The organism is Psychromarinibacter sp. S121 (assembly GCF_049801035.1).
GTDB lineage: Bacteria > Pseudomonadota > Alphaproteobacteria > Rhodobacterales > Rhodobacteraceae > Psychromarinibacter.
Genome location: NZ_JBNAGE010000002.1, coordinates 332,869 through 389,001 on the forward strand (window position 1 = coordinate 332,869; position 56,133 = coordinate 389,001).

General features: G+C 65.3%; 53 protein-coding genes, 1 tRNA gene and 1 riboswitch (1 of these 55 only partly in view). Of the genes, 28 read left to right on the forward strand and 26 right to left on the reverse strand.

Annotated elements, in window-relative coordinates; all coding sequences use genetic code 11:
- Positions 1–77 precede the first annotated feature (77 nt).
- The 3 genes from ACP156_RS09950 to ACP156_RS09960 all read right to left on the reverse strand — a co-directional run bounded on the left by ACP156_RS09950 (position 78) and on the right by ACP156_RS09960 (position 2,436).
- Positions 78–914 (reverse strand): hypothetical protein, encoded by an 837-nt coding sequence (locus ACP156_RS09950; RefSeq protein ID WP_425051164.1) that lies wholly within the window; start codon positions 912–914, stop codon positions 78–80.
- Between the two features lie 127 nt (positions 915–1,041).
- The gene (locus tag ACP156_RS09955; RefSeq protein ID WP_425051165.1) at positions 1,042–2,295 is read right to left on the reverse strand and encodes a tyrosine-type recombinase/integrase; all 1,254 of its coding nucleotides are present in this window, start codon (positions 2,293–2,295) and stop codon (positions 1,042–1,044) included.
- 54 nt (positions 2,296–2,349) lie between these two features.
- Positions 2,350–2,436 (reverse strand) — tRNA-Leu (locus ACP156_RS09960).
- Between the two features lie 139 nt (positions 2,437–2,575).
- Between ACP156_RS09960 and ACP156_RS09965 the strand changes: the two genes are divergently transcribed.
- Positions 2,576–3,556 (forward strand): complex I NDUFA9 subunit family protein, encoded by a 981-nt coding sequence (locus tag ACP156_RS09965; protein ID WP_425051166.1) that lies wholly within the window; start codon positions 2,576–2,578, stop codon positions 3,554–3,556.
- Positions 3,557–3,576: 20 nt separating this feature from the next.
- Here the strand turns inward: ACP156_RS09965 and ACP156_RS09970 are convergent, their stop codons facing one another.
- Complete coding sequence (locus ACP156_RS09970) at positions 3,577–4,380, reverse strand: undecaprenyl-diphosphate phosphatase (protein WP_425051167.1); 804 nt, start codon at positions 4,378–4,380, stop codon at positions 3,577–3,579.
- A 221-nt stretch (positions 4,381–4,601) separates the two neighbouring features.
- Here ACP156_RS09970 and ACP156_RS09975 point away from each other — a divergent pair, with 221 nt between their 5' ends.
- The 9 genes from ACP156_RS09975 to ACP156_RS10015 all read left to right on the forward strand — a co-directional run bounded on the left by ACP156_RS09975 (position 4,602) and on the right by ACP156_RS10015 (position 15,981).
- Positions 4,602–6,035, forward strand: coding sequence for an NAD(P)-dependent oxidoreductase (locus ACP156_RS09975; RefSeq protein WP_425051168.1), 1,434 nt, complete (start codon positions 4,602–4,604; stop codon positions 6,033–6,035).
- A gap of 22 nt (positions 6,036–6,057) precedes the next feature.
- Positions 6,058–6,873, forward strand: coding sequence for a hypothetical protein (locus ACP156_RS09980; RefSeq protein ID WP_425051169.1), 816 nt, complete (start codon positions 6,058–6,060; stop codon positions 6,871–6,873).
- The gene (locus tag ACP156_RS09985) at positions 6,870–7,322 is read left to right on the forward strand and encodes a GFA family protein (protein ID WP_425051170.1); all 453 of its coding nucleotides are present in this window, start codon (positions 6,870–6,872) and stop codon (positions 7,320–7,322) included. The genes ACP156_RS09980 and ACP156_RS09985 overlap by 4 nt, the downstream gene beginning before the upstream one ends.
- A gap of 116 nt (positions 7,323–7,438) precedes the next feature.
- A complete protein-coding gene (gltB, locus tag ACP156_RS09990; protein WP_425051171.1) occupies positions 7,439–11,977 on the forward strand; it encodes a glutamate synthase large subunit in 4,539 nt (1,512 codons plus the stop codon).
- Between the two features lie 148 nt (positions 11,978–12,125).
- On the forward strand, positions 12,126–12,842 hold the full coding sequence (mtgA, locus tag ACP156_RS09995) for a monofunctional biosynthetic peptidoglycan transglycosylase (RefSeq protein WP_425051172.1): 717 nt from the start codon (positions 12,126–12,128) through the stop codon (positions 12,840–12,842).
- A 56-nt stretch (positions 12,843–12,898) separates the two neighbouring features.
- Positions 12,899–13,564 carry a glutathione S-transferase family protein gene (locus ACP156_RS10000; protein WP_425051173.1) on the forward strand — a complete coding sequence of 222 codons (666 nt, stop codon included), beginning with the start codon at positions 12,899–12,901 and terminating at the stop codon, positions 13,562–13,564.
- An 82-nt stretch (positions 13,565–13,646) separates the two neighbouring features.
- Complete coding sequence (gene queG, locus ACP156_RS10005) at positions 13,647–14,690, forward strand: tRNA epoxyqueuosine(34) reductase QueG (protein ID WP_425051174.1); 1,044 nt, start codon at positions 13,647–13,649, stop codon at positions 14,688–14,690.
- A gap of 77 nt (positions 14,691–14,767) precedes the next feature.
- Positions 14,768–14,965, forward strand: coding sequence for a hypothetical protein (locus ACP156_RS10010; RefSeq protein WP_425051175.1), 198 nt, complete (start codon positions 14,768–14,770; stop codon positions 14,963–14,965).
- 101 nt (positions 14,966–15,066) lie between these two features.
- Positions 15,067–15,981, forward strand: coding sequence for a DMT family transporter (locus tag ACP156_RS10015; RefSeq protein WP_425051176.1), 915 nt, complete (start codon positions 15,067–15,069; stop codon positions 15,979–15,981).
- 9 nt (positions 15,982–15,990) lie between these two features.
- On the opposite strand, the gene ACP156_RS10020 is transcribed toward ACP156_RS10015, so the two are convergent.
- From ACP156_RS10020 to ACP156_RS10030, 3 genes are all read right to left on the reverse strand, one after another.
- On the reverse strand, positions 15,991–16,989 hold the full coding sequence (locus ACP156_RS10020; RefSeq protein ID WP_425051177.1) for a hypothetical protein: 999 nt from the start codon (positions 16,987–16,989) through the stop codon (positions 15,991–15,993).
- Complete coding sequence (locus ACP156_RS10025) at positions 16,986–18,143, reverse strand: hypothetical protein (RefSeq protein ID WP_425051179.1); 1,158 nt, start codon at positions 18,141–18,143, stop codon at positions 16,986–16,988. The genes ACP156_RS10020 and ACP156_RS10025 overlap by 4 nt, the downstream gene beginning before the upstream one ends.
- 184 nt (positions 18,144–18,327) lie before the next feature.
- On the reverse strand, positions 18,328–19,197 hold the full coding sequence (locus tag ACP156_RS10030) for a branched-chain amino acid aminotransferase (protein ID WP_425051180.1): 870 nt from the start codon (positions 19,195–19,197) through the stop codon (positions 18,328–18,330).
- Positions 19,198–19,368: 171 nt separating this feature from the next.
- Here ACP156_RS10030 and ACP156_RS10035 point away from each other — a divergent pair, with 171 nt between their 5' ends.
- The 4 genes from ACP156_RS10035 (at position 19,369) to ACP156_RS10050 (ending at position 22,733) form a co-directional block, all read left to right on the forward strand.
- A complete protein-coding gene (locus tag ACP156_RS10035; protein WP_425051181.1) occupies positions 19,369–19,881 on the forward strand; it encodes a MarR family winged helix-turn-helix transcriptional regulator in 513 nt (170 codons plus the stop codon).
- Entirely contained in the window at positions 19,878–20,582 is a 705-nt protein-coding gene (locus ACP156_RS10040) for a response regulator (protein WP_425051182.1), read from the forward strand. The genes ACP156_RS10035 and ACP156_RS10040 overlap by 4 nt, the downstream gene beginning before the upstream one ends.
- Before the next feature lie 250 nt (positions 20,583–20,832).
- Positions 20,833–21,594 carry a Hint domain-containing protein gene (locus ACP156_RS10045; RefSeq protein ID WP_425051183.1) on the forward strand — a complete coding sequence of 254 codons (762 nt, stop codon included), beginning with the start codon at positions 20,833–20,835 and terminating at the stop codon, positions 21,592–21,594.
- A gap of 329 nt (positions 21,595–21,923) precedes the next feature.
- The gene (locus ACP156_RS10050; RefSeq protein WP_425051184.1) at positions 21,924–22,733 is read left to right on the forward strand and encodes a Hint domain-containing protein; all 810 of its coding nucleotides are present in this window, start codon (positions 21,924–21,926) and stop codon (positions 22,731–22,733) included.
- Between the two features lie 46 nt (positions 22,734–22,779).
- Here the strand turns inward: ACP156_RS10050 and sthA are convergent, their stop codons facing one another.
- Both sthA and ACP156_RS10060 read right to left on the reverse strand, forming a co-directional pair.
- A complete protein-coding gene (gene sthA / locus ACP156_RS10055) occupies positions 22,780–24,183 on the reverse strand; it encodes a Si-specific NAD(P)(+) transhydrogenase (protein ID WP_425051185.1) in 1,404 nt (467 codons plus the stop codon).
- A gap of 137 nt (positions 24,184–24,320) precedes the next feature.
- Entirely contained in the window at positions 24,321–24,872 is a 552-nt protein-coding gene (locus tag ACP156_RS10060) for a hypothetical protein (protein ID WP_425051186.1), read from the reverse strand.
- Between the two features lie 28 nt (positions 24,873–24,900).
- On the opposite strand from ACP156_RS10060, the gene ACP156_RS10065 reads away from it, so the two are divergent.
- Genes ACP156_RS10065 through dxs form a run of 4 tightly spaced genes read left to right on the forward strand, consistent with a single transcriptional unit; the run spans position 24,901 to position 28,899 of the window.
- Positions 24,901–25,836, forward strand: a complete 936-nt coding sequence (locus ACP156_RS10065; RefSeq protein WP_425051187.1) for a histone deacetylase family protein — start codon at positions 24,901–24,903, stop codon at positions 25,834–25,836.
- A complete protein-coding gene (locus ACP156_RS10070; protein ID WP_425051188.1) occupies positions 25,833–26,075 on the forward strand; it encodes an exodeoxyribonuclease VII small subunit in 243 nt (80 codons plus the stop codon). The genes ACP156_RS10065 and ACP156_RS10070 overlap by 4 nt, the downstream gene beginning before the upstream one ends.
- Positions 26,072–26,941: a polyprenyl synthetase family protein gene (locus tag ACP156_RS10075; protein ID WP_425051190.1), complete on the forward strand. Its 870-nt coding sequence runs from the start codon at positions 26,072–26,074 to the stop codon at positions 26,939–26,941. The genes ACP156_RS10070 and ACP156_RS10075 overlap by 4 nt, the downstream gene beginning before the upstream one ends.
- 29 nt (positions 26,942–26,970) lie before the next feature.
- Positions 26,971–28,899 carry a 1-deoxy-D-xylulose-5-phosphate synthase gene (gene dxs, locus ACP156_RS10080; RefSeq protein WP_425051191.1) on the forward strand — a complete coding sequence of 643 codons (1,929 nt, stop codon included), beginning with the start codon at positions 26,971–26,973 and terminating at the stop codon, positions 28,897–28,899.
- A gap of 36 nt (positions 28,900–28,935) precedes the next feature.
- On the opposite strand, the gene ACP156_RS10085 is transcribed toward dxs, so the two are convergent.
- Positions 28,936–29,802: an SDR family oxidoreductase gene (locus ACP156_RS10085; protein ID WP_425051192.1), complete on the reverse strand. Its 867-nt coding sequence runs from the start codon at positions 29,800–29,802 to the stop codon at positions 28,936–28,938.
- Positions 29,799–30,551, reverse strand: a complete 753-nt coding sequence (locus tag ACP156_RS10090) for a class II aldolase and adducin N-terminal domain-containing protein (protein ID WP_425051193.1) — start codon at positions 30,549–30,551, stop codon at positions 29,799–29,801. Before ACP156_RS10090 ends, ACP156_RS10085 begins: the two co-directional genes overlap by 4 nt.
- Positions 30,552–30,758: 207 nt before the next feature.
- Here ACP156_RS10090 and ACP156_RS10095 point away from each other — a divergent pair, with 207 nt between their 5' ends.
- Positions 30,759–32,330, forward strand: coding sequence for an ABC-F family ATP-binding cassette domain-containing protein (locus ACP156_RS10095; RefSeq protein WP_425051194.1), 1,572 nt, complete (start codon positions 30,759–30,761; stop codon positions 32,328–32,330).
- 107 nt (positions 32,331–32,437) lie between these two features.
- On the opposite strand, the gene ACP156_RS10100 is transcribed toward ACP156_RS10095, so the two are convergent.
- The 5 genes from ACP156_RS10100 to ACP156_RS10120 all read right to left on the reverse strand — a co-directional run bounded on the left by ACP156_RS10100 (position 32,438) and on the right by ACP156_RS10120 (position 38,413).
- On the reverse strand, positions 32,438–32,725 hold the full coding sequence (locus tag ACP156_RS10100) for an HU family DNA-binding protein (RefSeq protein ID WP_425051195.1): 288 nt from the start codon (positions 32,723–32,725) through the stop codon (positions 32,438–32,440).
- A gap of 135 nt (positions 32,726–32,860) precedes the next feature.
- Positions 32,861–34,324, reverse strand: a complete 1,464-nt coding sequence (locus ACP156_RS10105; RefSeq protein ID WP_425051196.1) for an AMP nucleosidase — start codon at positions 34,322–34,324, stop codon at positions 32,861–32,863.
- 17 nt (positions 34,325–34,341) lie between these two features.
- Positions 34,342–36,159: an adenine deaminase gene (ade, locus tag ACP156_RS10110; RefSeq protein WP_425051197.1), complete on the reverse strand. Its 1,818-nt coding sequence runs from the start codon at positions 36,157–36,159 to the stop codon at positions 34,342–34,344.
- A gap of 148 nt (positions 36,160–36,307) precedes the next feature.
- Complete coding sequence (gene cls / locus ACP156_RS10115) at positions 36,308–37,744, reverse strand: cardiolipin synthase (protein WP_425051198.1); 1,437 nt, start codon at positions 37,742–37,744, stop codon at positions 36,308–36,310.
- A 48-nt stretch (positions 37,745–37,792) separates the two neighbouring features.
- Positions 37,793–38,413, reverse strand: a complete 621-nt coding sequence (locus tag ACP156_RS10120; RefSeq protein WP_425051199.1) for a glutathione S-transferase family protein — start codon at positions 38,411–38,413, stop codon at positions 37,793–37,795.
- A gap of 73 nt (positions 38,414–38,486) precedes the next feature.
- On the opposite strand from ACP156_RS10120, the gene ACP156_RS10125 reads away from it, so the two are divergent.
- The 5 genes from ACP156_RS10125 (at position 38,487) to ACP156_RS10145 (ending at position 43,258) form a co-directional block, all read left to right on the forward strand.
- Entirely contained in the window at positions 38,487–39,176 is a 690-nt protein-coding gene (locus ACP156_RS10125) for a helix-turn-helix transcriptional regulator (RefSeq protein WP_425051200.1), read from the forward strand.
- The gene (locus ACP156_RS10130) at positions 39,176–40,045 is read left to right on the forward strand and encodes a DMT family transporter (protein ID WP_425051201.1); all 870 of its coding nucleotides are present in this window, start codon (positions 39,176–39,178) and stop codon (positions 40,043–40,045) included. The genes ACP156_RS10125 and ACP156_RS10130 overlap by 1 nt, the downstream gene beginning before the upstream one ends.
- Positions 40,046–40,115: 70 nt before the next feature.
- Positions 40,116–40,829, forward strand: a complete 714-nt coding sequence (locus ACP156_RS10135) for a cytochrome c biogenesis CcdA family protein (RefSeq protein ID WP_425051202.1) — start codon at positions 40,116–40,118, stop codon at positions 40,827–40,829.
- A gap of 21 nt (positions 40,830–40,850) precedes the next feature.
- A complete protein-coding gene (locus ACP156_RS10140) occupies positions 40,851–41,258 on the forward strand; it encodes a thioredoxin family protein (RefSeq protein ID WP_425051895.1) in 408 nt (135 codons plus the stop codon).
- Positions 41,259–41,323: 65 nt separating this feature from the next.
- Positions 41,324–43,258: a PBP1A family penicillin-binding protein gene (locus tag ACP156_RS10145; protein WP_425051203.1), complete on the forward strand. Its 1,935-nt coding sequence runs from the start codon at positions 41,324–41,326 to the stop codon at positions 43,256–43,258.
- On the opposite strand, the gene ACP156_RS10150 is transcribed toward ACP156_RS10145, so the two are convergent.
- Genes ACP156_RS10150 through ACP156_RS10165 form a run of 4 tightly spaced genes read right to left on the reverse strand, consistent with a single transcriptional unit; the run spans position 43,259 to position 47,130 of the window.
- Positions 43,259–44,203 (reverse strand): AEC family transporter, encoded by a 945-nt coding sequence (locus ACP156_RS10150; RefSeq protein ID WP_425051204.1) that lies wholly within the window; start codon positions 44,201–44,203, stop codon positions 43,259–43,261.
- Entirely contained in the window at positions 44,204–45,307 is a 1,104-nt protein-coding gene (gene aroC / locus ACP156_RS10155) for a chorismate synthase (protein ID WP_425051205.1), read from the reverse strand.
- A 60-nt stretch (positions 45,308–45,367) separates the two neighbouring features.
- Positions 45,368–46,549, reverse strand: coding sequence for an MFS transporter (locus ACP156_RS10160; protein WP_425051206.1), 1,182 nt, complete (start codon positions 46,547–46,549; stop codon positions 45,368–45,370).
- On the reverse strand, positions 46,549–47,130 hold the full coding sequence (locus ACP156_RS10165; RefSeq protein ID WP_425051207.1) for an NADPH-dependent FMN reductase: 582 nt from the start codon (positions 47,128–47,130) through the stop codon (positions 46,549–46,551). Before ACP156_RS10165 ends, ACP156_RS10160 begins: the two co-directional genes overlap by 1 nt.
- A 145-nt stretch (positions 47,131–47,275) precedes the next feature.
- Positions 47,276–47,374: riboswitch (TPP riboswitch) on the forward strand.
- Between the two features lie 36 nt (positions 47,375–47,410).
- Here ACP156_RS10165 and thiB point away from each other — a divergent pair.
- Genes thiB through ACP156_RS10180 form a run of 3 tightly spaced genes read left to right on the forward strand, consistent with a single transcriptional unit; the run spans position 47,411 to position 50,650 of the window.
- Positions 47,411–48,400 carry a thiamine ABC transporter substrate binding subunit gene (thiB, locus tag ACP156_RS10170; RefSeq protein ID WP_425051208.1) on the forward strand — a complete coding sequence of 330 codons (990 nt, stop codon included), beginning with the start codon at positions 47,411–47,413 and terminating at the stop codon, positions 48,398–48,400.
- The gene (locus tag ACP156_RS10175; RefSeq protein ID WP_425051209.1) at positions 48,376–49,965 is read left to right on the forward strand and encodes a thiamine/thiamine pyrophosphate ABC transporter permease ThiP; all 1,590 of its coding nucleotides are present in this window, start codon (positions 48,376–48,378) and stop codon (positions 49,963–49,965) included. The genes thiB and ACP156_RS10175 overlap by 25 nt, the downstream gene beginning before the upstream one ends.
- Positions 49,952–50,650: an ATP-binding cassette domain-containing protein gene (locus ACP156_RS10180; RefSeq protein WP_425051210.1), complete on the forward strand. Its 699-nt coding sequence runs from the start codon at positions 49,952–49,954 to the stop codon at positions 50,648–50,650. The genes ACP156_RS10175 and ACP156_RS10180 overlap by 14 nt, the downstream gene beginning before the upstream one ends.
- A 216-nt stretch (positions 50,651–50,866) precedes the next feature.
- Here the strand turns inward: ACP156_RS10180 and ACP156_RS10185 are convergent, their stop codons facing one another.
- The 3 genes from ACP156_RS10185 to petA are packed head-to-tail and all read right to left on the reverse strand — an operon-like array spanning position 50,867 to position 53,661.
- Positions 50,867–51,739 carry a cytochrome c1 gene (locus ACP156_RS10185; RefSeq protein ID WP_425051211.1) on the reverse strand — a complete coding sequence of 291 codons (873 nt, stop codon included), beginning with the start codon at positions 51,737–51,739 and terminating at the stop codon, positions 50,867–50,869.
- 8 nt (positions 51,740–51,747) lie between these two features.
- Positions 51,748–53,085, reverse strand: a complete 1,338-nt coding sequence (petB, locus tag ACP156_RS10190) for a cytochrome b (protein WP_425051212.1) — start codon at positions 53,083–53,085, stop codon at positions 51,748–51,750.
- Positions 53,086–53,097: 12 nt separating this feature from the next.
- The gene (petA, locus tag ACP156_RS10195; RefSeq protein WP_425051214.1) at positions 53,098–53,661 is read right to left on the reverse strand and encodes a ubiquinol-cytochrome c reductase iron-sulfur subunit; all 564 of its coding nucleotides are present in this window, start codon (positions 53,659–53,661) and stop codon (positions 53,098–53,100) included.
- Positions 53,662–53,981: 320 nt separating this feature from the next.
- On the opposite strand from petA, the gene ACP156_RS10200 reads away from it, so the two are divergent.
- Positions 53,982–54,665, forward strand: a complete 684-nt coding sequence (locus ACP156_RS10200; RefSeq protein ID WP_425051215.1) for an outer membrane protein — start codon at positions 53,982–53,984, stop codon at positions 54,663–54,665.
- 126 nt (positions 54,666–54,791) lie between these two features.
- Here ACP156_RS10200 and ACP156_RS10205 read toward each other — a convergent pair whose 3' ends face one another.
- The 3 genes from ACP156_RS10205 to ACP156_RS10215 form a co-directional block, all read right to left on the reverse strand.
- On the reverse strand, positions 54,792–55,394 hold the full coding sequence (locus ACP156_RS10205; protein WP_425051896.1) for a glutathione S-transferase: 603 nt from the start codon (positions 55,392–55,394) through the stop codon (positions 54,792–54,794).
- A 114-nt stretch (positions 55,395–55,508) separates the two neighbouring features.
- Positions 55,509–55,919: a c-type cytochrome gene (locus ACP156_RS10210; protein ID WP_425051216.1), complete on the reverse strand. Its 411-nt coding sequence runs from the start codon at positions 55,917–55,919 to the stop codon at positions 55,509–55,511.
- Positions 55,920–56,027: 108 nt separating this feature from the next.
- Positions 56,028–56,133, reverse strand: partial view of an FMN-binding negative transcriptional regulator gene (locus ACP156_RS10215; RefSeq protein WP_425051218.1) — the 3' end only. It continues 518 nt past the right edge of the window; the window shows 106 of its 624 coding nt (coding positions 519–624); its start codon lies beyond the right edge, outside the window; its stop codon occupies positions 56,028–56,030.

The window sequence follows — 56,133 nt, forward strand, 5'->3', positions numbered from 1 at the left end:
GGTAAACGGGGTGGCCGCTAGGAATTCCCCCACACAAATCTTTCTTAGAAAACAGCCAGCTGAAACTAGTTGAACGCCTAAGGTTCGCCAAAAAACAGAGAGTATGCAAGAAGAGAAAAAACTCGAGCCGTAGGCACTGAGAGAAGAAAAAGTCCTGCTGCAAACATTGTCAGAATGAATATTCTTTTTGGGTGGCTGTTTAGGTTCAGGGTATCAAATTTTAAAAATGATATATCGACTGAATATTTTGGCGCCAGAAGATAAAATGGTTTTGTATATATCCAGGCAGCCTTGTAATCCTCAGAAATCATTACAATAAGGTCATTAAGGTCTTCGTAGCCTGCGCCGTTTGATTCCACGCCCGGTATGTCTCTCGGTCCGGCGAACTCGCTATCGGATAGCATCTCTCCAACTAATTCAGTGACCGCTGTGCGGATGCTGTAAGGATACTCTGGATTCTCAAATTCACGAAGTAGATAAGTATTTCGAGTGTAGCTATTTAAAATGAATCTAAAATTTGTTTTTGAGTTTACTGGGCCGTTTGAAGAATTCTCAACGAAGGAAAAGGCATTTCGATCAGGATTGGCCGCGATCTCACTAGGGCACAAGAGGGCAAAGCCCAAGGAGGCTAAGCCAAGCAGGCAAAGGCCAAAGTAAGTGAAGTATAGACTCCAATTCGAGAAGTTCTCTTCGGGTGAAATTTTGATTTGATCAATGAAGTAGTGAGAGAACGAGAATATGGGTTCTGTTTGCTGGCTGAATAGCAGGTAGATTCCGATAAACGGAATGAAGACAGTCAGCCGCATCGCTGGCAACTGCGCTAATTTGGCGATGCTGGACCATGAGGCCTTTTTTGAAATGGCGATGCAAATTCTTTCTGAGCCAATCTTAGGAACTGATCTAAAGGTGACCATGTTGTTAGCTACGCTTCCCCATTGAAATATCAAAGAGCTATGCGTGCTACAGACTAGGGGCCGTTTGGGGGTGGAGGGAAGTGGGAAAGGATGGAGGCGGCTAATTCGCCGCCCCACAGATATGTTCTCAGTCGGGGTTCAAGCTCCCCCCGAGTTCCGCAAAGAGCGCGTCGAAGGTCGCCCTGATGACCTCGCTCAGGTCCGCTCGCTTGGCGTAGACGTCCAAGCCGATATCGTCCCGGTTGGAGTGCCCCACAGCGAGGTTCAGAGCCTCACGGGAAACCCCGGCGTTGACCAGCGCGGACACGGCGTTTCGCCGGAAGCTGTGCATGTCCCATTCGCCGCGATGTTCGGGCAGCGCCTTCCGCGCCGCTTCCAGCGCCTTGCCGAGGTAGTGGCTGGGTCGCTTGTCGTAGCCGCCGAGTTGAACCCGAGGGAACAGTAGGTAGCGACTGTCGGGGCAGGACGGCTCAGACATCTTCGCCTTCGCTACAGCGGACCGCAGAAGTTCGCAGTCATCCTTACCCACGATCATCACCACCCGCTTCCCCGCGTCCGTCTTGGCCTCGGGGATCGTGATGCGGATGTGGTCGCCACGATCATCAATGTCGGACAGTGAGCGCCCACAGATTTCATTGAGGCGGCACCCGGTGACCCAAAGGAGGCGAACGGTCACTAGCATTTCCGACTGGTATTTGAGTCGGTGATTCCCCGCGATGTACCTCAGGAGGCTTTCGGCTTCCTTGCGCGACACTGGACGCAGTTCCTTGGCCCTTGGGTCTGCCTTCTTCCGCTGCCCTGCCACCCGGCGAAGGAGCGACGAGAACGGATTGCGCATGTCCGCGTCCACCATCCCCCAATGGTCGAGAACACGCCAATAGGAGGCGAGACAGGATTGGTAGGATTGGATGGAGCGCTGCGACAAAGGCTCGCCAGTTCGCTCTGAGCGGCTCTGCTGGATATGCTGGATGAACCCCAAGGCCATCGCGCGGTCGATCTGCGCGACAGGGGTATTCCCGCTGTACCGCTCGAATGCCTCTAGGTGCTGCCTGTATCTCGCGCGGGTGGACGCTTTGATGCCATCGGACTGCGTGAGCCAGCGGTGGGCCGTGTCGCGAACGGTGCTGCCCTCTCCTGCTTGCTTGGGCTTTGGGGCAGCGGGTGCAGTCTCGGGAACTCGACCGTTTCTTAGCTCGTTCTGGATTTCCTTGAGGACCTGATCGCGCTTCACGATGGCTTGTGCCAAGTCCTGCGTACCGAGACCGCGAACGATCTGCTTCTTGCCGATTAGAGCCTGATATTCGGTTGGGACGCTATAGCGGACTGCGTAGCCTTTTCCCCTCCGAAAGACGTAATCGGGGAGCGGAAATGTACGTGTCATGGGCTTCCTTTCGCCATTACATGAGGCGAAGAAAACCGTTTAAAATCAAGGGAATGGTGCCCAGGAGAGGACTCGAACCTCCACGTCCATACGGACACTAGCACCTGAAGCTAGCGCGTCTACCAATTCCGCCACCTGGGCCGGTGTCGTGAGAGGCGGATTTATACAGGGTGCGGACGGGTGTCAACACGGGATCGACAGATAAAACGCGACGCAATGGCGGGTTGTTCTGGCGGAGCGCCAAGGCTAAGGAAAAACACAGCTAAAGCGGAGGCTGGCCATGTCGAAACTCGTGACAATCTTTGGCGGATCTGGGTTCGTGGGGCGCTATATCGCGCGGCGGATGGCCAAGGAGGGGTGGCGGGTCCGCGTCGCGTGCCGCCGGCCCGAGCTTGCGGGATTCGTCCGGCCCTACGGTGTGGTCGGGCAGGTCGAGCCGATCCTGTGCAACATCCGCGATGACGCGAGCGTCCGCGCGGCGCTGCATTCGGCGGACGCGGTGGTGAACTGCGTGGGTACCTTCGACGCGAAGGGCAAGAACAACTTCTCGGCCGTGCAGACAGAGGGCGCTGAACGCATCGCCCGCCTTGCCAAGGCCGAAGGCATCAGCCGCATGGTCCACATCTCGGCCATCGGTGCGGATGCCGAGGGCGAAAGCGAATATGCCCAGTCGAAAGCCGGCGGAGAGGCTGCGGTGCTGGACCACCAGCCGCAGGCGGTGATCCTGCGTCCTTCGGTGGTGTTCGGCCCCGAGGACGACTTCTTCAACCGCTTCGGCAAGATGGCCCGCATGGGGCCCGTGCTGCCCGTGGCGGGCGGCGATACGAAATTCCAGCCGGTCTATGTCGACGACGTGGCGCAGGCCACCGTGAAGGGCGTGCTGGGTCAGGCCGCGCCCGGCGTCTACGAACTGGGCGGGCCCGAGGTCGCCAGCTTTTCGGAGCTGATGCACGAGATGCTGCGCGTGATCCGCCGCCGCCGCCTTGTGCTGAACCTGCCGTTCTGGGTGGCGGGGCTGATCGCAAGCGTGTCCGGCATCGTCAGCACCATCACCGGCGGACTGGTGAAGGGTCCGCTGACCAGCGATCAGGTGAAACAGCTGAAGGTCGACAACGTCGTCGCGGACGACGCGAAGGGGCTGGCCGATCTTGGCATCACTCCCACTTCGATGGAGGCCGTGCTGCCCGAGTATCTGTGGGCCTACCGTCCCTCGGGCCAGTACGCGGCCATCAAGGAATCGGCGCGCAATCTGAAGGTCTGACGTCGGTCCGGGGTCGTCGCCTAGCTATAGGCGATGACCAGCAGGATGACGCCAAGGATGACCCGGTAAATCACGTAGGGCGTGAAGCTGACCGATTTCAGCAGCTTCATCATGAACCAAAGCGCGAACAGCGCTGCACCGAAGGCGAAGACGGCGGCGATGGCCCCGTCGCGCGCGGCGGCCGCATCGGCGGTAACCGCGACCTCGGCCCCAAGCAGCACGCCTGAGGCGAGGATGGTGGGGATCGACATCAGCATCGCCAGCTTCGCCGCGCCGCGCCGGTTGTAGCCCAACCGCCGCGCGGCGGTGATGGTGATGCCCGAGCGCGAGGTGCCGGGAATCAGCGCGATGGCCTGCCACAGCCCCATGATGATGGCGTCGCGGATGTTCCAGAACTCTGCGGGCCGCCGCTCGGGGCTGTACTTGTCGGCCCAGTACAGGACGAGGCCGAAGATCAGCATGGTCCACCCGATCACCGCGGTGGACCGCATCATGTCGTCCAGACCGGTCAAGTTCAGGATCAGGCCAATGATGACGACCGGGATCGTCGCGATGACAAGGCACAAGGCCAGACCGGCGCCGGGAAAGTCGATGCGCCCGCGCAGAAGGTGCGGGATTCCGGCCACCGCAAGCTTCACGTCTTGCCAGAAATACAGCACGACAGCGCCCAGTGTTCCGACATGTACGGCAACATCTATGACCTGTCCCTGATCTTGAAGACCGGTAAGATTCGGTAAGAGAATCAGGTGCCCTGAGGAAGAAACCGGAAGGAACTCGGTCAGGCCCTGTATCAATGCAACAAGTAGGAGATGAAGAAGCGACATGGATTACACGTTCATGATTCGTGGACTCGAAGCTAACCGCTTGTCATCCAATTGAAAGGATCATTAAAGGTAAAACGTACTGACCTAAAAATTCTGACCGGCGGGTCAAAACCGACCACCAAAGCCGCGATGCAGCGAAAAAGGGTCAGTACTTTTGACTTTATTTCCGGTTCAACCTCTTTTATAGCACCGCCAACACCCATTCGTGGAGGTCTGCCTAGATGGCGAAACAGATGATGCTGAAGTTCGTGTCGGTCGAGCGGGACATGCCGGAAAAGCGTGCGCCCGATCTGCGCCGTCAGGACTTTCAGGAAATCTACGCGGAATACGCGCACGAAAAGGCACAGCAGCAGTCGAGCCGGTGCAGCCAATGCGGCGTGCCCTACTGCCAGTCGCACTGCCCGTTGCACAACAACATTCCCGACTGGCTGAAGCTGACGGCGGAAGGCCGTCTGCAAGAGGCCTACGAGGTCTCGCAGGCCACCAACACCTTCCCAGAGATCTGCGGCCGTATCTGCCCGCAGGACCGTCTGTGCGAAGGCAACTGCGTGATCGAGCAGTCGGGCCACGGCACCGTCACCATCGGGTCGATCGAGAAGTACATCACCGACACCGCCTGGGAGATGGGCTGGGTCAAGCCGATCAAGCCGTCCGAGGACCGTCCCGAATCCGTGGGCATCATCGGCGCCGGACCGGGCGGGCTTGCCGCTGCGGACGCGCTGCGCCGTCAGGGCGTGCAGGTCACGGTCTACGACCGCTACGACCGCGCCGGCGGTCTGCTGACCTACGGCATCCCCGGTTTCAAGCTGGAGAAGGACGTGGTCATGGCCCGCGTCGCCCAGCTGGAAGAATCGGGCGTCGAGTTCGTGCTGAACTGCAACGTGGGCGAGGACATCTCGTTCGAGGCGATCCGCGGCAAGCATGACGCCGTTCTGATCGCGACGGGCGTGTACAAAAGCCGCGGGCTTCAGGCCCCGGGCGTCGGCGCGCAGGGCATCGTTCGGGCGATCGACTATCTTACCTGCTCGAACAAGGTCAGCTTCGGCGACGAGGTCGAAGAATACGACTCGGGCGAGCTGAACGCCGCGGGCAAGCGCGTTGTCGTGATCGGCGGTGGCGATACCGCGATGGACTGCGTGCGGACCGCGATCCGTCAGGGCGCCGAAAGCGTGAAGTGTCTCTATCGCCGTGACCGGGCCAACATGCCCGGCTCGCAGCGCGAGGTGGCGAACGCCGAGGAAGAGGGCGTCGAGTTCGTCTGGCTGACCGCGCCCAAGGGCTTCAGCGGCGAGACCGTCGAAGGCGTGATGATCCAGAAGATGCGTCTTGGCGCGCCGGACGCGTCGGGCCGTCGCAGCCCCGAGGTGATCGAGGGCGCCGACTATCTGGAAGAGGCGGATCTTGTCGTCATGGCGCTGGGCTTCGAGCCCGAGGATCTGCCGAAGCTTTGGGGCGTCGACGGTCTGGAGGTGACCCGCTGGGGTACGGTGAAGGCCGACTTCCGAACCCATGCGACGAACCTCGATGGCGTCTATGCCGTCGGCGACATCGTGCGGGGCGCGTCCCTTGTGGTCTGGGCGATCCGTGACGGGCGCGAGGCGGCGGAGTCGATCCTCGACTACCTGAACGCCCCGGCGCAGGTCGCGGCGGAGTAACCGGCCAGGGCCGGAGGGTGACATGAGCGTGGAACCGGGACTGATCCTTTCAGATCCGCTGCCCGTCGAGGCGGCCGAACCGGTGCGCGCGTATGTCGTCCCCGGCCGGAACCGGCGTCTGGTGGTAGTGCTGGCGGGCAGCGCCCAAGGCGGTTTCGATCCGGCGTTCTACGGTCAGGCGGTCTCGTCCGGCGAGAACCACGCGATGTTCGTGCAGGACGAAAGCCGAAGCTGGATGAACGGCCCCGGCGTCGCGGACGAGATGGTGCGGCTGATCACGGAATACCGCGATGCCAACGGCATCGAGGAGATCGTGACGCTGGGCCATTCGATGGGCGGTTTCGCGGCCATGGTTCTGGCGCAGCTGATGCCGGTGAACACCGTCATCGCGTTCGCGCCGCAGTTCTCGCTGGATCCGGAACTGGTTCCGGACGAAGGCCGCTGGCCGGATGCGCAGATCGGTCCCGACGCGCGGTTCCGCGATGTGGGAGACCTGAAGGCCGAAGGCACGCGGTATTTCATCTTCCACGGCGATAACCCGTGGGAGGCGTGGCACTGGCTGCGGTTTCCGTGGCGGCGCGAGGGGTTCGAGCATTTCATCCTCGCCGGACAGGCGCACAACCTCGTTCGGGTTCTGGCGAAGCGGCGGATGCTGGGCAACGTGGTCGCGCAGGCGATCGGGCAGAAGTCGCGCGCGGTGCGGCTGGCGCTGGAGAAAAGCTTTCTGGGGCGGTCGCTGCTGGTGCAGCGGCGCGCGGCCTACCAGGCGGCGCATCCCGGGCTGGTGGTGACCGGCGGCGCGCCGATGGTCGTGCCCCCGATCGAGGGCGCGGCGTGAGAACGCGCGCTGGCGGGTGTCTGTGCGGAGCGGTTCGCTTCGTCGCGCGCGAGGTCCAGGTCAATGCCGGGATCTGCCACTGCGAGATGTGCCGCCGCTGGACCGGCTCGGCCTTTGTTGCGGTGACGGTGCCGACGGCGAATATCGAATGGTCGGGTGCCGGGCATATCCGGCGCGCGCAGACCAGCGGCTGGGCGGAACGCGCCTGGTGCAATGAATGCGGGTCGAACCTGTTCTACCGGATGACGGCGGACGATCAGGTGAACACGGAAATGCCGCTTGGCCTGTTCGACGACTCGAACGGCTTTCGGTTGGTGAACGAGATATTCATCGACCACAAACCGGACAGTTATGCCTTCGAAGGCAGCGACCGGACACTGATGACACGCCAGGACTGCATCGAGCGGTTCGGCGCACTGAACACGGAACCGGAGAATCGGGCAGGATGAACGAACCTGCCGATGTCCGGGCCGGACTATGGATCTACAGCCGTTCGCGGGGCGCCGCGGGCGGAGCGACCCTGCCGGGTGGGCCCGGCGGTGGCAGCCAGTAAGGAGGACGCCAGATGACGACCTATGATGAAGCCTGGGCGGCGCGTGAAGAAGCGCGTCGGGCGTGGATGGCCGAGAACAGCCTGTACCGCGACGATGACGAGAAGTCGTCCTGCGGCGTCGGACTCGTGGTGTCGATCGACGGCAAGAAAAGCCGCAAGGTCGTCGAGGCGGGCATTGATGCGCTGAAGGCGATCTGGCACCGCGGCGCGGTCGATGCCGACGGCAAGACCGGCGACGGTGCGGGCATTCACGTCCAGATCCCGCCTGCGTTCTTCTTCGAGCAGATCGAGCGCACCGGCCACAAGCCGAAGGAAGATCGCCTGATCGCCATCGGTCAGGTGTTCCTTCCCCGCACCGATTTCGGCGCGCAGGAGACCTGCCGCACGATCGTCGAGACCGAAGTCCTGCGGATGGGCTATTACATCTACGGCTGGCGCCACGTTCCGGTGAACGTCGAGGTGCTGGGCGAGAAGGCGAACGCGACCCGTCCCGAGATCGAGCAGATCCTGATCTCGAACTCGAAAGGCGTCGACGAAGAGACCTTCGAGCGCGAGCTGTACGTCATCCGCCGCCGGATCGAGAAGGCATCGGCCGCCGCCGGCGTCGGCCAGCTGTACATCGCGTCGCTGTCCTGCCGGTCGATCATCTACAAGGGCATGATGCTGGCCGAGCAGGTTGCCGAGTTCTACCCGGACCTGAAGGACGAGCGGTTCGAGAGCGCCTTCGCGATCTATCACCAGCGCTATTCGACCAACACCTTCCCGCAATGGTGGCTGGCCCAGCCGTTCCGCATGCTTGCGCACAACGGCGAGATCAACACGATCAAGGGCAACACCAACTGGATGAAGAGCCACGAGATCCGCATGGCCTCGGGCACGTTCGGAGACATGGCCGAGGACATCAAACCGATCATCCCGCAGGGATCGTCGGACTCGGCGGCGCTTGACTCGGTGTTCGAGGTGTTGGTGCGCGCCGGTCGGTCCGCGCCGATGGCGAAGACCATGCTGGTCCCGGAAAGCTGGTCGCAGCAGGCGATCGAGCTGCCGCAGTCGTGGCGCGACATGTACAGCTATTGCAACTCGGTCATGGAGCCGTGGGACGGCCCCGCCGCTCTGGCGATGACCGATGGCCGCTGGGTCTGCGCCGGTCTCGACCGGAACGGCCTGCGCCCGATGCGCTATGTCGTGACCGGTGACAACCTTGTCATCGCGGGCTCCGAGGCCGGCATGGTGCCGGTCGACGAAAGCACCGTGATCGAGAAGGGCGCGCTTGGCCCGGGTCAGCTGCTGGCCGTCGACATGCAGGAAGGCAAGCTGTTCCACGATTCCGAGATCAAGGACCGTCTGGCCAACAGCCAGCCGTTCGGCGACTGGGTCGGCAAGATCAACGAACTGGACGCAGAGCTGTCGCAGGCGAACGAGGTGCCGCTGTACACCGGCGGCGAGCTGCGCAAGCGCCAGATCGCGGCGGGCTTCAGCCTTGAAGAGATGGAAACGATCCTGTCGCCCATGGTGGAAGACGGGAAAGAGCTTGTCGCGTCGATGGGCGACGACACGCCGTCCGCCGTCCTGTCCGAGAAGTACCGGCCGCTGTCGCACTTCTTCCGCCAGAACTTCAGCCAGGTGACCAACCCGCCGATCGACAGCCTGCGCGAATATCGCGTGATGTCGCTGAAGACGCGGTTCGGAAACCTGAAGAACGTGCTGGACGAGGACAGCAGCCAGACCGAGATCATCGTTCTGGACAGCCCCTTCGTCGCCAACGCGCAGTTCGACATTCTGGTGAAGAACTTCAACGCGCCGATGGTCGAGATCGACTGTACCTTCCCGAAGGACGGTGACGAGGGCGTGCTGCGTGCCGAGCTGACGCGCATCCGCGCCGAGGCCGAAGACGCCGTGCGCTCTGGCGCCGGTCACCTTGTGCTGAGCGACATGCATCAGAACGAGGACAAGGTCGCGATGCCGATGATCCTTGCGACCAGCGCGGTGCATTCCTGGCTGACCCGCAAGGGCCTGCGGACCTTCTGCTCGCTGAACGTGCGCTCGGCGGAATGCGTCGACCCGCATTACTTCGCCGTGCTCATCGGCTGCGGCGCCACCGTGGTGAACGCCTATCTCGCCGAGGACAGCATCGCCGACCGCATCGAGCGGGGCCTGTTCGACATGTCTCTGACCGAGGCAATGATGAACTATCGCGCCGCCGTCGATGCCGGCCTGCTGAAGATCATGTCCAAGATGGGCATCTCGGTGATCTCGTCCTATCGCGGCGGTCTCAACTTCGAGGCCGTGGGCCTGTCCCGTGCGATGGTGGCCGAGTTCTTCCCCGGCATGCACAGCCGCATCTCGGGCATCGGTGTCTCGGGCATCCAGAAGAAGCTGATCGAGGTGCACAAGGCCGGTTGGATGGGTGGCCGCGACGTGCTGCCGATCGGCGGGTTCTACAAGGCCCGGAAGTCGGGCGAGACCCACGCGTGGGAAGCGCAGGCGATGCACATGCTGCAAGCCGCGTGCAACCGCGCGTCCTACGAGTTGTGGAAGCAGTACTCGACCAAGATGAAGGCGATGCCGCCGATCCATCTGCGCGACCTGCTGGACATCAAGCCGCTGGGCAAGGCGATCCCGCTGGAAGAGGTGGAAAGCATCACCTCGATCCGCAAGCGGTTCGTGACCCCGGGCATGTCGCTGGGTGCGCTGTCGCCCGAGGCGCACAAGACGCTGAACGTCGCGATGAACCGGATCGGCGCCAAGTCCGACTCTGGCGAGGGCGGCGAGGATCCGGCGCATTTCGTGCCGGAACCCAACGGTGACAACCCGTCGGCCAAGATCAAGCAGGTCGCCTCGGGCCGCTTCGGCGTCACCGCCGAGTACCTGAACCAGTGCGAAGAGCTTGAAATCAAGGTCGCGCAGGGCGCCAAGCCCGGCGAGGGCGGCCAGCTGCCCGGCATGAAGGTGACCGAGCTGATCGCGCGCCTGCGTCACTCGACGCCCGGCGTGACGCTGATCTCGCCGCCGCCGCACCACGACATCTACTCGATCGAAGACCTCGCGCAGCTGATCTACGACCTCAAGCAGATCAACCCGCGGGCCAAAGTCACGGTGAAGCTGGTGGCGTCTTCGGGCGTCGGCACCATCGCGGCGGGCGTGGCGAAGGCGAAGGCCGACGTCATCCTGATCTCGGGCCACAACGGCGGCACCGGCGCATCGCCGGCCACGTCCATCAAATACGCGGGTCTTCCGTGGGAGATGGGCCTGACCGAGGCGCACCAGGTGCTGTCGATGAACAACCTGCGCGGCCGCGTCACCCTGCGGACCGACGGCGGTCTGCGGACCGGCCGTGACATCGTCATGGCCGCGATGCTGGGCGCCGAGGAATACGGTATCGGTACCGCCGCGCTGATCGCGATGGGCTGCATCATGGTCCGCCAGTGCCAGTCGAACACCTGCCCGGTGGGCGTCTGCACCCAGGACCCGGCGCTGCGCGACAAGTTCACCGGCAACGCGGACAAGGTGGTGAACCTCATCACCTTCTACGCGCAGGAGGTTCGCGAGATCCTTGCCAAGATCGGTGCCCGGTCGCTGGAAGAAGTGATCGGCCGTGCCGACCTGCTAAGCCAGGTCAGCCGCGGTGCCGCGCATCTGGACGATCTGGACCTCAATCCGCTGCTTATCACGGTGGATGGGGCCGAGGACATCAAGTACGACCGGACCCGCCCGCGCAACGCGGTGCCGGACACGCTGGATGCCGAGATCGTCGCGGACGCCGCGCGTTTCCTCGAAGAAGGCGAGAAGATGCAGTTGTCCTACGCGGTGCGGAACACCCACCGCACCATCGGCACCCGCACGTCCAGCCACATCGTGAAGCGGTTCGGCATGCGCAACGACCTGCAGTCGGATCACCTGACGGTGAAGCTGGCGGGGTCCGCCGGTCAGTCGCTGGGCGCCTTCGCGGCGCCGGGCCTGAAGCTGGAAGTCGCGGGCGACGCCAACGACTATGTCGGCAAGGGCCTGTCCGGCGGCACCATCGTGGTGCGCCCGACCATGGCAAGCCCGCTGATCGCGTCCGACAACACGATCATCGGCAACACCGTGCTGTACGGCGCGACCGACGGCTACCTGTTCGCGGCAGGCCGCGCGGGCGAGCGCTTTGCGGTGCGGAACTCGGGCGCGCAGGTCGTGATCGAGGGCTGTGGTTCGAACGGGTGCGAGTACATGACCGGCGGCGTCGCCGTGATCCTCGGATCCATCGGCGCGAACTTCGGTGCCGGGATGACCGGCGGAATGGCCTATCTGTACGACCCGGAAGGCGTCGCGAAGAACTTCATGAACATGGAGACTCTCGTGACCTGCGCTGTCGAAGGCGAGTACTGGGAAGAGCAGCTGCTGAACCTGATCGGACGGCACGCCGCCGAGACGATGAGTCAGAAGGCGCAGGAGATCCTTCAGCACTGGGAAGCCTCGCGCGAGCATTTCGTGCAGGTCGTGCCGCGGGAGATGCTGAACAAGCTGAAGCACCCGCTGGGCATCGAGGACGTGCGCGTCCCCGCCGAGTAAGCCTTGCCCATTCCAAAACAGGAACCCGCCGCGCGCAATCGCGGCGGGTTCTTTCGTTTGCGGGGGCTCGGGACGGGTCTGTCACAGGCCGGCCACGTCATCCTCGCGCCCGCTTGACCGGTCCCGCGCCCCGTGCTTTTGGACTGTCATGGCAAAGCGCAAACCGGCGGCGAAAAAGAAGAAGAAGCCAATCCGGCCGGGCCGTTGGGTTCTGCGCCGGGCCGTCGTCATACTCGGGGGCATCGTCATGCTGCTGGTCGTGGTCATCGCGCTGTATGCCTTCGTCAATCCGCCGACGACGCCCTACATCGTCGGCGAGGGCCGCCGCCTTGGCGGGGTCGAGCGTGAATGGGTCGACATGGACCAGATCGCGCCAGCGATGGCCCGGTCGGTGGTGGCGGCGGAAGACGCCAACTATTGCCTGCACTGGGGCTTCGACATGAACGCGATCCGCGCCGCCATCGAGGAAGGCAGCAATCGCGGGGCGTCGACGATCAGCCAGCAGGTCGTGAAGAACGTGTTCCTATGGCACGGGCGGTCGTGGCTGCGAAAGGCGCTGGAGGCAGGCATCACCCCGGCGGTCGAGGCCATCTGGTCCAAGCGCCGCCTGCTGGAGATCTACCTGAATGTCGTCGAGTTCGATGCCGGGGTGTTCGGGGTCGAGGCCGCCGCGCGTCACTATTTCGGTGTTTCGGCACTGAATCTGTCCGACCAGCAAGCCGCGCTGCTGGCCGCGATCCTGCCCAATCCGAAGGAAAGATCCGCCTCTAACCCCTCGGCTTTCGTCCAGCGCAGGGCCTCTGCGATCCGCTCTGGGGCCGCGACCATCCGCGCAGATGGGCGGGACGATTGTTTCGAGAGTTGAATTCACGCCGTTAACGCGGCATTCATGCCGGTGCCTTGACCCGGACCGATACTCCAATGAACCGCCTGTTTCACGTGCCCCTGTCGCCGTTCTGCCGCAAGGTGCGGCTGTCGCTCGCCGAGAAGAAGATCGAGGTCGAGCTGGTCGAAGAGCGATACTGGGAACAGGAAGCGGACTTTTTGCGCCGCAACCCCGCCGGCAAGGTGCCGGTGCTGAAAATGGGCAGCCTGACGCTCGCCGAAAGCGGGCCGATCTGCGAGTACATCGAGGAAACCAACCCGGAACCCCCGCTGATGCCGCGTGACCCGCGTCAGCGCCACGAAGTGCGGCGGCTGGTGATGTGGTTCGACGACAAGTTCCACAACGAGGTCACCTCGAAGCTGCTGTACGAGCGGGTGAACAAGAAGCTGATGGGGCTGGGCTATCCGGAATCGAAGAACGTCAAGATGGGCGCCCAGAAGATCAAGTATCACCTCGACTACATGGGGTGGCTGCTGGATCAGCGGCGCTGGCTGGCGGGCGACTCGATGACGCTGGCCGATTTCGCCGCCGCCGCGCACCTGTCGTCGCTGGACTACATCAGCGATGTCGACTGGAATCGGAACGCAAGCGTCAAGGACTGGTACGCGAAGATCAAGTCGCGCCCCGCCTTCCGTTCGATCCTTGCCGACCAGGTGCCGGGCTTCCCGCCGCCGCAGCATTACGCCGACCTGGATTTCTGATAGGGTCGGCGGAAGGGGGCTCTGCCCCCGTCGCCCCCTGGGCGACTCCCCCGAGGTATTTGGAAAGAGAAGAAGCGCAGGCGTGTCCCCCGATCTGAAAGCGCGGCTGTTGGTGCAGGCGCGGTCCGAGGGCTTCGCGAAGTGCCGGATCACGACGCCGGACGCGGTGCCCGGGATTGCGGCGCGACTGGCGGATTTCGTCGATGCCGGGTACCACGGGCAGATGGCGTGGATGGCCGAGCGCATGAACTGGCGTGGCGATCCGGCGGCGCTTTGGCCCAAGGCGCGGTCCATCGTGATGCTGGCAGAGCCCTACACCCCCGAGACCGATCCGCTTGACGTGTTGCAGCACCCGGACCGGGGCGCGGTGTCGGTCTATGCGCAGGGGCGCGACTATCATGACGTGGTCAAGAAGCGGCTGAAACGGCTGGGGCGCTGGCTGATCGAGGCCGGCGGCGGTGCGCCCGAGATCAAGGTCTTCGTCGACACCGCGCCGGTCATGGAAAAGCCGCTGGGGCAGGCGGCCGGGCTGGGCTGGCAGGGCAAGCACACCAACCTGCTGGCGCGCGATCTTGGCAACTGGTTCTTCCTTGGCGCGATCTTCACAACCGCCGAGTTACCCCCCGACGCGCCCGAGGAAGAGAAGTGCGGCAGCTGTACCGCCTGTCTCGACATCTGTCCGACCGACGCCTTTCCGGCGCCGTTCCGGCTGGATGCGCGGCGCTGCATTTCCTACCTGACGATCGAGTACAAGGGCCCGGTGCCCGAGGATCTGCGCGAACGGATGGGTAACCGGATTTATGGCTGCGACGACTGCCTTGCGGTCTGTCCGTGGAACAAGTTCGCGCGGACAGGGCGGGACGCGAAGCTGGCGGCGCGGGACGATCTTGTCGCGCCCGACCTTGCCGAACTGGCCAAACTGGATGACGCGGGCTTTCGCAAGCGGTTTTCCGGTTCGCCGATCAAGCGGATCGGGCGCGACCGTTTCATCCGCAACGTGCTGTATGCGATCGGGAATTCCGGCCTTACCCGGCTAATCCCGTCGGCGCGGGCACTGGTTGAAGACCCGGACGAGACTGTCCGCGATGCCGCCCGCTGGGCGATTGGGCGTTTGCACAAAGTTTGAGTTTGCGCCGCGGGGGGTGGTTTTCCTAAGGTCATGAGACCTTACATCATGGGCAAGGCGAAAAGGAGGAGACTCGCATGTCCAGGAAACAACTTGACCACGAACGGGTTCAGACACCCGGCCGGATGAAGGCATTCACCAGGCTGGACCGCATCCGCGCCGGCGAGGCGTCGCATCCGAACATCCGGCTGCTGACGCGCCGGGGTCGCAAGGGACGCACCGACGCGTCGATCGTGAAGCAGTTCCTGCGGATCGACCGCGGCTACCTCGCCTGACGCCCTGCTGCCGACCGCCCGGAGCGCGACCGGGCGGGACGCTATGGGCATTCCGGAGGGCGTCTGCTAGCTAGACCGGGACTTGGCATTTTTCGGTCCCTATGCACCCTCTGCGCGGCATCCTACTGATGGTCTCGGCAATCTCGTGTTTTGCCGTGATGGCCGCGTTCGTGAAGGCGGCCGACCGCATCCCGACGGGTGAGACCGTCTTTTTCCGCGCCTTTTGCGCGCTTCCCGTCATTGCACTGTGGCTGTTTCTGAAGGGCGAATTGCCTTCGGGGCTGCGGGTCAACTCGATCACCGGGCACCTTGTGCGGGGCATCGCGGGGTCGATGGCGATGGGCCTTGGCTTTCTGGGGCTCAAGTACATCCCGCTGCCCGAAGCCACCGCGATCCGCTTCGTCACGCCGATCCTGATCGTCATTTTCGCCGCGATCTTCCTTGGCGAACGTGTGCGCCTGTTCCGTATCACCGCAGTCGCGGTCGGTCTGGTGGGCGTCAGCATCATCATGTGGCCGCAGCTGACCTTCGAGAGCGACAGCGCGGTGCGTCTGGGCGCGCTGGTCACGCTGGCCTCGGCGACGCTGGCCGCCTTCGCGCAGATCTTCATCAAGGCGATGGCGGGCACCGAGCGGACGGAAGCCATCGTGTTCTGGTTCTCGGGCACGGCCAGCCTGTTCGCGCTGACCACGATCCCCTTCGGCTGGATAATGCCCGTGGGCATGGAATGGGTCTGGCTGATCGGCGCCGGGCTGGTGGGCGGGGCCGGACAGATCCTGCTGACGTCCAGCTATCGCTTTGCCGACGCGGGGACGCTGGCGCCGTTTACCTATCTTTCGATGATCTGGGCGCTGATCATCGGTTATTTCATTTTCGACGAACTGCCGACGCTTGGGATGCTGGGCGGGGCCGTGCTGGTCATCGCGGCGGGTGTCGCCATCGTGTTCCGCGAACGGCAACTTGGACGCGGAAGCGCATCCGAGGGCAAACTGCGCAGCATGATGAAGGACCGCTGAGACTCGGTCCTACTCTCCGACCTTCTGGAACCTGTTGTTGCCACTGGCGTCCTTGAAGGCGCCGCCGCCATTGCGGATCACCGGGGCGTCGGGCTTGGGATCTTCCGCCGCCGCCGCGGCGCCGTTGCCCGAGAAATTCGACGCCATCGACTTGAAGAACCCGGTCACACCGTTGGCGGCGGACTCGGTCTCTAGCGAGGCGGTCATGCCAGACGACAGCGTCGGATCCTTCTTCAGCCATGCGAAGCTTGCACGCAGGTCGACCCTGTAGGTGAAGGCAGCGTTGGTGTTCCGGCGTTCGGTGATCGACAGGCTGGTGATGACGCAGGTTCCGGTGCGGTCGCGCAGCTCGTTGCAGTACTCGCGCGCCAGTCGGCGCAGTTTCCGGCGAACGTCGGCACGACTGGTTTCGGCGACGCTGGTGAGGTCAAGCGAGGCCACGCCGGACGACGTGGCATATTCGCGTTCCAGCGTCGCGCCCTCGGCGTTGGTCAGGTCGCCCACCGGGTCGGACGGCAGGAAACCGATCTTCATATCAAGCCGGTAGATCCCGTCGTCCTTCGGGTCGATCTCTGCCCCGGCGAAGCCACAGCCCTTGGCCATATCCTCGAGCATTTCGGCGCAGGCCCGCATGGCAAGCCGCGGCGCGCGGGCGAGGATGTAAAGCGGCTCGAGTTCCGGCTCGGGGCGCGGTTCGAAATCGACCAGCACATCGTCGATGGTGACATAGAGGGACCAGGTCACGCGGCGGTGCTTCGTCGGCGTGTCGGCGTCGAAGATCATGTCGATCTCGCGCGCTTCCTTGTGGCCTTCCACCATGTCGTAGAAAGACAGCCCGACGTCCCCCAGCGGGCCCGGCGGTCCGGCGGCGGCCGGGTTTCCGTCCGAGAAGGGTTCCATGATGCGCGAGAACTTCTCCCACGAACCAAGGGCATAGAGGTTGATCAGCAGCATCGGGATGCCGACGATCACCGACACCACAAGCGAAACGATCAGGCGGTTCTTCATTGCACAGCCTCCTCGGTCTCGCGCAGCATCGGTTCCGGCGTCAGCAGGCCAAGATCGCCACCGGCGGCCACGGTCAGCATGTCCAGTTGCGCCTGCATCAGGAACGGGTCCCGGACGTCTGGCGGGGCCACGAAAATATAGTCGAACTCGGTCACCAGCACGTCGGCGCCGGTCAGGGGGCGATAGGGGATCGGTGTTTCGGGCACGGGGCCGACCAGCGCGTGCTGGGTCGTGTCGAAGCCTACGACGTCGAACTCGGCGCTGCGCTTGAAGTACTGGCGGAACCAGAAGTCATAGGTCGTGAACGCGGTGCGGGCCTTCTGCTCGTACTCGGATTTGTCGACGCCATCCATGCGCAGGAACATGTCCCACGTCTGGCGCGGATTGCGCGCGACGACCGGTACGCAATCGCTGCCGCGGGTCGACAGGAACTGGACGTCATAGTCGCCCGGCGGCGGGCTGAGTGCGGCGCCGGGTCCGATGACGGCGATATGCGCGATCTCGACACCGGGGGCCGGCACGACGTTCCACAAGACCTTGCCCAGCCAGTGCTGCAGAACAAGGTATTGCGGCGCGCTGGTGTCCGTCACGATCACGTTGACGATGGGCAGGCCCTTGTGGTCGCCGATGATATCCTCGTCGTCGATGTAGGCGGATTTCTTGTAGTTCTGTTCCAGCCAGTAGAGGTTCGCCTTCACCAGAGTGGCGGTGCTGAAGGCGAGCATGCCGGATTCCAGATCGGCGCGCCCGACGCTGACATTCGCAAGCGCCTCGCCGTCGCCCAGCGGGCGCGGCGTGCAGGTGGGATCGAAGCTGGCGACGCGGTAGCTGGCCGGGTACTGCACCTCGCGCGGATAGCCGGTGACGATGTTCCGCAGCAGAAGGATCCGGTCGCCATAGGCGGCGACGCCGGGGTGCTTGGCCTTCCAGCCGTAGAATTCGGGGCGGCGCAGTTTCTCGGGGTCGCTGACCTTGTCAGGCGCTTCGCCCATCAGGTCGACCGGCCCGCCGAAAATCTGGCTCAAAGAAAACCCGCTGCTGTTCTCGACGCCGCTGTCGTCGGCGGCGGACAGACCGGTTTCGCCGGTGAAGGAAAGAAAAACGACCGCACCCAGCATGGCGGCAAATGCCAGAAACAATTGTGTCGGCGACATTGCGTCGAACCCCTGAAAATCACCCTTTGCCGAACAGCGCTAAGTTCTCAATCGGGCGACAATCTGGCGGGGTCGGCGTGTTTTCTTGACACGCGGCAAGAGTTTTACGGATGTCCTGAAAATGACAAGGCCCCGGCGGCGTCACGCGCAGCCGGGGCCCTGTTTTCGGAGAAACTTCAATGTTTTAGGCGCGGACCAGCTTTTCGTAATCCGTCGCGATCGACTTGGTCAGTTCGCCGACTTCAAAGTTGTAGTCGCCGATCTGGCCGACCGGGGTGACCTCGGCGGCGGTGCCGGTCAGCCAGCACTGCTGGAAGCTTTCCATCTCACCAGGCTCGATATGCCGTTCGTGAACCTTGACCTGACGATCCTTCAGCATGCCGATGACCGTCTGGCGGGTCAGGCCGTTCAGGAAGCAATCGGCCAGCGGCGTGTGGACCTCGCCGTCCTTCACGAAGAAGATGTTGGCGCCGGTCGCCTCGGCCACGTAGTTGCGGTAGTCCATGAACAGCGCGTCCGAGCAGCCCTTGGCTTCGGCCGCGTGCTTGGACGCGGTGCAGATCATGTACAGACCCGCCGCTTTCGCATGCACCGGGATCGTCTCGGCCGAGGGACGCTTCCACTTCGAAATGTCCAGCTTCGCGCCCTTGAACTTGGAGTCGCCATAGTAGGCGCCCCATTCCCACGCGGCCACCGCCATGCGGACCGGGTTCTTCGCCGAGCTCACGCCCATGTCCTCGCCCGCGCCACGCCATGCGACGGCGCGCACGTAGGCGTCGGTCAGGCCATTGGCCTTCAGCACCGCGTACTTGGCTTCCTCGATCTGGTCGACCGTGTAGGGGATCTGCATGTCCAGCTCGCTGCCGGAGAAGATCAGGCGCTCGGAGTGCTTGCGGCCAAGGAAGATCTTGCCGTTATAGCAGCGCTCGCCCTCGAACACGGAAGAGGCGTAGTGCAGCGCGTGGGTCAGAATGTGTACGTTCGCGTCGCGCCACGGCACAAGCTTGCCGTCCATCCAGATGAAGCCATCGCGGTCGTCGTAAGCGCCAGCCATTGTTCTATCCTTCCATTGCGCTGTCGGTTCGGAAATTGCGCTGGATACGTCCGCATCGGACATAAAGTTGCGCAAAATCTGCGATTCGGTACCAGTCGGCTCTTGGAATGTCAACAAGGCTGACATAAAATGCTCAGTCACAGAGCAGATTGTGAACGACGGACGGGACCTATGGCAGAAGGCGGTGGCGCGGCGGCGCCCGGGGGCGAAAGCCTCCTTTTCCTGACGGACGAACAGCTTCGCAAAGGGATCGAGGCGATGTATTTCGCCTATCGCGGCTTTACCGCCGACCCGGACCGCATCCTGGACGATCTGGAATACGGGCGCGCGCACCATCGCGCGATCCACTTCATCAACCGCGCGCCGGGAACCACGGTGAACAACCTGCTGCATATTTTGGGGGTCACGAAACAGTCTCTGAACCGGGTGCTTCGGACGCTGATCGAGGACGGGCTTGTCGAAAGCAGGATCGGCGCACGTGACAAGCGCGAGCGGCACCTGTACCTCACCGAGAAGGGCGAGGCGCTGGAGGCGGAACTGTCGACGGCGCAGAGGGCGCGGATGCGCGACGCTTTCCGGCACGCGGGGCCGGAAGCGGTCGCAGGTTTCCGCACGGTGCTGGAGGCGATGATGGATCCCGATATGCGGCGACACTTCAACCGGCTGAAGGATTCTGGCGCATGACGGCGCCCGACGCGCACCTGCTGATCGTCGATGACGACGAGCGGATACGGAACCTGTTGCAAAAGTTCCTGATCCGGCACGGCTTCCTTGTGTCTGCCGCTCGCGACGCCGCGCAGGCGCGGCGGCTGCTGGCCGGACTGGAATTCGACATGCTGGTGCTGGACGTGATGATGCCCGGAGAGGACGGCGTGTCCCTGACCCGGGCGTTGCGAGAGACCCTCACCACTCCGATCCTGCTGCTGACGGCCAAGGGCGAGACCGAAGACCGGATCGCGGGGCTGGAAGCGGGGGCGGATGACTATCTCGCCAAGCCATTCGAGCCCAAGGAACTGCTGTTGCGGATCAACGCGATCCTGCGCCGTGTTCCGGCGGCGCCGACCGAGAACGGCGACGGGCCGAAGTTCCTGAAGCTGGGCGACATCCGCTATGACGTGGACCGGGGCGAGATGTGGCGCGGCGAAGAGGCGATCCGCCTGACCGCGACCGAGGCGCAGTTGATGAAGATCTTCTCGACCCAGCCGGGCGAACCCGTCAGCCGCGCCAAGCTGGTCGAAGACCTTGGCCGCGACCGAGGTCAGGCGCAGGAACGTGCTGTGGACGTGCAGATCACCCGTCTGCGCCGCAAGCTGGAGGCAGACCCGAAACAGCCGCGATACCTTCAGACGGTGCGCGGCGCGGGCTACATGCTGGCGCCGGACTGACGCGCCGATCACGTTTTGCGGCATTCCGTTTGCAATGGATCAAACCACGCTAGGTCGCGCCTTGCATGGCGGGGAGCACTGAAATAGTTCGCTCCCTGCACGACAAGGAGCAGAAGAAATGTCGCAACTTTTCCCGGGTTACTATACCGGTACCTTTGACGGTACGTCATACACCCTATCCGGTACTTTCAATACCCAGAACCATAACTTCGGCGATACCCAAGACGGTGCCGGAGATTTTTCTACCGATGTGGGTGACCCGCTTGAAGACTACCTGTCCGGTATCGACACTTGGATTGTTGTCGGCACTATTCCGAATGTAGGCGTCGTTCTGCAACTTTCCGGCACTGACTATCTTTTCTCGGCAAATGACAGCCTGACCGACGGGCAGTCTTTCACCGTCGATACTGTTACACCCTACACCTACGACGTGACCTGCTTTGGTGCCGGCACAATGATCGCGACGCCCGAAGGCGAGCGCGCCGTCGAAGACCTGAAGACCGGCGACATGGTGCGCACGGCGGACGGCCGCGACGTTGCGGTGAAATGGGTTGGCCACACGACCATTCACAAGACCTTCGCCCCCGCCGAACGCCTGACCCCGGTGCGGTTCCGTGCCGGTTCGCTGGGTGACAACGTCCCCGCGCGCGACCTGACCGTGACCGCCGATCACGCGATGCTGCTGGACGGCGCGCTGTGCAACGCTTCGACGCTGGTGAACGGGGCCGACATCGACTTCGTCCCCGTCGCCGAGATGGAAGAGCGTACCACGTTCTACCACGTCGAGCTTGAGCGTCAGGAAATCCTGCTGGCCGATGGCGCCGAGGCTGAAAGCTACGTCGACCACGTCGCCCGCCGGTCGTTCGACAACTACGGCGAGTACCTTGCGCTGTACGGCGACGAGCCGGCGATCGCCGAACTCGACCTGCCGCGCATCTCTTCCGCGCGCCTGCTGCCGACCTCGGTGCGTTCGCGCATCGGTCTGGACGACGCGCAGGTCGCGTTCGCCTGAGATGCTCAGACCGGGTGCCTTGAATGGCGCCCGGTCATTTCATCATTTGGAGTGTGGAAGGCGTCGTGCGCGTCCGGATCGATTTCGTCGCGCAGTTTCGGTCCAGCTTTGCCAGATTTTTCCTCGGCAAAAGCGTGTTGGAAGCAATCTGGGCGATGACCTCAGGGAAGTTCATTGAATTTATCTTGTTAAAGTGTTTGCCGTGTTTAGCAAGAATCTTGCGAGCATAACACGGAGCAGAGATAATGCCTCAGACTTTAGCCTACTACGTTACTGGATCCCTGAGCGGCGGAACCTTCACGGTTAGCAGTTCCTCGGCCTCAATAAATATGACGTTTGCCGATACGCAAGACGGCACCAATGATGACGTCACTGCCGTTGGCGACAACATGGAAGACGCGGGTGTGGGCGTCTCTGGCTGGACGGTGATGGGCACGATCCCGAATTACGGCGTTGTTGCCCAGTACAGCGGCAACAACTATCTGTTCACAGACAGAGATGACCTGACGCCCGGCCAAGAGTTGACCGTCGACACCACGTCCCCCTACACCTACGACGTTACATGCTTTGGTGCCGGCACAATGATCGCGACGCCCGACGGCGAGCGCGCCGTCGAAGACCTGAAGACCGGCGACATGGTGCGCACGGCGGACGGTCGCGACGTTGCGGTGAAATGGGTCGGCCACACGACCATTCACAAGACCTTCGCTCCCGCCGAACGCCTGACCCCGGTGCGGTTCCGTGCCGGTTCGCTGGGTGAGAACGTTCCCGCGCGCGACCTGACCGTCACCGCCGATCACGCGATGCTGCTGGACGGCGCGCTGTGCAACGCTTCGACGCTGGTGAACGGGGCCGACATCGACTTCGTCCCCGTCGCCGAGATGGAAGAGCGTACCACGTTCTACCACGTCGAGCTTGAGCGTCAGGAGATCCTGCTGGCCGAGGGTGCCGAGGCTGAAAGCTACGTCGACCACGTCGCCCGCCGGTCGTTCGACAACTACGGCGAATACCTTGCGCTGTACGGCGACGAATCGGCGATCGCCGAACTCGACCTGCCGCGCATCTCTTCCGCGCGCCTGCTGCCGGCCTCGGTGCGGGCCCGCCTTGGCCTCGACGCCGCCGACGTGGCGTTCGCCTGAGGTGCTCAGACCGGGTGCCTTGAATGGCGCCCGGCCCCTTGGCCGGTTACTGTCCCGGTTCGGGCTGTCCCATGCGGTTCCACGCATCCAGCCCCGCGACCTTGTAGGCCTCTGCGAGGGTCGGATAGTTGAACGTGTTCTCGACGAAGAAATCGACGCCGCCGCCAAGGTTGATGACCGCCTGACCGATATGGATCAGCTCGGTCGCGCCCTCACCCACGATATGCGCACCCAGCAGGCGGCGGGTGTCGAGCGCGAAGATCAGTTTCAGAAACCCGGTATCGACCCCCATGATGTGCCCGCGGGACGTTTCGCGGAAGCGGGCGATGCCGCATTCGTAGGGCACGCCGGACGCGCGCACCTCGTCCTCGGACTGGCCGACGGTGGAAATCTCGGGGACGGCGTAGATGCCATAGGGAAAGGTCGCGGGCGCCGGAGGCGGTGCGACGTCGAAGGCGTGGCACGCGGCGACGCGGCCCTGTTCCATCGAGGTCGAGGCGAGCGACGGGAAGCCGATGATGTCGCCCGCGGCATAGATGTTCGGGGCCGAGGTCTGGAACGTCTTCGGGTCCACCTTGATCCGCCCGCGCTTGTCCGGTTCGACCCCGATGGCGGGCAGGTTCAGCGCCTCGACACTCCCCGACCGGCCGGCGGCGAACAGCAACACCTCTGACCGGACCTTGCGGCCATCGGTCAGCGCGACGGTGATCCCGGTGTCGGATTTTTCGATGTGATCCACGGTCGCGCCCAGCCGGATCACGATGCCCCGGTCCCGCATCTGGTGAATGAAATCGTCGACGATCTCTGTGTCGACGAAGTTCAGGATCGACTCCCGCGACTCGATCAGCGTGACCGGCACGTCGAGCGCCGAGAAGATGGTTGCGTATTCCACCCCGATCACGCCGCCGCCGATCACGGTCATGCTGCGCGGCAGATGCGGAATCTCGAGGATCGAGTCGCTGTCGAACACGCGGGTTTCATCGAACGGGACGTGATCGGGCCGGAAGGGATGCGTGCCGGTGGCGATCAGCGCCTTGTCGAACGAGACGTGAGAGATGTCGCCGTCGTCATCCGTCAGTTCGACGCGGTTGCGGTCGATGAACTTCGCCTCGCCACTGGCGGACTGCACCATGTTGCGCATGAACTGGTGCTGAAGCACTTCGACTTCGTGATCCAGCGTCTTGTGGAGCCGCTGCATCAGGTCGCCCGCGGTAATGTCCTGCTTGACCCGGTACCCGCGCCCGTAGAAGCCGCGTTCACGCCAGCCGGACAGGTTCAGCACCGTTTCGCGAAGAGTCTTCGACGGGATCGTACCGGTATGGACCGACACGCCGCCCAGCCGCCGACCCTTGTCCACCACAAGCACGGATTTCCCCAGCTTGGCGGATTGCACGGCGGCGCGGCGCCCGGCCGGTCCCGAGCCGATCACCAGCATGTCGACGTGCGCCATCACTTGTCCCCCGCGTTTTCGGTCACGTTGCGGTCTGAGCCTGCGTTTTACAACGCGGGGATTATCAAGGCGTTGTCACGGGGTTGCGACGAACAGGCGAAGGGGCGCGCCTGCACAGAATTTGTGCGGCACGCCCGTCAGGGCGCGAAGCAGACCTTCGGAAGCTCGGTGCTGTCGGTCCAGTCCACCATGCGCACCGCCTGCTGGTCATGGGTGATCGCGGTCTTTTTCCGGCTCCCGTGCCACGCGAACCCCTTGCTGTTCAGAAAGTTCAGATCGCAACCGCCGAACGCATCCATGTCCAGCGTGTCGTAATACTCGAACGTCAGCCCCGCGATCCGGTAGTCGCCATTGCGATACGCGATGGTCAGCGTCTGGTGCCAGCGGTTGCGCCCGATGCTCTCGTTCATCGACAGCACCCGGATCGACCCGTTCGGCGCGACGTCGACAGACGCGATGCGGCCCGGAACATCCGGCGAGTGAACAAGGTCATGCGCGGTGATGCGGCCGGTGCCGGTATCCTCGATGATCAGGTCGGCGGTATCCGCGCCGGGGTAATGCAGCAGCGTGAACCGCTCGCGCAGCCCGTCGCCGTTCAGATCGGACAGCGCGCTGTCGACCACGTCCTGCGCCACGGCCGGGCCGGCACAGGCAAGGGCTAGAAGGACGGCGGCAATTCTGGTTTTCATCGGGGAACACTCTCTTTGGGGGCACAGCATGGTTACCGCGCTTTTCACTCACGCGTCATCCCTCGATCACGAAACGCCGCCGGGCCACCCCGAGCGGGTGGCGCGGTATGAGGCGGTGATGCAGGCGCTGGACGCCGACCGCTTCGACGCGCTCGACCGGCGCGAGGCGGCGGTGGGTGACAGGGCCGAGATCCTTCGCTGCCATCCCGAAGATTACATCGCCGGTATCGAGGCGGCGATCCCGGCCAAGGGGCTGCGGTCGCTGGACCCGGATACGCATGTCTCTGCGGGCTCTCTAGAGCCTGCCTTGCGCGGTGTCGGTGGCATCTGCGCCGCGGTCGACGCGGTGCTGGCGGGCGAGGTTGGCAACGCCTTCGTCGCCATGCGCCCGCCCGGCCACCACGCCGAGACCGCACGCTCGATGGGCTTCTGCCTGTTCGGCAACGCCGCCATCGCGGCCAAGCGGGCGCTGGATCATCACGGGCTGGCCCGCGTTGCGGTGCTGGATTTCGATGTACACCACGGCAACGGCACGCAGGATCTTCTGTGGGATGAACCACGTGCCTTCTTCGCGTCCAGCCACCAGATGCCGCTGTATCCCGGCACCGGGGATGCGTCCGAAACCGGGGCGTCCGGCAACGTGATGAACGTGCCGCTGGCGCCCGGAAGCGGCGGGGCCGAGATGCGCCGCGCCTGGGGGGACGTGATCCTGCCCGCCGTCCGCAGTTTCGCGCCCGAGCTGATCATAATCTCGGCCGGTTTCGACGCCGATGCCGCCGATCCGCTGGCGCAGCTTGAATGGACGACCGAGGATTTCGCGTGGGTCACGCGGGCAATCTGCGAGACGGCGGCACAGGTCGCCGGGGGGCGCGTGGTCTCGACTCTCGAAGGGGGATATGATCTTCAGGCGCTGGCCGCCGGGGTGGCGGCGCATGTGGATGGCCTGATGGAGTTTTCGCAGTGACCGACAAGCCCGTTTCCGAGATGAGTTTCGAAGAAGCCATGCGCGAACTCGAAGGCGTGGTCGGGCAGTTGGAATCCGGCGACGTCGAGCTTGAGAAATCCATCGCTTTGTACGAACGCGGCGCGGCGCTGAAGAAGCGGTGCGAGGAAAAGCTCAAGGAAGCCGAGGAAAAGGTCGCGGCCATCACGTTGGATGAGACCGGCGCGCCGAAGGGGACGGCTCCGTTCGACCCGCAATGAGTTTCGACGACAGGCTGAAGGAATGCGCCCGGCAGGTGAACGCCTGCCTCGGCGCGGCCATGGACGGCTGGGCGGATATGCCCGTCGTCAACGGCATGCGGTACACCATTGGTGGCGGAAAGGGCCTGCGCGGCTTCCTCGTGATGGAGACCGCGTCGCTGTTCGGCATCCCCGATGCGCAGTCTGTCCACGCCGCCGCCGCGATCGAGGCGCTGCACGCTTACAGCCTTGTCCACGACGACCTGCCCTGCATGGATGACGACGACCTGCGGCGCGGTCAGCCGACCGTCCACGTGAAGTGGGACGAGGCGACCGCCGTGCTGGTCGGTGATGCGTTGCAGTCGCTGGCGTTCGAACTGCTGGCGCGTGACGCGCTGGGCGGGCCCGAGGTGCGCATCGCGCTGACCGGCACGCTGGCACGTGCCGCCGGGGCGCGCGGCATGGTGCTGGGGCAGGCGCAGGACATTGCCGCCGAGACCGCCGCGGCTCCGCTGACGCTGGACCAGATCATCGAGCTTCAGGGCAACAAGACCGGCGCGCTGATCGAATGGTCCTGCGAGGCGGGCGCGATTCTTGGTCAGTCCGATCCCGAACCCCTGCGACGCTATGCGCGCGCCATCGGCCTTGCCTTCCAGATCGCCGACGACATCTTGGATGTCGAGGGCGATGCCGCCGCCACCGGCAAGCGCGTCGGCAAGGACGCGGATGCCGGCAAGGCCACGTTCGTCTCGCTTCTTGGGCTCGACGGGGCCAAGGCCCGTGCGAAAGCGCTGGTCGAGGACGGCGAGGCGGCGCTGGAACCTTACGGTGCGGCGGCAGAGAACTTGCGGCAGGCGGCCCGTTTCGTTATCGCCCGCCAGAGCTAGGCGAACGGCCCCGGAGGGCCAGTGAACTGATGTCGAACCGACCCGAGACCCCGACGCTGGACCGCGTGCACCTGCCTTCGGACCTGAAGGCGCTGAGCGATGCCGAACTGCATCGCGTCGCCGACGAACTGCGGCAAGAGACGATCTCTGCCGTGTCCGAAACCGGCGGGCACCTTGGCGCGGGTCTGGGCGTGGTCGAACTGACGGTCGCGATACACTCGGTCTTCGACACCCCGCGCGACCGGCTGATCTGGGACGTCTCGCACCAGTGCTATCCGCACAAGATCCTCACCGGCCGTCGCGACCGCATCCGGACGTTACGCCAGAAGGACGGGCTTTCGGGCTTCACCAAACGGTCCGAGTCGCCCTACGACCCGTTCGGCGCGGCGCATTCGTCCACCTCGATTTCCGCCGCGCTGGGCTTTGCCGTCGCGCGCGATCTTGGCGGTGCGCCCGAGCCCGGGCTGGGCGACGCCATCGCGGTGATCGGTGACGGCGCGATGAGCGCCGGCATGGCCTACGAGGCGATGAACAACGCGGGCCACCTTGGCAAGCGGCTGTTCGTGATCCTGAACGACAACGAGATGAGCATCGCGCCGCCCGTGGGCGCCATGTCGTCCTACCTGACGCGCCTTTATACGGAAGGCCCGTTTCAGGAACTGAAGGCTGTCGCGAAAGGCGCGGTCGGCTTCCTGCCCGAACCGTTCCAGGAAGGCGCGCGTCGGGCGAAGGAGATGCTGAAGGGCATGGCCGTCGGCGGCACCCTGTTCGAGGAACTGGGCTTCAGCTACATTGGGCCGATCGACGGCCACGACCTTGACCAGCTTCTGCCGGTGCTGCGCACGGTCAAGGCGCGGTCCACCGGGCCGGTCCTGATCCACGTGATCACCAAGAAGGGCAAGGGCTATGCGCCCGCCGAACACGCCGCCGACAAGGGCCACGGCGTGTCGACCTTCGACATGGTGACCGGCAAGCAGAAGAAAGCCGCGTCGAACGCGCCGTCCTACACCAAGGTCTTCGCACAAGCTCTGATGGACGAAGCCGAGCGCGACTCCAAGGTCTGCGCCGTGACCGCCGCAATGCCGGACGGCACCGGTCTGAACCTGTTCGCCGAACGTTTCCCGCGCCGGTGTTTCGACGTGGGCATCGCGGAACAGCATGGCGTGACCTTCTCTGCCGCCTTGGCCGCGGGCGGGATGAAGCCGTTCTGCGCGATGTACTCGACATTCCTGCAACGCGGCTACGATCAGGTGGTGCACGACGTCGCGATCCAGCGTCTGCCGGTGCGCTTTGCCATCGACCGCGCCGGTCTTGTCGGCGCCGACGGCGCGACCCATGCCGGATCGTTCGATATCGCGTTCCTTGCGAACCTGCCGGGGTTCGCGGTGATGGCCGCCGCCGACGAGGCGGAACTGAAGCACATGGTCGCCACCTCGGTCGCGCATGACGAAGGGCCCATCGCCTTCCGCTTCCCGCGTGGCGAGGGTGTCGGCGTCGAGATGCCGGAGCGCGGCGAGGTGCTGGAGATCGGCAAGGGCCGCATGATCCGCGAAGGCAAGGGCGTCGCGATCCTGTCCTTCGGCGCCCGCCTGAAAGAGGTGCTGGAGGCCGCCGATGCGCTGGCCGCCAAGGGCATAACCCCCACCGTGGCGGACGCCCGTTTCGCAAAGCCGCTGGACCGCGACCTGATCCTGAAGCTGGCCGAGGATCACTCGGCGCTGATCACCATCGAAGAGGGCGCGGTCGGCGGGTTCGGCAGCCACGTCGCTCAGCTTCTGGCCGAGGAAGGCGTGTTCGACCGGGGGCTGGCCTATCGGTCGATGGTGCTGCCCGACACGTTCATCGATCAGGCGAGCCCCAAGGCGATGTACGCCGAGGCGAAGATGAACGCCGAGGACATCGAGGCGAAGGTGCTCGAGGTGATGGGCGTGGCGCAGCTGGCCTCGAAACGGGCGTGATCGGCGCGTTACCTACTCACTTACCAATTCGCGTCCCTATTCGGCCTCTTCGAGACGCAAGAGGTCTGCCAGACCGGCCCGGTAATCCGGATACTTCAGCACCACGCCAAGCTCGTCCTTGATCCGATCGTTCCTGACCCGCTTCGATTCCGCGTAAAAGCTGCGCGCCATCGGCGTCATCTCTGCCGTATCGAAATCCTCGGCGGGCGGCAGCGGCAGGCCCAGCAACTCGGCAGCGTGGCCGATCACGTCCTCGGGCGGTGCCGGGTCGTCGTCACACAGGTTGTACGCTGCGCCGGGATTGGGGCGCGCGATGGAGGCGGCCAGCACCTGCGCGATGTCGTCGACATGGATGCGGCTGAATACCTGACCCTTCTTGATGATCCGCCGCGCCGTTTCTGTCCGCACCTTGGCGAACGGCCCGCGCCCCGGCCCGTAGATCCCGGCAAGCCGGAAGATGTGCAGCGGCAGCCCGGTGTCGGCGGCCAGCGCGCGCCACGCCGTTTCCGCCTCGACCCGCATCCGCCCGCGCCGTGTCGAGGGGGTCAGCGGCGTGTCCTCGTCCACCCAGCCGCCGTCGTGATCACCGTAGACGCCGGTGGTCGACAGGTAGCCCGCCCAAGCAAGATGCGGTGCGGCGTCCGCCACCAGATCGCGATGCGCCGCCAGCAGCGGGTCGCCGTCCTCTCCCGGTGCGGCAGAGATCAGCAGGTGCGTGGCGCGCGCGAAGGCGGGGACAAGATCATCCCCCGGCCACACCAAAGCCTCTGTCACCTCGTCCGGCCCGCCGGCCTTCTCGGCCGAGCGGGTGGTCCCCAGGACGGTCCAGCCCTGCGGGATCAGAAGGCGGGCGAGCGCGCGGGCGGAATAGCCGTGGCCGATGGAAAGGAGCGTTCCGGTCATGTGGCGTAGTTAGAGCCTTCTTCGTCGAGGATCGCCCGAAGCTCCGACAGGTGCCGGTCGTTCTGCTCGGGGTACTCTTCGATTTCGTCGGCGGTCTTGGCTGCGATCTCGTCGGACAGCACGCGCAGTTCCTTGCCGGTCTGCAACGCCCGGACATAGGTCTCGGCGGCGCGCTCGAAATAGTAGAGGCGGGTGAAGGTCTCGGCGACGGTCTGGCCGATCACCATGACGCCATGGTTGCCCATGATCATCACCGATTTCTTCGGGTCCGCGAACAGCTGCGCGCAGCGCTCGCCTTCTTCCTCGAAGGCCAGCCCGCCGTAGTCCTCGTCGACCACCTGACGGCCAAAGAACATCGCCGCGTTCTGGTCTACCGGCGGCAGGATCGAATCTTTCAGGATTGCCAGAACGGTCGCGTGGATCGAATGCACGTGCATCGCGCAGCGTGCATGCGGACAGTGGCGGTGGATTGCGCCGTGCAGGCCCCACGCGGTGGGGTCGGGCGCGTCAGGGCCTTTCAGCGTCTCGGGGTCGTTCGCGTCGATCATCAGCAAGTCCGACGCGCGAACCCGGCTGAAATGCTTCTGGTTCGGGTTCATCAGGAACTTGGTGCCATCATCGTTCACAGCAAGCGAGAAGTGGTTCGCCACGCCCTCGTGCATGTTCAGACGCGCGGTCCAGCGGAAGGCGGCGGCGAGGTCGCAGCGCTCGGTCCAGTTGTCGATGTTCGGGATGCGGGCGGTGTCCATCGGAAGTCCTTTCGTGTTCGCGGCGAACCTATCGGGTCGAACCCCGGTGAGAAAGGGGGGCGGCGGGATCGGGCGCGCAAGACTTGCAATGCGGCGGACGGACCTTTAGGTCAGGCGCGTGCCGCAACGGCACCTGATGGAGTACTGAAGACATGGACATGAACCGCACCGCCGTCGCCCTGCCGAACTGCATTGCGGAGAAACTCCATGCCGACCTCCATAACCCTGTCCGATATCTCGTGGTCCGCGCCTGACGGACATTCCCTTTTCAACGGCCTGTCGCTGACGCTTGGCCCGGAACGCACCGGGCTGGTCGGACGCAACGGTGTCGGCAAAAGCACCCTGCTGCGGTTGATCTCTGGCAAGGCGTCGCCCGCTTCCGGTTCGGTGTCCGTCTCCGGACGCATCGGCATGTTGCGGCAGGAGGTGCAGGTCGCGCCCGAGGACACCGTGGCGGATCTGTTCGGCGTGACCGGTGCCTTGGCCGTACTGTCCCGCGCCGAGACCGGCGACGCGACGGTGGATGAACTCGCCAGTGCCGACTGGACACTGGAAGACCGCCTCGCCGCCGCGCTGGTCCGGGTCGGACTGGACGCATCGGCCGTCACCCGGCTGGCCGCCCTGTCCGGCGGTCAGCGGACGCGGGCCGGACTGGCGGCGCTGGTGTTCGATGCGCCGGACATCCTGCTGCTGGACGAGCCCACCAACAACCTCGACCGCGACGGGCGCGCCGCCGTGCTGGACCTCCTTGCCGGTTGGCGCGGGGGAGCGGTGGTGGTGAGCCACGACCGTGAATTGCTCGAGACGATGAATGCCATCGTCGAACTGACCTCGCTGGGCGCCACGCGTTATGGTGGCGGCTGGAGCCTGTACCGGGCGCAGAAGGCCCGCGAACTGGCGGCGGCGGCGCATGACCTCGACACCGCGGAACGGCAACGGGACGAGGTGCGCCGCGCGGCACAGGCGCGGGCAGAGCGGAAGGCGCGGACAGACAGCGCCGGGCGTCGGCTGAGGGCCAGTGGCAGTCAAAGCAAGATGCTGATGGACAAGGCGAAGGAGCGCAGCGAGGCCACTGGCGGCGCCAGCGCGCGGCTGGCCGAGGCGCGGATGGCCGACGCGGAAAGCGCCGTCGACACCGCGCGGGAGCGGATCGAGGTTCTGGAGACGGTGAAAATGGACCTGCCGCCAAGCGGGCTGCCTGCGGGGCGCGAGGTGCTGACAGTCGAGGGGCTGAGCGCGGGGTACGGCGCGCCGGTGCTGCGTGATCTGTCATTCTCGGTCGTCGGGCCGGACCGCGTGGCTGTCACCGGTCCGAACGGCGCGGGCAAAAGCACGCTGCTGAAGGTCCTGACCGGGGCGCTGCCGCCGCTGGCCGGCACGGCGCGAGTTCACGTGCCTTTCGCGATGCTCGACCAGTCGCTTGGCGCACTGGATCCGAAGCGGTCGGTGCTGGACAACTACCGCACCCGCAATCCGGGCTGCGACGTGAATGCGGCGCGGGCGGTGCTGGCGCGGTTCCTGTTCCGGGGTGATGCCGCGCTGGTGAATGCGGGGCGGCTGAGCGGCGGCCAGATGCTGCGCGCCGGACTGGCCTGCGCGTTGGGGGGCGAGCCGCCAGAGTTGCTGATCCTGGACGAGCCGACCAACCATCTGGATATCGAGGCGGTGGAGGCGTTGGAAGCCTGCCTGCGCGGCTATGACGGCGCGCTTCTGGTGGTCAGCCACGACCGCGCGTTTCTGGATGCGGTGGGGATCGGGCGGGAGGTGGCGTTGGGGTAGCGACCCTGCGCGGCTTTCCGAAGGTGGCAAAAGAAAAACGCCCGCGACGGCGGGCGTTTCAAAATGGCGCGAGGGGGCCGGCGAAGCGGCCCCGCCTGCGACCGGGATCAGCCGTTGACGCTGTCCTTCAGGGCCTTCGCGATGGTCATCTTCACCACCTTGTCGGCTTCCTTCTTGATCTGCTCGCCGGTGGCCGGGTTGCGGACCATGCGCTCGGGGCGCTCACGGCAATAGATCTTGCCGACGCCCGGCAGGGTCACGGCGCCGCCGCCAGCGACTTCTTTGGTGATCACCGAGGTGATCGCGTCCAGCGCAGCGGTCGCGGATTTCTTGTCGCTGTCCATCTCTTCCGCGAGGGCGGCGACGAGCTGGGTCTTGGTCATAGGTTTGGCCATGTATGGTCTCCTCAAACTTCCCCGTCCTAGCGGGTTCTCGGCAGAATTTATCGGAATATATGGGAGGCGCACAACCATTTGTGCGCCTCGAAGCCCTGTTTTCCTGCATTTTGTGGTGCTTTTTTGCCGGTTTTCCTAGAGGAAAGCGGTCTCTTCGAAGCTTCTGAGCTTCCGCGAGTGAATCCGCTCAAGCGGCATTTCGCGTATCAGCTCCATCGCCCGGATGCCGATCAACAGGTGAGAGGCGACCTGAGTGCGGTAGAAATCGGTCGCCATGCCCGGCAGTTTCAGCTCTCCGTGAAGCGGTTTGTCGGACACGCACAAGAGGGTGCCATAGGGCACGCGGAACCGGAATCCGTTCGCCGCGATGGTCGCGCTTTCCATGTCCAGCGCCACCGCGCGGGATTGCGACAGCCGCTGCACCGGACCGGACTGGTCGCGCAGTTCCCAGTTGCGGTTGTCGATGGTGGCGACGGTGCCGGTGCGCATGATGCGCTTCAACTCGTAGCCTTCCAGCTTGGTGACATCCTCGACCGCCTGTTCCAGCGAGGTCTGGATCTCGGCCAGCGGCGGGATCGGGGTCCAGACCGGCAGGTCGTCGTCCAGCACGTGATCCTCGCGCAGATAGGCGTGGGCCAGCACGAAGTCGCCCAGCCGCTGCGAGTTGCGCAGACCGGCACAGTGGCCAACCATCAGCCACGCATGCGGGCGCAGCACGGCGATGTGGTCGGTCGCGGTCTTCGCGTTCGACGGACCGACGCCGATGTTCACCAGCGTGATGCCTGCGCTGCCCTCGCGCTTCAGGTGATAGGTCGGCATCTGCGGCAGTTTCGCGGGAACCTCCAAAGGCTGGTCGCCTGACGTGATCTCTTGATTGCCGGGGCCGACGAACGAGGTGTAGCCGCTGTCGGGATCGTCCAGCATGCGCCGCGCGACCGTCTCGAACTCCTCGATGTAGAACTGGTAGTTCGTGAACAGCACGTGGTTCTGGAAGTGCTCGGGATCGGTCGCGGTATAGTGCGACAGCCGCGCCAGCGAATAGTCGATGCGCTGGGCGGTGAACGGCGCCAGCGGCGCCGCGCCCTCGCCGTAGGGAAAGCCGTAGCCGTTGACGATGTCGTCGTTCGTGGTGCCAAGGTCCGGCACGTCGAACACGTCACGCAGGCTGAAATCCATCACGCCATCCTGCGGCACGGTCACGCCCGACGCGCCGTCCATCGCGAAATGCACCGGGATCGGCGTTGCCGAAGGGCCGACCGACACCGGCAGGCCGTGGTTCTCGATCAGAAGGCCGATCTGCTGGATCAGGTAGTTCCGGAACAGGTCGGGCCGGGTGACGGTGGTGACATAGGTGCCCGGCTCGGCGACATGGCCGAAGGACAGGCGGCTGTCGATCTGGGCATAGCTCGAGGTGGTGAAGCGAACCTCGGGGTAATAGGCGCGGTACCGGCTGGCGGGCATCCCGCCGCCGATGGTTTCCGAGAACTTCTCGCGCAGGAACAGAACCGCGCCTTCGTACAACTCGGTCAGCCGGTCCACCGCGGCGACGGCATTGTCAAAACGTTCTGGGCCGGAAAGGTCGGGGGTCTGAACGGGCATCTGTCGGTGGGAAATCGTCACGTGGTGGCCTCGAAAACGTCAGTGGTGGTAAAGGTGGTCACATCGACCAGACCCATATCGGAGATCCGCAACTCGGGGATGACAACCAGCGCCAGCAGGGAATGCTGCATGTAGGCGTTGTTCAGGGTGCATCCGCAGGCGGCCATCGCCTCGACCATCGCCTGCGCGGTGCGGGCGACGTCTTCGGCGGGGCTGTCGGACATCAGCCCGGCGATGGGCAGTTCAACCAACGCCAGTTCCGCACCGTCTTTCCAGACGGTGACGCCGCCGCCGACCTCGGCCAGCCGGTTCGCGGCTTTTGCCATGTCCTCGCGCGAGGTGCCGACCACGATCATGTGGTGGCTGTCATGCGCGACGGTCGAAGCAATCGCCATATCGCCGGTATAGCCAAAGCCCGACACGAAGCCGTTCACGACCTTTCCAGTGGCGCGGTGGCGTTCGACCAGCGCGATCTGGCAGACGTCCTGCGCAGGATCGCCCTCGACGGTGCCGTCTGTCACCTCAAGCTCGGCGGTCAGCGCCTTCGTCGGGGCCTGGTTCTCGACCACGCCGATAACCTTAGCCTTCACGCGGTTCGCGCCATCCGGCGCGGCGACGATGAAGTCAGAGGCCACCTTCTCGGCCCCCATGTTCACCGAGTCCCGCGCGTGCGGCGGCCAGTCGCCATGGGGGAAGTCTACGGTGACCTTGCCGTCCTGCGCGACCAGTTCGCCGCGCGCATAGACCGCGTCGATCGGCAGGGTGGTCAGGTCCGAGGTCAGGATCACATCGGCGCGACGGCCGGGTGCGATAGAGCCAAGCTCTCGTTCCAGCCCGAAATGCGTGGCGGTGTTGATCGTCGCCATCTGCAACGCGATCAGCGGATCGCAGCCGCAGTCGATCGCATGACGCACGACGCGGTTCATATGTCCATCGTGAACCAGCGTGCCGGAATGGCAGTCGTCCGTGCACAGGATGAACCCGCGCGGGTCCAGACCCTTTTCGGTCACGGCGGTGATCTGCGCCTTCACGTCGTACCACGCAGACCCAAGCCGCATCATCGCGCGCATTCCCTGACGCACGCGCATGATGGCGTCGGATTCCTGCGTGCCTTCGTGATCGTCGGCGGGGCCGCCAGCAGCGTAGGCATGAAAGTCGGTCAGGTCGGGCGAGGCATAGTGACCGCCGACCGTCTTGCCGGCCTTCTGGGTCTCTGCGATCTCGGCCAGCATCTTGGCGTCACCGGCGACGACGCCGGGATAGTTCATCATCTCGCCCAGCCCGATGATGCCGGGCCATGTCATCGCCTCGGCGACGTCTTCGGGCCCGATCTCGTAGCCGGTGGTTTCCAGCCCCGGCGCCGAGGGCGCGCAGGACGGCATCTGGGTGTAGATGTTCACCGGCTGCAGCAGCGCCTCGTCATGCATAAGCCGGACGCCTTCCAGCCCCATGACGTTGGCGATCTCGTGCGGGTCGGTGAACATCGTGGTCGTGCCGTGCGGCGTGACGGCGCGCGCGAACTCGGCAGGGGTCAGCATGCCGCTTTCGATGTGCATGTGCGCGTCGCACAGGCCGGGGACAAGATAGCGGCCCTCGGCCTCGATCACCTCGGTCGCGTCGCCGATACAGTGAGAGGCGTCGGGGCCGACATAAGCGAACCGGCCATCGGCAATGGCGACCTGCCAACCGTCGAGCACTTCGCGGGTATGGACGTTGACGACCTTGCCGCCACGGATCACGCGGTCGGCGGGTTCCCGGCCAGCGGCGACGGCAACCAGTCTCGGTGCGGCCTCGGCCCAGGTCTTAATGTGTGTTGGGGAATCTGATGCTTTCATGTGCCGATAATCGTCAGATCGCGATGGGGCGCAACCCCTGACGGCGGATGGACGCCGCCAGCACCCGGTCGCGGGGTCTGAGGCAGACGCTCGGACCGCCGGTCCTTCGATGCCGGTGCAACGCCAAAAACAGTCCCTGAGAAGCGTTTCAGAGAATGGGACCCATCATCGCGATGGTGTTGTTCCAGACGCGGCGCGGCATGGTCCACGCGGCGACATCGGCGGCGGTGATCTCGGTCGATTGCGCGATATAGCTTTCCTGCCGGGCCATCAGGTCGGCGGTCAGGCCGTGGTCCTGAAGCAGGATGTTGTTCTCGTAATTCAGTTCGAAACTGCGCCGGTCGAGGTTCGCGGACCCGATCATCGCGATCTCGCCATCAAGGGTCAGCGACTTGGCGTGCAACAGTCCGGGCGCATGCTCGAAAATACGCACGCCGGCGGACAGCAGTTCGGGATAGTAGCTGCGGCTGGCGGCGGCGACGACCCACGAGTCGTTCTGCGCGGGCACCACCATTCGCGTGCGGACGCCACGGTGACCTGCGGCGCACAGCGCGGACTGCATCGACTCGGTCGGGACGTAGTAGGGCGTGGTCAGGGTCAGGTCGTTGCGCGCGGCGTGCAGCAGCGTTTCAAACATCTCGGGCATCGCGCTGTCGCGCACCGTGGGACCGCTTCCGTTGACCTGCGCCACGACGGTCCCGTCGGCAGAGGCGGCGTCGCCGGACAGAAGCGGGTGCAGATCCTCGTCGACATGCGCCATCCAGTCCTGCGCGAACAGCCATTGGTTCTGCCGCGCGATAGGCCCCTCGAACCGCACCATCAGATCGACCCACGGCGCGTATTTCTCTTTCACAAGGAATTCGGGGTCGGCGCAGTTCTGGCTGCCGCAGTAGGTAATGCGGTTGTCGATGACTACGATCTTGCGGTGGTTGCGCAAATCCACCCGGCCCTTCAGCGTGTGCAGCAGCGGGTTGTCCAGGGGCAGCGCGCGGGCAAGCTGTACGCCCGCGTCTTTCATCGCCTGCCACAACGGCGACCGGATGATGCGGCGCGAGCCCAGATCGTCCGCCATCGCGCGTACCGTGACGCCGCGCTGGGCGGCCCGCATCGCGGCCTCGGCCACCCGCGTGCCGGTGGTGTCGCCCAGCCAGATGTAGAACAGCAGGTGGACGTGATCCGTCGCCGCGTCGATATCGGCGATCAGCGCATCGACCGGCGCGGTGCCTTCCCCCAGCAACAGGGCGCGGTTTCCGTTCACCGGGGCAAGGCCGCTGATCGACTCGCCGGTGCGGAAGATGTGCCGCCGCCGTTCGGTGACATGCTCGAAGTCCGCCTCTGGCGCCGGGTCGAAGATGCTGTCCGCCTTGCCTGCCGTCTCGCGATAGCGCTCTTCGCGGTCGGTGCCGATGTTGGTCTCGCCGAACAGCAGATAGGCGATGATCCCGACCACCGGGGCGGACAGGATCACCAGTACCCACGCCAGCCGGGACGACGGGCCTCGGTGCGGCCGAAGCAATGCGCGCGTGATAAACCCGGCCTGCACCAGAACGTGCGCGACGACGAGCCAGAACGGCAGCGAACTCATGAGGACAATTCCGACATGGCGTCACTGTCGCCGCGCTGCCGGGCGGGGTCAATCCGCGCCTGCGGTCTCCAGCAGGCGGGTGTCGAACGCGATGGCGTTCTTCAGCGCCGGCCGCCCGGCGCACCGGTCGACCCAGTCCCTGATGTGCGGCACGTCGGGGGTGAACCCCTCTGCGAAGTGGAAGGCCGAGGCGCAGACAAGGTCGGCGACCGAGAACGTGTCGCCCATCAGATAGGGCCGGTCCTTCAGCGCGTTCGACAGGCGGGCGGTGACCTCGTCCATGCCTCGGAAGGTGGTGTGCACGACGGGATGCTCGATCTCGGCGAACTTCAGCACGATCACCGGTTCTAGCACATCGCCGTACCACGCCAGCCACGACAGCAGCACGCCCCGGTCCGGCGCGCCGACGGGGCGGCCCAGCCCGGCCTCGGGGAACAGTTCGGTGAGGTACAGCGCGATGGCGGTCGATTCCCAGATCACCGCGTCGTCGTGGACCAGCAACGGCACCTTGCCTTCGGGGTGCGGGTTGCGGGTGTCGCGCGCGCCGCTGCCATCCTGACGGGTCACCGAAACGGGGTCGATGGTGATCTTGTCCTGCGCGCCGAGTTCTTCGATCAGGGCGACGATGCGGGTCGAGCGGGTGCGGGGCGAATGATAAAGCGTCAGCATTTGGGGCCTCCTTGGCGGTCTGTGCTGAACCCACTATGGTGCAGCCATCCTGTCAGTTTCCGTCAGGAGGAGAATGCCCCGCACCGACCGCCTGTTCCGCCTGCTGGATCTTCTGCGCAGGTTGCCGCCTCCCGTCACCGCCACCCGGCTGGCGGAAGAAACCGGCGTTTCGGAACGTACCCTGTACCGCGACATCGACGCCCTGCGCGCAGCGGGGGCGCTGATCGATGGAGAGGCGGGCTATGGCTATCGCCTGACGGAAGATCCCGCGCTGCCCCCGCAAATGTTCGAACGGCTGGAGGTCGAGGCGCTGGTGCTGGGGCTGGCCGAGGTACAGGCAACGGGCGATCCGGCGCTGGCTGCCGCCGCCGCCGCGGCGCTGGACAAGATCGTCGCGCGGCTGCCCGACCGGGTGGCGCAGCAGGCGGTGCATGCAGTCTCTATGGTGCGGCGTTGGGAAGACAAACGCGCGCCCGAGCACCTTGACCTGATCCGCCGTGCGTCGTGGGACGAGCGCGCCGTCGACATCGCCTATGCCGACGCGTTCGGCCGCGAGACGACACGCCGGATCTATCCGCTTGCGACGGTGTTTGTGGACAATGCGCAGGTCATCCTTGCGTGGTGCTGCCTGCGGCAGGACTTCCGGCAATTCGTCATCGGCCGGATCGGGCATGCGGACGTGACCGAAGAGAGTTTCCGCCCGAGGCGCGCTGCGCTACTGCGCGACTACCTCGACCGGATGCGCAGGGAGGCGCGGACGTAATGGACCTTCGGGCAATCGCGATGGGCGTGGCCTTCGCGGTGATGTGGGCCTCGGCCTTTACCTCGGCGCGGATCATCGTGGCGGACGCGCCGCCACTGACGGCGCTGGCGCTGCGGTTCCTGTGCTCGGGCCTGATCGGCGTTGGCATCGCGACATGGCTGGGCCAGTCGGCCCGGCTGACGCGGGCCCAGTGGAGGGCGACGGTGGTGTTCGGAATCTGCCAGAACGCGCTGTATCTCGGGCTGACCTTCGTCGCGCTCCAGACCATCGAGGCATCGCTGGCCGCGATCATCGCGTCGACCATGCCTTTGCTGGTGGCGCTGGGCGGGTTGCTGGTGTTCGGCGAACGGGTGACGCCGCTGGGGGTGGGCGGTCTGGTCACCGGGATGATTGGCGTCGCGATCATCATGGGCGCGCGGCTGTCGGGTGGCGTCGATCTGTTCGGCGTCGGCATGGCGGCGCTGGGCGTTCTGTCGCTGACCGTCGCGACGATGGCGGTGCGCGGCGCGTCGTCGGGTGGCAACGTTCTGATGATCGTGGGGCTTCAGATGCTGGTGGGAAGCGCGGCGCTGGCGGTGACGGCCGCGATCCTCGAGGACTGGCAGGTCACGTGGTCGCTGAAGATGGTGCTGGCCTTTGCCTATACGACGCTGGTGCCGGGGCTGGCGGCGACCTTTGTCTGGTTCCGGCTGGTCAACCGGATCGGCGCGGTGCGGGCGGCGACGTATCACTTTCTGTCGCCCTTCTTCGGCGTGACCATCGCCGCGCTGTTGCTGGGCGAACGGCTGAGCCTGCTGGATCTGCTGGGGGTCGCGGTGGTGATGCTGGGGATCTGGGCGGTGCAGGTGGCGCGGCGGCGGACCACCTGACGCCTATTTGAACGGTTGAAACAAGGTTGTCGGGTGACAGGCGACGCTGCGGCAAGGCATCTTCGCCGCAATGGAACTGATCTTCGCATATGGCGCGGGGCTGCTGACGCTGATCAACCCGTGCGTTCTGCCGATCCTGCCGATCGTGCTGGCGACCGCCCTGCAGGCGGGCCGGCACGGACCGGCGCTGGTCGCGGCGGGGATGAGCCTGTCTTTCGTCGTGCTGGGGCTTGCGGTGACCGCGCTGGGGCATCTGGTGGGCCTGACCCCCGAGATGGTGGCGGACGCGGGCGCGGTGCTGATGATCGGTTTCGGGCTGGTCCTGCTGGTGCCGCAGTTCGGCGCCCGCTTCGAGACCGCGACCGCCGGTGTCGCCGCACGCGCGGATGCCGGTATCGACGGGCTCGACCGTACCGGCGCGCGCGGGCAGTTCCTTGGCGGCATGCTGCTGGGCGCGGTCTGGAGCCCCTGCATCGGTCCGACGCTGGGCGGCGCGATCTCGCTGGCCAGTCAGGGTCAAAGCCTGTTCCGCGCGGGCCTTGTCATGGTCGCCTTCGCCGCCGGTGTCTCGACCATCATCCTTGCGCTGGGCTACGGCGCCCGCAGCGTGATCCAAAGACGGCAGGCGTGGATGCGTGCCGTCGCGACGAAGGCGCGGCCGATCCTTGGCGCGGTCTTCGTTCTTGTGGGCTTGGGGCTTTTGCTGCGCGTCCATCATTACCTTGAATACTGGGCGTTGCAGACCCTGCCGCCCTGGCTGATCGACCTGTCCGTATCGCTTTAGGGAGGACCCCGCATGACCCGACTGAACCGCCGCGATTTCATCCTGTCCGCCGCCGCGCTTGTGGCTGCCGGACCGGCTCTCGCGCTGACCGAATACACCCCCGGCCTCGTCCAGAAGGAGCTGGCCGAGGGCAAGACCGTGTTCCTCGACTTCAAGGCCAGCTGGTGCACCACCTGCGCCGCGCAAGAGCGGGTGATCAGCGCGCTGAAGGCCGAGAACCCGGCCTATGAACAGGCGATCAGCTTCATCAACGTGGATTGGGACACCTATTCCAACGCCGACCTGACCAAGTCGCTGAAGATCCCGCGCCGGTCGACGCTGGTGGTGCTGAAGGGCGACATGGAGCTTGGCCGCATCGTCGCAGGCACCGGGCGGGACGAGATCAAGGCGCTGATGGACACCGCGCTTCAGGCCGCGACCTCCGCCTGATCTTTCCGCGAGGTTGGAACCTCTGCCTCGTCGCGCACGTTCTCTTGGAAAGGAGACCGCGCGCGATGGGCGAACAAGGCACGCTGGCCGACCGAACCGACATGACGACCAAGACCAAACCCCGCCGGCGCTGGAAGCTCTGGGCGGGGCTTTTCGTGCTGGTGCTTCTCGTTGGCGCGGGCGGCAGCGGTGCGGGGCTTTTGTGGCTGACAAAGCTTCCCGATCTCGAAGAGATGGAGGCCGAGGCGTCGCCCTTCATGCAGACGCAGGACGGCGCGGCGCTTGTTATGGCGGGCGGCACAACGTCAGAATACATCCCCTATGCCGAGATGCCCGAAACGCTGACCGAGGCGGTCATCGCGCTGGAAGACGTACGCTTCCGCGAGCATGGCGGGCTGGATATGCGGTCTATCGGGCGGGCTTTCGTCTCTAACATGCGGGCAGGCGGCATTGTCGAGGGCGGCAGCACCATCACGCAGCAGTTGGTGAAGATCAGTTACCTGACCCCCGAGCGAACCTACACCCGCAAGATCCACGAGGCGCTTCTGGCTCGTGAGATCGAAGCGAAATACTCCAAGGACGAAATCCTCGAACGGTACCTGAACCGCGTCTACCTCGGCAGCGGCGCAAGGGGCGTAGGCGCTGCGTCGCGGGTGTATTTCGGCAAGCCGGTGCAAGACCTGTCGCTGGCGGAAAGCGCGTTGCTGGCCGCGTCGATCCAGATCCCTTCCATCGTGAACCCCTACGGCGATACCGACCGTCTGCGGGTCCGCGCATTGCAGGCCATCGTCAACATGGAATGGACGGACAGCATCACCGCCGACGAGGCCGACGCCGCGCGTCAGGAAATCGAAACGCGCGCGTTCACCCGCAGCGCGCCGGCATATGGCGGCTGGTTTTCCGACTGGGTCGCAGCAGAAGCCGCCGAGCAGGCCGGCGGGCGGCCCGTGACGGTGCGCACGACGCTGGATCCCGAACTGCAGATGCAGGCCGAAGCCGCGATCGCCGAGGTGCTTGGCGACCGCCCGATGCAGGCCGCGCTGGTCGCGCTGCGCCCCGATGGCAGCGTCGCCGCGATGGTCGGTGGCCGCGACTATTCCGACAGCCAGTTCAACCGCGCGGTCGATGCGGTGCGCCAGCCCGGCTCGACCTTCAAGACCTTCGTCTACCTCGCCGCGCTGGCTGAAGGCATCACCCCGGACCGCACCATCACCGACCAGCCGATTGATCTGGACGGCTACAGCCCCGAAAACTACGGTGGCGGCTTCAACGGCATCGTCACCATGCAACAGTCCTTCGTGCGGTCGCTGAACGCGGCGACGGTGACGCTGGCCTATTACATCGGTTTCGAGAAGGTCGCGGTCGCAGCGCGCGCGCTGGGGATCGAGGCGGACCTGATGGAGACGCCGTCGCTGGCGCTTGGCGCATCCGGCGTCACGCTGCTGGACCTGACAGAAGCCTATGCCGCGATTGCCGAGGGCGACGGGCCGGTCGAAGCGTGGGGCCTGACCTCGATGACACTACCCGACGGCACCGAACAGGACATCGCACGGACCAAGCCTGAAAGCAGCGACGAGGCGCGGCGGTTGCTGGCCCATGCACCGGAGATGACGCAGCTGCTGCGGGCCGTCGTCACCTCGGGCACCGGCCGCGCCGTGGCGGGTGTGCCGGGCGCGGTTGGCAAGACGGGCACCAGCCAAGAATCGCGCGACGCGTTGTTCGTTGGCTGGAACGACGACTACACCGTTGGCGTCTGGGTCGGGAATGACGACAACTCGCCGATGCAGGGCGTCACGGGCGGCGGGTTCCCGGCGCAGATCTGGGCGAAGTTCCTGACAGCCGCCCCGGCCACGGACGAAACGTCCCTAAACACCATTACAGAGACGGTTGGCGGCACCTGCAACATTCAGGCCTGTAGCGAGGCATACCGTTCGTTCCGCGCGTCGGATTGCACGTTCCAGCCCTACGGCAACCGTCCCCGCCAGCTTTGCGAACGGTGATCAGAGCAGAAGCGCAAGCAGGATCGTGATCGTCACAAAGGACGCTGTCGTCGCCAGCAGCAGCGCGATCGAGGCCATGCCGTCGTGGCCGAACGGCTGGGCGAGGATGGCGTAGATCGCGACCATCGGCATGGCGCAGGTGAGGATCAGCGCGGTGCCCAGTTCGGGCGACAGGCCCAGCGGCAGCAGCAGGACGATCAGCGCGGCAATGGCGGGGTGCAGCAGCAGCTTGCCCGCCGCGACCAGCCCGGCAAGCCCCTTGTTTCCCTTCAGCGGCAGCCCAAACAGCGTGCCGCCGATCACCACCAGCGCGACGGCGGCGGCAGAGCCCGCCACCAGCGACAGCCCGCGTGCGACGGGTTCCGGGATCGGAATGCCCGACAGGGATACGGCCAGCCCAAGCAGCAGCGCGACGATGAAGGGCCGGGTCAGCACCTGCCACAGGATGCCCCCGATGATGCGGAACAGGCTTTTGCCCTCGGTCGGGCGCGACAGTTCGGCGACCGCCAGAGCGATTGGAAGCGCGACGAAGTTCTCGATCAGGAAATTCATCGCAAGCACCGCGCCCGCGATATCCGGCAGCGAAAGCAACAGCACCGGGTAGCCTACGAAGGCAGAGTTCGGCATCGCCATGCCCAAAGACCCCAGCGCGCGCCGCGCCGGGCCGCCGCCGAAAGCGCCGCCCAAAGCCGCTGTGACGGCATAGCCGATGGCCATCGTGGTCAGACTGGCCAGCGCATAGGCGCCCAGATAGCCGGGCACGATGATCTGCGACAGGTCGCGCGTCGCGACAGCCGAGAACATCAGCGCCGGCATCGAGATATTCAGGACGTAAGCCCCCAGCACCCGCATGTCGCCGGGCTTGAACAGCCCGCGCGCGGTGGTGCCATAGCCGATCGCGATCACCGCGAAGATCGGAAAGGTGATCCCGAGGACGTTCAGCATTCAGCCGATGGGCCCGCGAAACCCGCCCGTCTGGCCGCGATCCAGAAGGATGTGGTCCAGCAAGACGCAGGCCATCATCGCCTCGCCCACGGGCACGGCGCGGATGCCGACGCAGGGATCGTGCCGGCCCTTGGTGATGATCTCGGTCTCGTTGCCGTCAAGGTCGATGGTCTTGCGGGTCGTCAGGATCGAGCTGGTGGGTTTCACCGCGAAGCGCACGACGATCTCCTGCCCGGTCGAGATGCCGCCAAGGATGCCGCCCGCGTGGTTCGAGCTGAACCGGGGCTGGCCATCGTTGCCCATATAGATCTCGTCGGCGTTGGCCTCGCCCGTCAGTTCGGCGGCGGCCATGCCCTCCCCGATCTCGACGCCCTTCACGGCGTTGATCGACATCATCGCGGCGGCCAGTTCGGTATCCAGTTTGCCGTAGACTGGCGCACCGAGCCCGGCGGGGAAGCCGTTTGCCACGACCTCGATCACCGCGCCGACCGAACTGCCGGATTTGCGCAGCCCGTCGAGATAGTCCGCCCAGGTCCCGGCGGCGGTCGCGTCGGGCACCCAGAACGGGTTGTTGTCGATCTCGGCTGCGTCGAAATTCGCCCGGTCGATGCCGTGCGTTCCCATGCGTGTCATGTAGCCGCGGATCTCGGCACCGGGCAGCAGCGCCTTGATCGCCTCGCGCGCGACGCCACCGGCGGCGACACGGGCCGCCGTCTCGCGCGCCGAGGACCGCCCGCCGCCGCGATAGTCGCGGATCCCGTATTTCTGCCAATAGGTGATGTCGGCGTGACCGGGGCGGAACTTCTGCGCGATGTCGCCATAGTCCTTCGACCGCTGGTCCGTGTTGCGGATCATCAGCTGGATCGGGGTGCCGGTCGTCTTGCCCTCGAACACGCCGGACAGGATCTCGACCTCGTCGGGCTCGCGCCGCTGCGTGGTGTACTTGTTTTGGCCGGGTTTGCGCCGGTCCAGCCAGTGCTGAAGCATCGACGCTTCCAGCGGCACGCCCGGCGGGCAGCCGTCGACGGTCGCGCCAAGCGCCGGTCCATGGCTTTCGCCCCAAGTGGTGACCCGGAACAGGTGTCCGAACGTGTTGAAACTCATTGGCGTCCCTCCGCGTAAGCGCGGTTTAGACGCGGCGCGGCGGATTTGGAAGGGGCCGGATCAGGCCCCCGCCAGTTCGCGGCGCGGCCGCCGCAGGCCGAAGAACACCGCCGGGACGATGATCAGAAGCACGACCGCCGTCGCCTCGAACGCGATGTCATAGCCGAAGGTGTCGATCACCGGCTGGCTGACGATCGGAGAGATGAACTGCCCAAGGAAGATCGCGGTGGTGATCGCGCCGCTGACGGCGCCCCGGTGGTTCGGAGGCGCGACGTCCAGCGCGATGGCGACGAAATTGGGCATTACCAGCCCGACGCCCGCGCCAACCAGCAGCGCGCCGGCGCAGTAGACCGGGATCGCGTGGACGACCTGAAGCACGAAGAAGCCGACCGCCATGATCGCGAACCCCAGCGCAGGGGTGCCGCCACGGCCAAGCCGCATCCGGATCGGACCGAAGAACAACGAGGCGACGCCCGCCGCCAGCACGACGCAGGCCATCACGAGACCGGCCATCGACGGGTCGGTATGCCCGTTGGCGGCAAGGTAATAGGGCACCTGCGTGGGCATCACGTAGAACAGCACGAAAGCCAGCCCGCACAGGAAGATGACGAAACACAGCACCGCAAGCCAGTTCGCCTCGCCATCGCCCGAGGCGGGGCCGTGTTCCGGCGCGGGGCCGCCGCGCGTGTCGGGCAGCGCCTTCCAAAGGAATGGCAGGTACAGTGCCGCGACCGCGTACAGAGCGAAGGGATACAGCGCGTTCAGCCCGGCCAACCATCCCGCGAGGCTGATGAAGATGAAGCCACCGAAGTTCACCGCCGACATCTGAAGGCCCATGAACCGGCCCCGGTCGGGCCCCGAGAAGATGTCGCCAAGCAGCGCCGCCTGCGCGGTCATCACCGCAGCCACGGCAAGGCCAAGGATCAGGCGGCTTGCAAGCACGGCGTAGAGACTGTTCAGCCAAAGCCCGGCGCTGCCCGCGATGGCGAACAGGATGACACCCACCAGCAACTGCCGCTTGCGCCCGAACCGGTCCGCCGCCATGCCCGCGAAGGGCGCGGAGATGGCGATCAGCAACGCCGGCGCCGTCACCAGCAACCGGGTCAGCAGCCCCGCGTTGGGCGTGTCGGCGTACATCGCCTCGATCCCCGGCAGCGACGGGCTGATCGTGGCGTTGGACATGATCGTGATCGACGCTGCCAATAGCAGCGCGATCGCGCGCGGGTCGCGGAGAAGATCCATCAGGCGGCTTTCTGTCGGTATGGTCGCGCAAGGCGGGCGTCCCGCAGCGCATGCGCCCACCATGTAAGGTCGTCGGCGAAGGTGTCCATCGCGGCATCGGTTGACGCTGCGTCCTCTGGCGCGACGATCCGCGCCGCTTCGGAGAACCTGGACCACGGCGATGCGAAGCTGATCGTTTCGCGGATCGTCACCGCGCGCAGTTCCGCGAAGACCGGCCGCAGGCTTTCCACCGCGCGCAAGCCGCCCGATACGCCCCCGTACGAGACAAAGCCCACCGCCCGCGCGGCCCATTCGTCCTTGGTGCTGTCGATCAGCGTTTTCAGCGGTCCGGGCGCGGCATGGTTGTACTCGGGGGTCACGATGACGAAGCCGTCGATGCCGGCGATCCGGTCTCGAAAAACATCGGCGGCGGAGGTCTCGCCGATCTGGATCGGCAGCAACGCCGGGTCGCGGGGGTCGATGACCGTGGTGTCGAAGCCGTGACGCGACAGCCCGTCGACCGTCCAGCGGGTGACGGTGTCGTTGAAGCGGCCCTCGCGGATGCTGCCCTGAACTACGGCGATTCTCAGTGTGTCTTGCATTGTCGGTTCCTTCCGATTTCTGAATCGCTGCGCAGGATGCCGCCTCAACCTAGGTTGAGGTCAAGAACGGAGTTTCTTTCAGAACCAAGCAGTTGGCGGCCCGTTCGCGGTTGGCTTGCCAAACCCGTGCGTTGGCCCTAGGTCTGAGCGTACCTCGGGGTGCCCATTCGGGCTGAGACGCGACAGCGGACCCGTTGAACCTGAACCGGCTCATACCGGCGGAGGGAAGGTGAACGGCACAGCCTCTATCCTGACCCGCCCGTCACAGAGGAGGAATGCCATGAAACTTCCCGCCATCGCCGCGCTTGCGGTCCTTGCCCACCCCGCCATTGCACAGGATACGCCGGTGCTGCGTGTGCTGACCTACGACAGCTTCGTGTCGGAATGGGGCCCCGGCCCGCAGATCGAGGCGGCGTTCGAGGAAACCTGCGGCTGCGACCTGCAACTTGTGGCCTCGGGCGACGGCGCGTCGCTGCTGGCGCGGGTGAAGCTGGAAGGCGAGCGGTCGGATGCGGACGTGATCCTTGGCCTCGACACCAACCTGACCGCCGACGCGGCCGCGACGGGCCTGTTCGCGGAACATGGGGTTTCGCCGGACGGGCTGGCCCTGCCGGTGGCGTGGGACGACCCGCTGTTCCTGCCCTATGACTGGGGCTATTTCGCGTTCGTCTACGACAAGACCAAGCTTGAGACCCCGCCGGCCAGCCTGAAGGCGCTGGCGGAAAGCGACCTGACCGTGATCATCCAGGATCCGCGCACCTCGACCCCCGGCCTTGGCCTGCTGATGTGGGTCGAAGCGGCGTTCGGAGACGACGCGCAGGCGTGGTGGGAAGCGATGGCGGCGAACATCCTGACCGTCACCGCCGGATGGTCCGAGGCCTACGGCCTGTTCCTTGATGGCGAGGCGGACATGGTGCTGAGCTATACGACGTCTCCGGCCTACCACATCATCGCAGAGGGCGACGATACCAAGGCCGCCGCACCGTTCGCCGAAGGGCATTATCTGCAGGTCGAAGTCGCCGGGAAGCTGGCGAACACCGACGAGCCCGAACTGGCGGACGCCTTCCTTGCCTTCATGCTGACCGAAGGTTTCCAGTCGGTGATCCCCGAGACGAACTGGATGTACCCGGCGGTGATGCCCGAGGGCGGTCTGGCCGATGGCTTCGACGGACTCGTGACGCCCGAAACCGCGCTGCTGTTCCCGGCGGACGAGGCGGACGGCGTGCGCGAGACGGCCATGCAGAAATGGCTGGCCGCTTTGGCCCGGTGACCGGCCGGGCGAGACACCCGGTGATCCGGATCGCAGGCGGAGCCGCGGCGCTTGTCGTCGCGGCCTTGACGCTTGGCACGCTGGTCGCAGTGGCGCTTCGGGCCGACGGCGGGCCCAGCCTTGGCCCGGCGGACTGGGCCGCGATCCGGTTCACGCTGATACAGGCGGTGCTGTCGGCCGTGTTCAGCGTGCTGCTGGCGGTGCCCGTCGCGCGCGCATTGGCGCGGCGGCGGTTTCCGGGCCGTGTACTGCTGGTCACGCTGCTGGGCGCGCCCTTCATCCTGCCGACGATCGTCGCGGTCTTGGGGCTGCTGGCCGTTTTCGGGCGCAGCGGCATCCTGAGCACCGCGCTGGGCTGGGTCGGGCTGGGACCGATCCACATCTACGGGCTGCACGGAGTCGTGCTGGCCCATGTGTTCTTCAACATGCCGCTTGCGGTGCGCCTTATCCTGCAAGGCTGGCTGGCGATCCCGGCCGAGCGCTTCCGGCTTGCCGCCTCGCTTGGCATGGGCCCGCGCGAGGTGTTCCGGCGGCTGGAATGGCCGATGCTGCGCGCCGTGGTGCCGGGCGCATTTCTTGTAATCTTCCTGGTCTGCACCACCAGCTTCGCGGTCGCTTTGACGCTGGGCGGCGGCCCGCGCGGCACCACGGTCGAGCTGGCGATCTATCAGGCGTTCCGGTTCGAATTCGATCTTGGCCGCGCGGCGCTGCTGTCGCTGATCCAGTTCGGCATCTGCGCGGTCGCGGCGGTGGCGGTGTGGCGGGTCAGCCTGCCTTCGGGGCTTGGCGGCGGGCTGGGCCGGGTGGTCGAGCGCTGGGGCATTGCCACACCGGGATTGCGGGCGCTGGACGCCGCGGCGATCCTGCTGGCGGCGCTGTTCCTGCTGACGCCCTTGGCGCTGATCGTGATCCGGGGCGCGCCGGGGCTGCTGTCGCTGCCGCCCTCGGTGCTGCAGGCGACGTTCCGATCCCTGGTCGTCGCGCTGTGTTCGGTGGTGCTTACGCTGGCGTTGGCCCTGTCGCTGGCCCTGATGGCCCAGCGGGCGCGGGGTCTTGTGGCGGGCGGGACCGAGGCGCTGGCCTCGCTGTCGATCGCGGTGTCGCCGCTGGTGATCGGGACGGGGCTGTTCCTGCTGGTCTACCCCTTCGCCGACCCGGTGCGGCTGGCGCTGCCGATCACCGCGCTGGTCAATGCGCTGATGAGCCTGCCCTTCGCCTATCGCGCCATCGCGCCCGCGCTGGCCGAGGTCGAAACGGTACGCGGGCCGCTGGCTTCGTCCCTCGGGATACGGGGATGGGCGCGGATGCGGTACATGGTGCTGCCCGCGCTGGCGCGGCCCATAGGATTTGCCGCCGGGCTGGCGGCGGCGCTGTCGATGGGCGATCTTGGCGTGATCGCGCTGTTCGCCGATCCGGGGCAGGTGACGCTGCCGATGCAGCTTTACGCGCTGATGGGCAGCTACCGGATGGAGCAGGCGGCCTCGGCGGCGCTGTTGCTGCTGGCATGCAGCCTTGCGCTGTTCTGGGTTTTCGACCGCGGGGGGCGGATGCGTGCTGACGCTTGAGAATGTGTTGATCGAGCAGGGCGCGTTCCGCCTTGCCGCCGACTGGTCCGTCCGGGCCGGGGCGCTGGTGCCGGTCGTCGGCCCGTCCGGTGCGGGCAAGTCGACGTTGCTGTCCGTGATCGCGGGGTTCTTCCCGCCAACCTCGGGACGGGTGCTGTGGGACGGGAAAGACCTGTCACCGCTGGAGCCGGGCGCGCGGCCGCTGTCGATCGTGTTTCAGGACAACAACCTGTTCCCGCACCTGACGGTCGCGCAGAACGTCGGTCTGGGCCTTTCGCCGGGACTGAAGCTGGACGCCGCGGGATGGCGGCGGGTCGAGGACAGCCTTGGACGCGTCGGACTTCATGGCCTGGGCGCACGAAAGCCGGCGGCCCTGTCGGGCGGGCAGCAAAGCCGCGTGGCGCTGGCGCGGGTGCTGCTGAGGGCGCGGCCGCTGATGCTGCTGGACGAACCCTTCGCCGCCCTCGGTCCCGCGCTGCGCGCCGAGATGCTGGGACTGGTGCGCGACGTCGCCGCCGAAACAGGCGCGACGGTCCTGATGGTTACGCACGAACCCCGCGACGCGCTGCGGCTTGGGGGCGAAACGGTGCTGGTCGCCGATGGCATGGCCGCCGCGCCGACCGAGACAGCCGCGCTGTTCGACGCCCCGCCAGAGACGCTGCGGGCGTATCTTGGGGAAGGGTAATAACGGGCAGGGGCTCTGCCTCTGGTCGCACCTGAGGTGCGCTGATCGGTGGGGCGTAAGGGGGCTCTGCCCCCGTCGCGCCGTGCGCGACTCCCCCGAGGTATTTGAGAAGAGAAGAAGCGGCTTTGCAAAGAACCGGCGCCTTGCGTCCGGTGTCCGCCAAAACAAAACGCCCGCCGGTGAGGGCGGGCGTTTCGGTGTTTCGTGCGGGCCGGATCACTCGGCAGGCGTGGTGCCGCCCTTCTTGACCGGCTTCCACAGCCGCTTGTTGGTCAGGTACAGCAGCGAGGTCAGCAGGATCAGGAAGATCACGGCGGTGAAGCCGGCCTGCTTGCGGGCCATCATCTTCGGTTCCGCCGCCCACATCAGGAAGGCCGCGACGTCCTGCGCCTCGGCTGCGATGTCATTGGGCGCGCCGTCCTCGAAGTCGACATCCTCGCCGTAAAGCGGCGGGGCCATGCCGATCCAGCCGCCCGGGAAGGCGGTGTTCTCGTACAGGGTCACGCCGGCTTCGACTTTCTCCTCGCCGGTGTAGCCGGTCAGGAGCGAGGCGATGTACTCGGCGCCGCCCATGCCGTTGACGAACTGGCTGATGCCGGTGCCGTAGGGGCCGTGGAAGCCCGCACGGCCCTTTGCCATCAGCGACAGGTCGGGCGCGCCGACCGAGGTGTTCGCCGGGAAGTGGTCGGTCGGAGTTGCGGGACGGTAATCGTCCAGCTCGGCGTCGTAGACCTCGAAGTTCTGGGCCGCATAGGCACGGACCTGATCCTCGGGAAGACCGACACCGCCCTCGTCATGCAGGGTGCGCAGCGGCACGTACTGCAGCCCGTGGCAGGCGGAGCAGACCTCGGTGTAGATCTGTAGGCCGCGTTGCAGCTGGAACTGGTCGTAGGCGCCGAACGGGCCCTCGAACGAGAAGGCGTAGTCGGTCGTGTGCCCCTCGGCATGAGACGCATCCGCGTGCTCTTCCTCGGCGGCGTGGCTGTCCTCTTCCCCGTGGTCCTCCTGGGCCCAGCCGGCAAGCGGCGTCAGGCCCAGAAGCGCGGCGAGCGCGGCGGCGGAAAGGGTCTTGGCTTGGATCATCTTCATCGCCTTTCTCACTCGGCCGGTTTCACGTCGCCCGACGCATCGGACTGCGGGTAATGCTCGGCGAAGTCCTCTTCGATGGTCGCGGGACGCGCCAGCGGTTTCTCGATCACGCCGAGCAGGGGCAGGATCACCAGGAAGTAGGCGAACCAGTAGGTGGCCCCGATCAGCGAGATGGTCGAGTAGGGCGGTTCCGCGGGCATCGCGCCGGCCCACATCAGGACGACGAAGTCGATGGCCAGAAGCCAGAACCACCACTTGAACATCGGGCGGTACTTGCCCGAGCGGACCGACGAGGTATCGAGCCACGGGGCCAGCGCCATGACCGCGATCGCGCCGAACATCGCCAGCACGCCGAAGAACTTGGCGTCGACGATGCCGCCGGTGATCCAGCTTGCGAACATCACCACCCAGACGTCGCCGGTGAAGGCGCGCAGGATCGCGTAGAACGGCAGGAAGTACCATTCGGGCACGATGTGGGCGGGCGTCGCGAGCGGGTTCGCCTCGATGTAGTTGTCGGGGTGGCCCAGGTAGTTGGGCATGAAGCCGACGATCGCGAAGAAGACCACCAGGACCATCGCCAGGGCGAACAGGTCCTTGATCACGAAATAGGGCCAGAACGGCAGCGTGTCCTTCTGCGCCTCGGCTTTCGAGGTGCGGCGGACTTCAACACCCGTGGGGTTGTTGTTCCCGGTCGAGTGGAAGGCCCAGATGTGCACGATCACGAGGCCCGCGATGACGAAGGGCAGCAGATAGTGCAGCGAGAAGAAGCGGTTCAGCGTGGCGTTGTCCACGGCCGGTCCGCCCAGCAGCCAGGTCTGGATCGATTCGCCGATGAACGGGATCGCGCCGAACAGGCCGGTGATCACGGTGGCGCCCCAGAACGACATCTGGCCCCACGGCAGCACGTAGCCCATGAAGGCGGTGCCCATCATCAGCAGGTAGATCAGCATGCCGACGATCCACGTCACCTCGCGCGGGGCCTTGTAAGAGCCGTAGTAGAGACCGCGGAAGATGTGGAGGTAGACGGCGAAGAAGAACAGCGAGGCGCCGTTCATGTGAACGTAGCGGATCATGTGACCGCCGTTCACGTTGCGCATGATGTGCTCGATCGACGCGAAGGCGTTGTCGACATGCGGAGTGTAGTGCATCGCCAGAACGATGCCGGTGCCGATCTGCAGCGCAAGGCAGAAGGCGAGGACGATGCCCCAGATCCACATCCAGTTCAGGTTCTTGGGCGTGGGGATCATCAGGGTGTCATAGACGAGCGCGACGACTTTGAGGCGCTTGTCGAGCCACTTCTCGAAGCCGGATTTCGGCTCGTAATGGTCGTGGGGAATTCCGGACATGCTGTTCCTCCCTTATCCGAGCACGATGGTCGTCTCGCCGTCGAAGGCGGCGACCGGGACCGGCAGGTTTTCAGGCGCGGGGCCGCGGCGGATGCGGCCTGCGGCGTCGTAGTGCGAGCCGTGGCAGGGGCAGAACCACCCGCCGAAGTCGCCGGCGCCGTCGCCCAGCGGCACGCAGCCGAGGTGCGTGCAGACGCCCATCATCACAAGCCACTTCTCTTCGCCGTCCAGCGCGCGGTTGGCGTCGGATGCGTCGGCGTCAGCCGCGAGGTTGGCGTTCCGCGCGTTCGAGTCGGGCAGCGACGAGATGTCGACCGAGTTCGCGCTTTCGATTTCGTCCGCGGTGCGGTGCCGGATGAAGACCGGCTTGCCGAGCCATTTGACGGTCAACTGGGTGCCTTCCGCAACGCCGCTGATGTCGACACGGATCGAGCTGAGCGCCTGAACGTCGGCCGAGGGGTTCATCTGGTTGACGAGCGGCCAGACAGCCGCGCCGACGGTCACCGCACCGGCGCCGGCTGTCGCGTAGTACAGAAAGTCGCGACGCGTGCCTTCGTGGTCTTCTGCGTGGGACACGAGCGTTTCTCCATTCCTGGGCCGGGAGCCCGACCCGCATTACCGATCGAGGCGCGGACGGGCCGCACCTGCATGCCACGCCGTAATAGGCGGAAGCCCCAGACGCGTAAAGCGGCCATTCGCCGATGCATGGGGCGCATTGTCGCGGAACGCCACGGATTTTCCGACTTTCGCGGAAATTCTGTTCCCGACATCCCATATCGCAGAGTTTTGTAGCGATAGGGGTTTGAATTCCGCCGCGCGAAGCGTCACATGCGGAGAAACATCCGGATCGTGGCCGCACTCGGGTCCAAGGTCCGGGACACAGGAGCGAACACGTCATGAAAGCTGTCGGGAAGATCATCGGTGCGGTTGCCATCGCGGCGGGCTTCGGCGCCACGCTGGCGGCGCCGGCTGCGGCCGAAACCGAACTGAGCTTCTACACCGGCTATCAGACCGCGCCGCACAGCCGGGTCGAGGGTACCGATCCCGGCGGCGTGGGGGATTTCAGCTTCCTGTCGACGTGGGAAGGCCGCCCGTTCGAGATGCCGCCTTACTACGGCTTCCGTGCGACCTACTGGCTGGAACGCAATCCGAACCTCGGCTTCGGTCTCGATTTCTCGCACAACAAGGTCTACGCCGACGACGAGACGCTGGCGACCAACGGCTTTGACCGGCTGGAATTCACCGACGGGCTGAACACGATCACCGCGAACGTCTGGTACCGCTGGCCCGGCCAGTGGATGGACGGGCGGCTGACGCCCTATGTCGGCGCCGGCGCCGGTCTTGCGATTCCCCATGTCGATGTCGAGACCTCGGGCGGCAAGACGTTCGAGTATCAGGTGACCGGCACGGCGTTGCAGGCGGTTGCGGGCATCAAGTACAGCTTCACCGAGAACTGGGCGGTGTTCGGCGAGTACAAGGGCACCTACTCGATGAACGAGGCGGACCTTGCAAGCGGCGGCACTCTGCAGACCGACGTGGTGACCAACGCGATCAACGTCGGCGTTTCGTTCAGCTTCTAAGCCGTTTCCCGCGATTCCGGTCCTGGGGATGAAAGGGGGCGCTGCCCCCGTCGCGCCGTGCGCGACTCCCCCGAGGTATTTTCAAAGAGAAGAAGCCACGGTCGACCGGGTCCCATTCAGGGCGGGTCAGGTCTCGGGGCGGGTCGCCTGCATGGAGGCGCGGTTCGAGAAGCTTTCGTACCATCCGGCCAGCGCCTCGCGGCCCGTGCGCCATGTGCGGGCGTCGTGGCGGAAGTCGAGGTAGCCAAGCGCGCAGCCGACCGCGATCTGGCTCGCGTCCAGCGGGGCGCCGAATTGGGGCATCCAGCCGTCGTTCAGGGCATCCAGCGCGCGGGTGACCTTGAACCACTGGCCGTCGACCCATGCAGCCGACCGTTCCTGTTCGGAGCGCCAGCGCGATTCGTAGACCATGAGGATCGCAGCATCCATCAGGCCATCGGCCAGCGCTTCGAGCGTCAGCACCTCCCAGATCCGGTCCTCCGGGTAGAGCCCGGCCCCGAAACGGGTATCGAGGTACCGGCAGATCACCCGGCTGTCGAACAGCGGACCGCCATCGTCGGGGACGAGGCAGGGAATCTTGCCCAGCGGGTTCTCGGTGAAAGGTGCCTCGTCGGCGACCGGGTTTCCGGTTGTCGGGACAAGTTCCACGGCGTCCGACTGCCCGGCTTCGTGCAGCAGCACGCGGACTTTGCGGCAGAAAGGCGATGGGGTGCTGTCGTACAGTTTCATCATGGCGGCCGAGGTCTCCTGTTCCCTGCCCGAAGTCTTAGGCGGGGAAGGCCCGGCTGTCCAACACTGTGGCGAAACGTACCGCCGGGCGCGGAGATCCGGCCCGGCGGGGCCTTATTGCTGCAGCGATTCCAGGAACATGGCGAGCGAAAGGACACGCCCGCGTGTTTCGAGAACCGCGCTGACGTCACCCTGCATCGTGGTGCCGTGCTCTTCGTCGAACACACGGCCATAGACCGGCATCGGTCCGCCGTGCGCGCGAAGCCCGGTGCGGCCGTCGATGATGTGAATCACCTCGAGCATCGGGAACACGCCGTCGTTCGCCTCGGATAGCTTGGTCAGATCCGGGGCGCTTTGGGACATCAACTCGTTGAGCGGGCCGTCGCCCGTGCCGTCGATGCCATGACATGTCGCGCAGTACTGGGCGTAGATGCCCCCGCCAATTCCGGCGTCCTGTGCTTGTGCCTGTGGCCCGCCGAACATGGCGATGGCCGTGAGTGAAACAGCAAGAAGTGTCTGCCGCATGGTCTCCTCCCTAGCAGCGTACTCGCGCGTCTCGGGATCGAGTCTGGGACCGGGCGAGTCAGACCGCCTTGATATAGATCATTTTGAATGTGTGGGCGCGGGGCGACCTCAGTCGGCGGGCGGATGTCGCATCGCGTGGGCGAGCTGCTCGACCAGCTGCCCGATGCCGTCGCGCGCGACCGCTTCGGCGGCGCGCAGGCGGACGGCGTCGTCC

Excerpts from the sequence above, each read along its gene's own strand:
- ACP156_RS10020 (WP_425051177.1), bottom strand. The coding sequence starts at position 16,989 with ATGAAGAACCGCCTGATCGTTTCGCTTGTGGTGTCGGTGATCGTCGGC.
- sthA (WP_425051185.1), bottom strand. The coding sequence starts at position 24,183 with ATGGCGCACGTCGACATGCTGGTGATCGGCTCGGGACCGGCCGGGCGC.
- ACP156_RS10200 (WP_425051215.1), top strand. The coding sequence starts at position 53,982 with ATGAAAGCTGTCGGGAAGATCATCGGTGCGGTTGCCATCGCGGCGGGC.
- ACP156_RS09980 (WP_425051169.1), top strand. The coding sequence starts at position 6,058 with ATGAGCGTGGAACCGGGACTGATCCTTTCAGATCCGCTGCCCGTCGAG.
- ACP156_RS10130 (WP_425051201.1), top strand. The coding sequence starts at position 39,176 with ATGGACCTTCGGGCAATCGCGATGGGCGTGGCCTTCGCGGTGATGTGG.
- ACP156_RS10185 (WP_425051211.1), bottom strand. The coding sequence starts at position 51,739 with ATGAAGATGATCCAAGCCAAGACCCTTTCCGCCGCCGCGCTCGCCGCG.
- ACP156_RS10205 (WP_425051896.1), bottom strand. The coding sequence starts at position 55,394 with ATGAAACTGTACGACAGCACCCCATCGCCTTTCTGCCGCAAAGTCCGC.
- cls (WP_425051198.1), bottom strand. The coding sequence starts at position 37,744 with ATGAGTTCGCTGCCGTTCTGGCTCGTCGTCGCGCACGTTCTGGTGCAG.
- ACP156_RS10030 (WP_425051180.1), bottom strand. The coding sequence starts at position 19,197 with ATGGCTGGCGCTTACGACGACCGCGATGGCTTCATCTGGATGGACGGC.
- ACP156_RS10150 (WP_425051204.1), bottom strand. The coding sequence starts at position 44,203 with ATGCTGAACGTCCTCGGGATCACCTTTCCGATCTTCGCGGTGATCGCG.
- ACP156_RS10210 (WP_425051216.1), bottom strand. The coding sequence starts at position 55,919 with ATGCGGCAGACACTTCTTGCTGTTTCACTCACGGCCATCGCCATGTTC.
- ACP156_RS10135 (WP_425051202.1), top strand. The coding sequence starts at position 40,116 with ATGGAACTGATCTTCGCATATGGCGCGGGGCTGCTGACGCTGATCAAC.
- ACP156_RS10085 (WP_425051192.1), bottom strand. The coding sequence starts at position 29,802 with ATGACCGGAACGCTCCTTTCCATCGGCCACGGCTATTCCGCCCGCGCG.
- aroC (WP_425051205.1), bottom strand. The coding sequence starts at position 45,307 with ATGAGTTTCAACACGTTCGGACACCTGTTCCGGGTCACCACTTGGGGC.
- ACP156_RS10145 (WP_425051203.1), top strand. The coding sequence starts at position 41,324 with ATGGGCGAACAAGGCACGCTGGCCGACCGAACCGACATGACGACCAAG.
- ACP156_RS10060 (WP_425051186.1), bottom strand. The coding sequence starts at position 24,872 with ATGAAAACCAGAATTGCCGCCGTCCTTCTAGCCCTTGCCTGTGCCGGC.
- ACP156_RS10090 (WP_425051193.1), bottom strand. The coding sequence starts at position 30,551 with ATGGACACCGCCCGCATCCCGAACATCGACAACTGGACCGAGCGCTGC.
- gltB (WP_425051171.1), top strand. The coding sequence starts at position 7,439 with ATGACGACCTATGATGAAGCCTGGGCGGCGCGTGAAGAAGCGCGTCGG.
- ACP156_RS10015 (WP_425051176.1), top strand. The coding sequence starts at position 15,067 with ATGCACCCTCTGCGCGGCATCCTACTGATGGTCTCGGCAATCTCGTGT.
- ACP156_RS09955 (WP_425051165.1), bottom strand. The coding sequence starts at position 2,295 with ATGACACGTACATTTCCGCTCCCCGATTACGTCTTTCGGAGGGGAAAA.
- ACP156_RS10160 (WP_425051206.1), bottom strand. The coding sequence starts at position 46,549 with ATGGATCTTCTCCGCGACCCGCGCGCGATCGCGCTGCTATTGGCAGCG.
- ACP156_RS10035 (WP_425051181.1), top strand. The coding sequence starts at position 19,369 with ATGGCAGAAGGCGGTGGCGCGGCGGCGCCCGGGGGCGAAAGCCTCCTT.
- mtgA (WP_425051172.1), top strand. The coding sequence starts at position 12,126 with ATGGCAAAGCGCAAACCGGCGGCGAAAAAGAAGAAGAAGCCAATCCGG.
- ACP156_RS10000 (WP_425051173.1), top strand. The coding sequence starts at position 12,899 with ATGAACCGCCTGTTTCACGTGCCCCTGTCGCCGTTCTGCCGCAAGGTG.
- thiB (WP_425051208.1), top strand. The coding sequence starts at position 47,411 with ATGAAACTTCCCGCCATCGCCGCGCTTGCGGTCCTTGCCCACCCCGCC.
- ACP156_RS09965 (WP_425051166.1), top strand. The coding sequence starts at position 2,576 with ATGTCGAAACTCGTGACAATCTTTGGCGGATCTGGGTTCGTGGGGCGC.
- ACP156_RS10105 (WP_425051196.1), bottom strand. The coding sequence starts at position 34,324 with ATGCCCGTTCAGACCCCCGACCTTTCCGGCCCAGAACGTTTTGACAAT.
- dxs (WP_425051191.1), top strand. The coding sequence starts at position 26,971 with ATGTCGAACCGACCCGAGACCCCGACGCTGGACCGCGTGCACCTGCCT.
- ACP156_RS10050 (WP_425051184.1), top strand. The coding sequence starts at position 21,924 with ATGACGTTTGCCGATACGCAAGACGGCACCAATGATGACGTCACTGCC.
- ACP156_RS09975 (WP_425051168.1), top strand. The coding sequence starts at position 4,602 with ATGGCGAAACAGATGATGCTGAAGTTCGTGTCGGTCGAGCGGGACATG.
- ACP156_RS09970 (WP_425051167.1), bottom strand. The coding sequence starts at position 4,380 with ATGTCGCTTCTTCATCTCCTACTTGTTGCATTGATACAGGGCCTGACC.
- petB (WP_425051212.1), bottom strand. The coding sequence starts at position 53,085 with ATGTCCGGAATTCCCCACGACCATTACGAGCCGAAATCCGGCTTCGAG.
- ACP156_RS09950 (WP_425051164.1), bottom strand. The coding sequence starts at position 914 with ATGGTCACCTTTAGATCAGTTCCTAAGATTGGCTCAGAAAGAATTTGC.
- ACP156_RS10075 (WP_425051190.1), top strand. The coding sequence starts at position 26,072 with ATGAGTTTCGACGACAGGCTGAAGGAATGCGCCCGGCAGGTGAACGCC.
- ACP156_RS10010 (WP_425051175.1), top strand. The coding sequence starts at position 14,768 with ATGTCCAGGAAACAACTTGACCACGAACGGGTTCAGACACCCGGCCGG.
- ACP156_RS10065 (WP_425051187.1), top strand. The coding sequence starts at position 24,901 with ATGGTTACCGCGCTTTTCACTCACGCGTCATCCCTCGATCACGAAACG.
- ACP156_RS10025 (WP_425051179.1), bottom strand. The coding sequence starts at position 18,143 with ATGTCGCCGACACAATTGTTTCTGGCATTTGCCGCCATGCTGGGTGCG.
- ade (WP_425051197.1), bottom strand. The coding sequence starts at position 36,159 with ATGAAAGCATCAGATTCCCCAACACACATTAAGACCTGGGCCGAGGCC.
- ACP156_RS10095 (WP_425051194.1), top strand. The coding sequence starts at position 30,759 with ATGCCGACCTCCATAACCCTGTCCGATATCTCGTGGTCCGCGCCTGAC.
- ACP156_RS10175 (WP_425051209.1), top strand. The coding sequence starts at position 48,376 with ATGGCTGGCCGCTTTGGCCCGGTGACCGGCCGGGCGAGACACCCGGTG.
- ACP156_RS10040 (WP_425051182.1), top strand. The coding sequence starts at position 19,878 with ATGACGGCGCCCGACGCGCACCTGCTGATCGTCGATGACGACGAGCGG.
- ACP156_RS10100 (WP_425051195.1), bottom strand. The coding sequence starts at position 32,725 with ATGGCCAAACCTATGACCAAGACCCAGCTCGTCGCCGCCCTCGCGGAA.
- ACP156_RS10165 (WP_425051207.1), bottom strand. The coding sequence starts at position 47,130 with ATGCAAGACACACTGAGAATCGCCGTAGTTCAGGGCAGCATCCGCGAG.
- ACP156_RS10125 (WP_425051200.1), top strand. The coding sequence starts at position 38,487 with ATGCCCCGCACCGACCGCCTGTTCCGCCTGCTGGATCTTCTGCGCAGG.
- ACP156_RS10120 (WP_425051199.1), bottom strand. The coding sequence starts at position 38,413 with ATGCTGACGCTTTATCATTCGCCCCGCACCCGCTCGACCCGCATCGTC.